This is a genomic window from Enorma timonensis (assembly GCF_000321165.1).
GTDB lineage: Bacteria > Actinomycetota > Coriobacteriia > Coriobacteriales > Coriobacteriaceae > Enorma.
Genome location: NZ_CAPF01000061.1, coordinates 1 through 55434, shown reverse-complemented (window position 1 = coordinate 55434; position 55434 = coordinate 1). Strand labels below are relative to the sequence as shown.

56 protein-coding genes and 1 pseudogene (1 of these 57 only partly in view) are annotated in these 55434 nt (G+C 66.2%); 31 read left to right on the top strand and 26 right to left on the bottom strand.

The genetic code is table 11. The annotated features are described in order from the left end of the window. From BN423_RS07160 to BN423_RS07145, 4 genes and pseudogenes are all read left to right on the top strand, one after another. Positions 1-1465: the 3' portion of a CehA/McbA family metallohydrolase domain-containing protein gene (locus tag BN423_RS07160; protein WP_019239579.1), read on the top strand. 767 nt of this gene lie to the left of the window's left edge; the window shows 1465 of its 2232 coding nt (coding positions 768-2232); the start codon falls outside the window, past its left edge; the stop codon is at positions 1463-1465. Between the two features lie 234 nt (positions 1466-1699). Further along, a pseudogene (locus tag BN423_RS11810) lies at positions 1700-2257 on the top strand (tRNA-dihydrouridine synthase); the annotation flags it as partial. A 91-nt stretch (positions 2258-2348) separates the two neighbouring features. Further along, a complete protein-coding gene (locus BN423_RS11805; protein WP_019239577.1) occupies positions 2349-2654 on the top strand; it encodes a hypothetical protein in 306 nt (101 codons plus the stop codon). Between the two features lie 40 nt (positions 2655-2694). Beyond that, complete coding sequence (locus BN423_RS07145) at positions 2695-2877, top strand: hypothetical protein (RefSeq protein ID WP_019239576.1); 183 nt, start codon at positions 2695-2697, stop codon at positions 2875-2877. Between the two features lie 6 nt (positions 2878-2883). Here the strand turns inward: BN423_RS07145 and BN423_RS07140 are convergent, their stop codons facing one another. After that, positions 2884-3801: a LysR family transcriptional regulator gene (locus tag BN423_RS07140; protein ID WP_019239575.1), complete on the bottom strand. Its 918-nt coding sequence runs from the start codon at positions 3799-3801 to the stop codon at positions 2884-2886. A 162-nt stretch (positions 3802-3963) separates the two neighbouring features. Here BN423_RS07140 and BN423_RS07135 point away from each other — a divergent pair, with 162 nt between their 5' ends. Beyond that, entirely contained in the window at positions 3964-5016 is a 1053-nt protein-coding gene (locus tag BN423_RS07135) for a YeiH family protein (protein ID WP_019239574.1), read from the top strand. A gap of 216 nt (positions 5017-5232) precedes the next feature. Here the strand turns inward: BN423_RS07135 and BN423_RS07130 are convergent, their stop codons facing one another. From BN423_RS07130 to BN423_RS07120, 3 genes are all read right to left on the bottom strand, one after another. Next, on the bottom strand, positions 5233-6156 hold the full coding sequence (locus BN423_RS07130; RefSeq protein WP_232385533.1) for an SIR2 family NAD-dependent protein deacylase: 924 nt from the start codon (positions 6154-6156) through the stop codon (positions 5233-5235). Continuing rightward, positions 6098-6910, bottom strand: a complete 813-nt coding sequence (locus tag BN423_RS07125; RefSeq protein ID WP_019239572.1) for a protein-ADP-ribose hydrolase — start codon at positions 6908-6910, stop codon at positions 6098-6100. The genes BN423_RS07130 and BN423_RS07125 overlap by 59 nt, the downstream gene beginning before the upstream one ends. Positions 6911-6972: 62 nt before the next feature. Continuing rightward, complete coding sequence (locus tag BN423_RS07120) at positions 6973-7617, bottom strand: NAD(P)-dependent oxidoreductase (protein ID WP_019239571.1); 645 nt, start codon at positions 7615-7617, stop codon at positions 6973-6975. Positions 7618-7763: 146 nt separating this feature from the next. Between BN423_RS07120 and BN423_RS07115 the strand changes: the two genes are divergently transcribed. Together BN423_RS07115 and BN423_RS07110 are read left to right on the top strand one after the other, a co-directional pair. Further along, a complete protein-coding gene (locus BN423_RS07115; RefSeq protein WP_019239570.1) occupies positions 7764-8093 on the top strand; it encodes a winged helix-turn-helix transcriptional regulator in 330 nt (109 codons plus the stop codon). A gap of 89 nt (positions 8094-8182) precedes the next feature. After that, complete coding sequence (locus BN423_RS07110) at positions 8183-10198, top strand: elongation factor G (protein ID WP_019239569.1); 2016 nt, start codon at positions 8183-8185, stop codon at positions 10196-10198. Here BN423_RS07110 and BN423_RS07105 read toward each other — a convergent pair. Then, a complete protein-coding gene (locus BN423_RS07105; RefSeq protein WP_019239568.1) occupies positions 10195-12171 on the bottom strand; it encodes a glycoside hydrolase family 2 protein in 1977 nt (658 codons plus the stop codon). The genes BN423_RS07110 and BN423_RS07105 overlap by 4 nt on opposite strands. Positions 12172-12487: 316 nt before the next feature. Here BN423_RS07105 and BN423_RS07100 point away from each other — a divergent pair, with 316 nt between their 5' ends. Then, positions 12488-13963: an ATP-binding cassette domain-containing protein gene (locus BN423_RS07100; RefSeq protein ID WP_019239567.1), complete on the top strand. Its 1476-nt coding sequence runs from the start codon at positions 12488-12490 to the stop codon at positions 13961-13963. An 80-nt stretch (positions 13964-14043) separates the two neighbouring features. Here BN423_RS07100 and BN423_RS07095 read toward each other — a convergent pair whose 3' ends face one another. Next, positions 14044-14523, bottom strand: coding sequence for a universal stress protein (locus BN423_RS07095; RefSeq protein ID WP_019239566.1), 480 nt, complete (start codon positions 14521-14523; stop codon positions 14044-14046). A 283-nt stretch (positions 14524-14806) separates the two neighbouring features. Between BN423_RS07095 and BN423_RS07090 the strand changes: the two genes are divergently transcribed. Next, a complete protein-coding gene (locus BN423_RS07090) occupies positions 14807-15166 on the top strand; it encodes a helix-turn-helix domain-containing protein (protein WP_019239565.1) in 360 nt (119 codons plus the stop codon). 56 nt (positions 15167-15222) lie between these two features. Here BN423_RS07090 and BN423_RS07085 read toward each other — a convergent pair whose 3' ends face one another. From BN423_RS07085 to BN423_RS07070, 4 genes are all read right to left on the bottom strand, one after another. Next, a complete protein-coding gene (locus BN423_RS07085; protein WP_019239564.1) occupies positions 15223-15501 on the bottom strand; it encodes a hypothetical protein in 279 nt (92 codons plus the stop codon). A gap of 24 nt (positions 15502-15525) precedes the next feature. Beyond that, positions 15526-15639: a helix-turn-helix domain-containing protein gene (locus BN423_RS11690; protein ID WP_019239563.1), complete on the bottom strand. Its 114-nt coding sequence runs from the start codon at positions 15637-15639 to the stop codon at positions 15526-15528. A 165-nt stretch (positions 15640-15804) separates the two neighbouring features. Next, positions 15805-16566, bottom strand: a complete 762-nt coding sequence (locus BN423_RS07075; RefSeq protein ID WP_019239562.1) for an ABC transporter permease — start codon at positions 16564-16566, stop codon at positions 15805-15807. Continuing rightward, entirely contained in the window at positions 16567-17421 is an 855-nt protein-coding gene (locus BN423_RS07070; protein WP_019239561.1) for an ABC transporter ATP-binding protein, read from the bottom strand. A 303-nt stretch (positions 17422-17724) separates the two neighbouring features. On the opposite strand from BN423_RS07070, the gene BN423_RS07065 reads away from it, so the two are divergent. After that, positions 17725-18069 (top strand): HigA family addiction module antitoxin, encoded by a 345-nt coding sequence (locus BN423_RS07065; RefSeq protein WP_019239560.1) that lies wholly within the window; start codon positions 17725-17727, stop codon positions 18067-18069. A gap of 9 nt (positions 18070-18078) precedes the next feature. Here the strand turns inward: BN423_RS07065 and BN423_RS07060 are convergent, their stop codons facing one another. Next, positions 18079-19005 carry a LytTR family transcriptional regulator DNA-binding domain-containing protein gene (locus BN423_RS07060; RefSeq protein WP_019239559.1) on the bottom strand — a complete coding sequence of 309 codons (927 nt, stop codon included), beginning with the start codon at positions 19003-19005 and terminating at the stop codon, positions 18079-18081. 117 nt (positions 19006-19122) lie between these two features. Between BN423_RS07060 and BN423_RS07055 the strand changes: the two genes are divergently transcribed. Continuing rightward, a complete protein-coding gene (locus BN423_RS07055; RefSeq protein ID WP_232385532.1) occupies positions 19123-19887 on the top strand; it encodes an ABC transporter permease in 765 nt (254 codons plus the stop codon). A 206-nt stretch (positions 19888-20093) separates the two neighbouring features. After that, the gene (locus tag BN423_RS07050) at positions 20094-20936 is read left to right on the top strand and encodes a helix-turn-helix transcriptional regulator (RefSeq protein ID WP_019239557.1); all 843 of its coding nucleotides are present in this window, start codon (positions 20094-20096) and stop codon (positions 20934-20936) included. A gap of 183 nt (positions 20937-21119) precedes the next feature. Here BN423_RS07050 and BN423_RS07045 read toward each other — a convergent pair whose 3' ends face one another. Together BN423_RS07045 and BN423_RS07040 are read right to left on the bottom strand one after the other, a co-directional pair. Then, complete coding sequence (locus tag BN423_RS07045) at positions 21120-22394, bottom strand: HipA domain-containing protein (protein WP_071784275.1); 1275 nt, start codon at positions 22392-22394, stop codon at positions 21120-21122. Positions 22395-22396: 2 nt separating this feature from the next. Continuing rightward, on the bottom strand, positions 22397-22639 hold the full coding sequence (locus tag BN423_RS07040; protein ID WP_019239555.1) for a helix-turn-helix domain-containing protein: 243 nt from the start codon (positions 22637-22639) through the stop codon (positions 22397-22399). Between the two features lie 138 nt (positions 22640-22777). On the opposite strand from BN423_RS07040, the gene BN423_RS11850 reads away from it, so the two are divergent. The 3 genes from BN423_RS11850 to BN423_RS07025 all read left to right on the top strand — a co-directional run bounded on the left by BN423_RS11850 (position 22778) and on the right by BN423_RS07025 (position 25309). Beyond that, entirely contained in the window at positions 22778-23038 is a 261-nt protein-coding gene (locus BN423_RS11850; RefSeq protein ID WP_316244968.1) for a MarR family transcriptional regulator, read from the top strand. A gap of 5 nt (positions 23039-23043) precedes the next feature. Then, on the top strand, positions 23044-23517 hold the full coding sequence (locus BN423_RS07030; RefSeq protein ID WP_019239553.1) for a DUF1848 family protein: 474 nt from the start codon (positions 23044-23046) through the stop codon (positions 23515-23517). Between the two features lie 340 nt (positions 23518-23857). Further along, positions 23858-25309 carry a radical SAM protein gene (locus BN423_RS07025; protein ID WP_019239552.1) on the top strand — a complete coding sequence of 484 codons (1452 nt, stop codon included), beginning with the start codon at positions 23858-23860 and terminating at the stop codon, positions 25307-25309. Positions 25310-25326: 17 nt separating this feature from the next. On the opposite strand, the gene BN423_RS07020 is transcribed toward BN423_RS07025, so the two are convergent. From BN423_RS07020 to BN423_RS07000, 5 genes are read right to left on the bottom strand one after another with little or no spacing between them, the layout of a single operon-like run. Then, a complete protein-coding gene (locus tag BN423_RS07020; RefSeq protein WP_019239551.1) occupies positions 25327-25833 on the bottom strand; it encodes an AAA family ATPase in 507 nt (168 codons plus the stop codon). Then, a complete protein-coding gene (locus BN423_RS07015) occupies positions 25830-26387 on the bottom strand; it encodes a P-loop NTPase family protein (RefSeq protein ID WP_019239550.1) in 558 nt (185 codons plus the stop codon). The genes BN423_RS07020 and BN423_RS07015 overlap by 4 nt, the downstream gene beginning before the upstream one ends. Positions 26388-26417: 30 nt before the next feature. Then, entirely contained in the window at positions 26418-26687 is a 270-nt protein-coding gene (locus tag BN423_RS07010; RefSeq protein ID WP_019239549.1) for a hypothetical protein, read from the bottom strand. A 12-nt stretch (positions 26688-26699) separates the two neighbouring features. Further along, a complete protein-coding gene (locus BN423_RS07005) occupies positions 26700-27422 on the bottom strand; it encodes a DUF1700 domain-containing protein (RefSeq protein WP_019239548.1) in 723 nt (240 codons plus the stop codon). Further along, positions 27419-27718: a PadR family transcriptional regulator gene (locus tag BN423_RS07000; RefSeq protein ID WP_019239547.1), complete on the bottom strand. Its 300-nt coding sequence runs from the start codon at positions 27716-27718 to the stop codon at positions 27419-27421. Before BN423_RS07000 ends, BN423_RS07005 begins: the two co-directional genes overlap by 4 nt. A 225-nt stretch (positions 27719-27943) precedes the next feature. Here BN423_RS07000 and BN423_RS06995 point away from each other — a divergent pair, with 225 nt between their 5' ends. From BN423_RS06995 to BN423_RS06970, 6 genes are all read left to right on the top strand, one after another. Further along, the gene (locus tag BN423_RS06995) at positions 27944-28360 is read left to right on the top strand and encodes a hypothetical protein (RefSeq protein ID WP_019239546.1); all 417 of its coding nucleotides are present in this window, start codon (positions 27944-27946) and stop codon (positions 28358-28360) included. A gap of 83 nt (positions 28361-28443) precedes the next feature. Beyond that, the gene (locus tag BN423_RS06990) at positions 28444-28836 is read left to right on the top strand and encodes an MmcQ/YjbR family DNA-binding protein (protein WP_019239545.1); all 393 of its coding nucleotides are present in this window, start codon (positions 28444-28446) and stop codon (positions 28834-28836) included. Between the two features lie 147 nt (positions 28837-28983). Then, positions 28984-29946: a choloylglycine hydrolase gene (bsh, locus tag BN423_RS06985; protein WP_026089034.1), complete on the top strand. Its 963-nt coding sequence runs from the start codon at positions 28984-28986 to the stop codon at positions 29944-29946. Between the two features lie 67 nt (positions 29947-30013). Beyond that, a complete protein-coding gene (locus BN423_RS06980) occupies positions 30014-31834 on the top strand; it encodes an MFS transporter (protein ID WP_232385530.1) in 1821 nt (606 codons plus the stop codon). A 278-nt stretch (positions 31835-32112) separates the two neighbouring features. Continuing rightward, positions 32113-32673, top strand: a complete 561-nt coding sequence (locus tag BN423_RS06975) for a DUF5714 domain-containing protein (protein WP_019239542.1) — start codon at positions 32113-32115, stop codon at positions 32671-32673. 101 nt (positions 32674-32774) lie between these two features. Beyond that, positions 32775-33464, top strand: coding sequence for an alpha/beta hydrolase (locus tag BN423_RS06970; RefSeq protein WP_019239541.1), 690 nt, complete (start codon positions 32775-32777; stop codon positions 33462-33464). A 149-nt stretch (positions 33465-33613) separates the two neighbouring features. Here the strand turns inward: BN423_RS06970 and BN423_RS06965 are convergent, their stop codons facing one another. After that, positions 33614-37675: a M60 family metallopeptidase gene (locus BN423_RS06965; protein ID WP_019239540.1), complete on the bottom strand. Its 4062-nt coding sequence runs from the start codon at positions 37673-37675 to the stop codon at positions 33614-33616. A 475-nt stretch (positions 37676-38150) separates the two neighbouring features. Between BN423_RS06965 and BN423_RS06960 the strand changes: the two genes are divergently transcribed. The 4 genes from BN423_RS06960 to BN423_RS06945 all read left to right on the top strand — a co-directional run bounded on the left by BN423_RS06960 (position 38151) and on the right by BN423_RS06945 (position 42225). Further along, positions 38151-39716 (top strand): SpaH/EbpB family LPXTG-anchored major pilin, encoded by a 1566-nt coding sequence (locus BN423_RS06960; RefSeq protein WP_019239539.1) that lies wholly within the window; start codon positions 38151-38153, stop codon positions 39714-39716. 3 nt (positions 39717-39719) lie between these two features. Further along, positions 39720-40688 carry a class C sortase gene (locus BN423_RS06955; RefSeq protein WP_019239538.1) on the top strand — a complete coding sequence of 323 codons (969 nt, stop codon included), beginning with the start codon at positions 39720-39722 and terminating at the stop codon, positions 40686-40688. After that, the gene (locus BN423_RS06950) at positions 40669-41466 is read left to right on the top strand and encodes an isopeptide-forming domain-containing protein (RefSeq protein WP_232385529.1); all 798 of its coding nucleotides are present in this window, start codon (positions 40669-40671) and stop codon (positions 41464-41466) included. The genes BN423_RS06955 and BN423_RS06950 overlap by 20 nt, the downstream gene beginning before the upstream one ends. A 66-nt stretch (positions 41467-41532) precedes the next feature. After that, a complete protein-coding gene (locus tag BN423_RS06945; RefSeq protein WP_019239536.1) occupies positions 41533-42225 on the top strand; it encodes an aspartate/glutamate racemase family protein in 693 nt (230 codons plus the stop codon). 36 nt (positions 42226-42261) lie between these two features. On the opposite strand, the gene BN423_RS06940 is transcribed toward BN423_RS06945, so the two are convergent. Further along, positions 42262-43284: a helix-turn-helix transcriptional regulator gene (locus tag BN423_RS06940; RefSeq protein WP_019239535.1), complete on the bottom strand. Its 1023-nt coding sequence runs from the start codon at positions 43282-43284 to the stop codon at positions 42262-42264. A gap of 127 nt (positions 43285-43411) precedes the next feature. On the opposite strand from BN423_RS06940, the gene BN423_RS06935 reads away from it, so the two are divergent. The 5 genes from BN423_RS06935 to rhuM all read left to right on the top strand — a co-directional run bounded on the left by BN423_RS06935 (position 43412) and on the right by rhuM (position 49670). After that, on the top strand, positions 43412-45265 hold the full coding sequence (locus BN423_RS06935; protein WP_232385528.1) for an ABC transporter ATP-binding protein: 1854 nt from the start codon (positions 43412-43414) through the stop codon (positions 45263-45265). Further along, entirely contained in the window at positions 45266-47041 is a 1776-nt protein-coding gene (locus tag BN423_RS06930) for an ABC transporter ATP-binding protein (RefSeq protein ID WP_019239533.1), read from the top strand. A gap of 59 nt (positions 47042-47100) precedes the next feature. Further along, the gene (locus BN423_RS06925; RefSeq protein WP_019239532.1) at positions 47101-47838 is read left to right on the top strand and encodes an AAA family ATPase; all 738 of its coding nucleotides are present in this window, start codon (positions 47101-47103) and stop codon (positions 47836-47838) included. 77 nt (positions 47839-47915) lie between these two features. Next, a complete protein-coding gene (locus BN423_RS06920) occupies positions 47916-48416 on the top strand; it encodes a YaiI/YqxD family protein (RefSeq protein WP_019239531.1) in 501 nt (166 codons plus the stop codon). A 285-nt stretch (positions 48417-48701) separates the two neighbouring features. Continuing rightward, a complete protein-coding gene (gene rhuM, locus BN423_RS06915) occupies positions 48702-49670 on the top strand; it encodes a RhuM family protein (RefSeq protein WP_232385527.1) in 969 nt (322 codons plus the stop codon). Between the two features lie 164 nt (positions 49671-49834). Here rhuM and BN423_RS06910 read toward each other — a convergent pair whose 3' ends face one another. From BN423_RS06910 to BN423_RS06885, 6 genes are all read right to left on the bottom strand, one after another. After that, positions 49835-50464, bottom strand: a complete 630-nt coding sequence (locus tag BN423_RS06910; RefSeq protein ID WP_019239529.1) for a helix-turn-helix domain-containing protein — start codon at positions 50462-50464, stop codon at positions 49835-49837. A 243-nt stretch (positions 50465-50707) separates the two neighbouring features. Then, the gene (locus BN423_RS06905; RefSeq protein WP_019239528.1) at positions 50708-51322 is read right to left on the bottom strand and encodes a hypothetical protein; all 615 of its coding nucleotides are present in this window, start codon (positions 51320-51322) and stop codon (positions 50708-50710) included. A gap of 97 nt (positions 51323-51419) precedes the next feature. After that, on the bottom strand, positions 51420-51893 hold the full coding sequence (locus BN423_RS06900) for a hypothetical protein (protein WP_232385526.1): 474 nt from the start codon (positions 51891-51893) through the stop codon (positions 51420-51422). A gap of 156 nt (positions 51894-52049) precedes the next feature. Continuing rightward, on the bottom strand, positions 52050-52322 hold the full coding sequence (locus BN423_RS06895; RefSeq protein WP_019239526.1) for a metal-sensing transcriptional repressor: 273 nt from the start codon (positions 52320-52322) through the stop codon (positions 52050-52052). A gap of 2 nt (positions 52323-52324) precedes the next feature. Next, on the bottom strand, positions 52325-52540 hold the full coding sequence (locus BN423_RS06890) for a heavy-metal-associated domain-containing protein (protein ID WP_019239525.1): 216 nt from the start codon (positions 52538-52540) through the stop codon (positions 52325-52327). 49 nt (positions 52541-52589) lie between these two features. After that, the gene (locus tag BN423_RS06885; protein WP_019239524.1) at positions 52590-54944 is read right to left on the bottom strand and encodes a heavy metal translocating P-type ATPase; all 2355 of its coding nucleotides are present in this window, start codon (positions 54942-54944) and stop codon (positions 52590-52592) included. A gap of 214 nt (positions 54945-55158) precedes the next feature. Between BN423_RS06885 and BN423_RS06880 the strand changes: the two genes are divergently transcribed. Further along, the gene (locus BN423_RS06880) at positions 55159-55377 is read left to right on the top strand and encodes a hypothetical protein (protein WP_019239523.1); all 219 of its coding nucleotides are present in this window, start codon (positions 55159-55161) and stop codon (positions 55375-55377) included. Positions 55378-55434: the final 57 nt, after the last annotated feature.

The window sequence follows — 55434 nt, the reverse complement described above, 5'->3', positions numbered from 1 at the left end:
GCTCGAGAACTTTCCCGATGGATTCGTCCTCATCAACCACCCCTCCCGCCATGGCACGTCGGGCGCTGGCGCCGTCACGATCGAGAAACTGCGCCGCCTGAACGACATCGCGCCGGATCTGGTCTTCGGCATGGAGGGCATGCCCGGAAACCAGATGTCCTGGAGCGGCGGCCGCGGCGAGCTGCCGGAGACGTTCAACGGCTGCGACGCCATGATCGCCAAGACTGGCGGCGTCTGGGACGCCCTGCTGTGCGAGGGGCGCCGGTTCTGGAACTTCACCAACGCCGACTTCCACTTCAAGACCTCGGGCACGAGCTACGCGAGCGGATACTGGCCCAGCGAGTTCTCCTGCCAGCACACGTATGTGGTCGACACGGGGAGTCCGGTCGACGACCTCGTGCGCGCCCTGCGATCGGGCAACTCGTTTTCCACGTATGGCAACCTCATCGACGCCCTTGATTTCATGGCATCGAGTGAGGGGAGCAGCGCCACCATGGGGCAGACCCTGGAGGCCGTCGAGGGAAGCCCCGTCACGATCACCATCCGCTTCCACGTGCCGGCGATGAACAACTACCAGACCATCGGCGGGACGGACACCGGCCTGGGCGCGCATAACGCCCCTGAGGTCGACCATATCGACCTCATCATGGGCACCGTGACGGGCAAGGTCGACGAAGGCGCGTACGCTTCGACCGCCAACGCCGACGCCAAGATCGTGAAGACCTTCCACGCGGCCGACTTCGGCGAGCCGGATGCAGACGGCTGCTATACCCTGACGTACGAGGTTGAGGCCGAGCCGGGCACGACGCGGTACTTCCGGGTGCGCGGCACGAGCGTCGCCGCCGTCGACGAGAACGGCGACCCGTTGCAAGACGTCGACCCCAGCACGGGCAAGGAGGGCGTCGAGCGCTTCGACTACATCAATGACTACAACTACGCGAACCTGTGCTTCTACGCGAACCCCGTGTACGTGACGGCGGTCGAGGATACTCTGCTGCCGCAGCTGCGCAACGAGCTCTCCGCTGCGATCGAGAAGGGCGAGGGGTACGCAGCCGATAGCTATACCTCGGCGAGCTTCGCGGCGCTTGCCCGGGCGCTCGAGCACGGTCGTGGCGTGCTCGCACGCGAGGGGGCGACGCGGGAGGAGCTCGCTGCGGCCAAGCAGGCGATTGACGAGGCGATCACGGGCCTCGTCCCGGTCTCGACGGGCGATGGCGGCGCCGGCGGCTCTGGTAGCACGGATGGTACCGGCAGCACCGGAGGGACCGGCGGATCCGACGGCTCTGGAACGGGCGCTGGATCGGACTCCGATAACGCGGGCGCCGACTCCGGGAATGATGGCTCGCCGCTGCCACAGACGGGTGACACTGGGCTTGCCGCGGTCGTTGGCACGGGTCTCTTGGGCGCTGCGGCGGTAACGCTGGGTTGGGGGAGCTTGAAGCAGTCTCGTTCAGACGAGGCGTAGCAAATGGGTTGGTTGGGGACGTGTTCCTTTCAACCCCTTTTTGAGGCGGCTGAAACGAACGCGTCCCCGACCAAAAAGGGGTTGAAAGGAACACGTCCCCAACCAACCCCCAACCAACCTCTCGTCAGCCGGGCGAGGTGATAGTATCTACGGGTCTGCGGCGATATGGGAATAGCCGTAGCTCGTGCGGCTTGCAGCCGCTGTCACACGATGCCGTGAACGAGGGGATGGCCGATGCTTTTCTCGCTGGCGCCCATGGAGGGGATAACGGGTCACGCCTTTCGGCAGGTGCACGCCGCCTGCTTCGGCGCACTCGACCGCTACTACACGCCGTTTCTCACCCCGCCGCAGGTGGGGTCGGCGTTCGGCGGCCGCGCGCGCAAGGAGCTCGATCCGGCCGCCAACCGGGGACTCGATGTCGTCCCCCAGCTGCTCACGAACGATGCGGACCGCTTCGTCTGGGCCGCGCGGCTGCTCGCCGATATGGGCTATGCGGAGGTGAACCTCAACCTGGGCTGCCCGTCGGGGACGGTCGTCGCCAAGGGGCGGGGGTCAGGATTCCTGCGGGATCCGGACGCGCTCGAGGCGTTCCTGCAGGATGTGTGCGCCCGCTCGCCGCTGCCCGTGTCGGTCAAGACGCGGATCGGCATCGCGGACGACGCTGAATACGGGCGCATCCTCGGCATCTACTGCCGCCTTCCGCTCAAGGAGCTCATCGTCCATCCGCGCGTGCAGAAAGACCGCTACCAGGGCAAACCGCGCTGGGAGGCGTACGGTGAGACCCTGGCGCGCGCCCCGTTCCCCGTGGCGTACAACGGCGACATATGTTGCCGCGCCGACCTGGATGCCCTCTGCGCGGCATACCCCCCAGACGCGCCATGTGATGCTCGGCCGTGGCATCCTGACCAACCCCGCGCTCGCACGCGAGCTGCGCGGCGGTGGGGCGCTCGCGGCCAGCGAGCTCGCGCGATTCCACGACGAGCTGTACGGCGCCTACAAGGCGGAGATAGGCGGCAACGCGGTGTTCCGCATGAAGGAATGGTGGTCCTACGCCAAGTTCGCTTTCGCCGATTCAACCGCGGTGCATCGCGCCGTGCGGAAGGCGCGCACCACCGCCGAGTACGAGGCGGCCGCCGCGCGCGTGCTGAGTGCGCAGCCGTTGGCGAGCAGTCCGCGGTTCGAGGGGTAGGGGAGCAGCGCGGATCCGCTCTGATGCCTTTGCTCGACCCATGATGGCGGATGCCGATGTCGGTATCCGCCATATTTTGGCTGAAACCGATGTCGGCATCCGCCAAAAATTGGCTGAAACCGACGTCGGCATCCGCCAAAATTGGTTGAAACCGACGTCGGCATCCGCCAAAGACCCCCTCTATGCCGCAGGGCGCGTCGCCGATGCGCTCGCGGACGCATAGGGCGTGCTACCGGGCGGCGCCCGCCCCGGCAACCTTGCGCCAGGCGCGCAGGAGCGCGCGGTAGCTGTCCGCGTAGATGCTGCCGCGCTGCCAGACGAGCGAGAAGTCGTGCTCGATGGTGAAGTCCCGGGGCGTGACGTCGACGAGGGCGCCTGCGGCGAGCTCGCGCTCGGCGGCGATGCGGTAGAGGAACGAGATCCCTGCGCCCGCCTCGACGCAGGCGAGGATCGCGGGGATGCTCGCGAGCTCGATGACGCCGGCGAAATCCCCCGTCCCGAGGTCGTGCGCCGCGAGGTTCCGCTCGAGGATGTCGCGGGTGCCCGAGCCCGCCTCGCGCAGGATGAGCCGCGCGCCCAAGAGCCCCTCGATGCCCTGTGCCCCGCCCGCGCGGAGGCGCTCCGCCTGCTCGGGGCTCGCGACGGCGATGAACGGCTCCCGCGAGAAGACGGCGAAGTCGAAGGCCGTCCGGTCGAACGACCCCTCGACGAGTGCGCAATCGACCTCGCCCGTATCCATGAGGGCGAGGAGTTCGGCGGTGTTGCCCACGCGCATGCAGATGGGCTTCACCGGGAGAGCGGCCGCGCGCTGCGCGAGGATGCGCGGCACCGCGTAGTCCGCCACGGTGCGCGTGCACCCCAGGTGCAGGGGCGTGGCGTCCGCCCCCTGCGCGCCGGCGCGAAGCTCCGCGCACAGGCGCTGCTCGTCGTTCTCCATCACGGAGAGGGCGCGGTAGAGCGTCCGCCCCGCCTCGGTGGGCTCTGCGCCGCGCGTCGTCTTCTCGAAGAGGCGCGCGCCGTAGTGCCGCTCGAGGTGCCGGATGTGCTGCGACACCGCGGGCTGCGTGATGTGGAGCTCGCGCGCCGCCTGCGTGAAGCTGCGGCTGCGGTAGACGGCGAGGAACGTGTGCACGCGGTAGTCGAGCATGGGGCTCCTTTCGGCGGGGCGGGCGGAGGCGGTGGCGATGCAGGCGCGCAAGCGCACATCCCGTAAATAATTCTTATGAATATATAAGCAATTCAATAGAAATCATTATAAGCGATGGTGGTAGCTTCAAAGCAACGGAACCTATCGGAAAGGAACGGCTGCATGGAGCTTATCAAGGACTTCAGGAACCTTTGGAAGGGCGTGCTGTTCGCGTTCATCATCGCGGTGCCGGCATGGCTGCTCGGCAAGCAGTTCGAGGTGATCGGCGGCCCGGTCTTCGCCATCATCATCGGCATGGTGCTGGCGCTCCTGGTGCCCGGTCGCGCCGGTGAGCCGCTCGCCGCGGGCGTCAAGTTCACCTCCAAGAAGGTGCTCCAGTGGGCGGTGATCCTGCTGGGCTTCGGCCTCAACCTGGCCCAGATCGCGCAGGTGGGCATGACCTCGCTGCCCATCATCGTCGCGACGATCGCCACCTCGCTCATCGTTGCGTACGTGCTGCACCGCGCGCTCAAGATCCCCGGCAAGATCTCCACGCTCGTGGGCGTGGGCTCGTCCATCTGCGGCGGCTCGGCCATCGCGGCGACCGCGCCCGTCATCGACGCGGACGACGAGGAGATCGCCCAGTCCATCAGCGTCATCTTCCTCTTCAACGTCATCGCTGCCCTCGTGTTCCCCACGCTCGGCGCCATCCTTGGCCTGTCCAACGAGGGCTTCGGCCTCTTCGCGGGCACCGCGGTGAACGACACCTCGTCGGTCACAGCGGCCGCGGCGGCATGGGATGGCATGCATCCCGGCGCGAACACGCTCGATGAGGCGACCATCGTCAAGCTCACGCGCACGCTCGCCATCATCCCCATCACGCTCGCGCTCGCGTTCTGGCAGATTCACCTCGCCAAGAAGGCCGCCGCGGAGGGTGAGGGCACGGGCGAGGTCGCGGGCAGCTTCGACCTCAAGCGCATCTTCCCGTTCTTCATCATCTTCTTCGTGCTCGCGAGCGTGGTGACCACGGTCTTCGCGCTGCCGGCCGCCGTGACTGCGCCCATCAAGGAGCTCAGCAAGTTCTTCATCATCATGGCCATGGCCGCCATCGGCTTCAACACGAACATCGTGAAGCTCGTGCGCACGGGCGGAAAACCGATTCTCATGGGGCTCGCCTGCTGGGTCGCCATCGCGTCCGTGAGCCTCGGCATGCAGCACCTGCTCGGCATCTGGTAACAGGGCCTAACAGGGACGGGCGCGCTTTGGGAATCTTGGAGGGTTCTGGATGCCCGGTACGCGCGTCAGTTTTCAAGATTCGAGTTTCGCAAAGGTTTAGGCGCACCTCCGATGTTGCCCAGAATCGCACGCTGCTCTGAGCTGGTGCTTTGTTGCGCATATGGGCCGGTCTACTTCGAGGGTGTTGCATAAACCTTTGCGAAACGCAATTCTTGCCTACCGGGCGAGCCAGTGGAGGGCATCCGCGGCGCTCGCATCGATGAGGATGCTCTGCTCGGCGATGCCGCTCGGGGCGAGCGCTTCGCCGAGGTTCAGGCAGGCGTACGTCGCGCGGGGGTTCGCGGCGGTCATACGCCAAAACGGGAGTTTGATGATGCCGGGCGTGTTGCCGCCGACGCCGATTTCCCAGAAGAGCACGCGCGTCCTTTCGTGCCGGCGCAGGAAGTCCCGGTAGCGCGCGGCCGCCCGGTGCCATCCCTCGTCTTCGACGAAGGTATCGTCTGCCCGGAGGTTCATCGCCAGGGGCTTGCCGCATACGGGACAGCGCGGCACGAGCTCGGCGGGAACGCGCATGGCAGGCTCACCGTCGGCGGGCGGCATGAGCGCGCCGTTTGCGCTGACCGTGAACCCTTGGGCCTCGACCATCGCCCGCACCGTGGCTTCGTTATCGTATACCTCCCTATGACACGGCTCGCTGCACTGCCAAAGGCCGTAGTCGCCTTGCGTGTAGAAGAGCCTGCTTCGGTCGATGCCTGCCTTCTGAAAGCAATGGTCGACGTTCGTGGTGAGCACGAAATAATCGCGCCCGCGCAGCAGTGCGAGGAGCTCGTCGTACACGGGCGAGGGCGGGTCGGTATAGCGATTCACCCAGATGAACCGGCTCCAATATGCCCAGCGCTCCTCCTCGGTGGCGAAGGGGAAGAACCCGCCAGAATACATATCGTGGAACCCGTGCGCCCGCTCGAAATCGGCGAAGTAACGCCGAAACCGCTCGCCGCCATAGGTGAAGCCCGCGGCTGTCGAGAGGCCGGATCCCGCGCCGAGGACGATGGCATCCGCCTCTTCGATCGCGACGGCGAGTTTATCGAGCTCCGCAGAGGAGTTCCTGGTAGATGCGCTCATCAGTGTCGAGGAAAACATCGAAGATCACCTTCAGGGTGGAATCGCGGCGGTTGAGATGGTCGGTTACGGCCTCGATGGCGATACGCGCCGCCTCGCGTTGGGGAAAGCCGAAGAGGCCGGTCGAGATGCAGCAGAACGCAAGCGTGCCGAGGCGGCGCGTCGTCGCCTCCTCAAGGCAGGAGCGATAGCAGGATGCGAGGAGCGCGCGGTCGCATGCGGTGGGCGCGCCGTCGCGCACGATGGGGCCGACGGTGTGGAACACCAGAGTGCTCGGCAGGTTGAAGGCCGGCGTGACCTTCACGCCGCCAGGCGGCTCCTCGCGCCCCTGTTCCCGCATGAGTTCGGCGCAGGCAAGGCGCAGCTGCATGCCGGCAAAGGTGTGTATCGCGTTATCGATGCAGCGATGGCCGGGGACGAAGCACCCGAGCAGCTGGCCGTTCGCCGCGTTTACGATGGCGTCGGCGGCAAGCAGCGTGATGTCGCCGCGCCAAAGGGCGATGCGGGAGCGCACGGGATCGCGCGCGTCGACGGTCGGAAGCGTTGCCGCATCGACCTCCCCGCCGCGCTCGCGCAGCCGCCCTGCTAGGTAGGCGTCCTGCGTGCTCAGCATCTCGGGCGCGGCAGCTAGGGGAGGCCGCACGTTCATGAGGGCGCGCAGGAGCGATCGCTGGCTGGGGGTATCGGGCGGGATGGAAACGGGATCGGCGCCTTGGGCGGCACGTTCTTCTTGCAGCGCGTCGATAAGGTAGCGCCTGCGCTCATCTTGATTCATCGCTTCCGTTCCTCCCGCCTGTTCCACAGGTCATGACATGAGGAATTGTCCCCCATATCAGGCTACTTGCTCACCACGGAGACGCGCTCGCGCACGTGCTCGCCGTTCTCGATGAGGTCGACGATCGCGATGGCGTAGTCGGCATAGCTCACGCGGGACTCACCGGCCGCGTTGAGCGCGAGTTCCTCGCCGGCGAGCGTGTACGCGCCGGTGCGCGCGCCGTCCGCCTGGAAGTCGGCGGCGGGGGAGACGTAGGTCCACGCGACGTCTGCGCGTCCGCGCAGGTTGGCGAGGGCGGCGCCGTGCGCGGCCGAGAGCGGCTTCCAGTCCTCCGGGAAGTCCGGGCCCTGGTCCACGGTGGCGGTGTGCTCCGGGTTCACGAAGAGGCTGCCCGCGCCGCCTACGACGATGAGGCGCGTGGGCGTGCCGGCCACGCAGTCGGCCAGGTGGATGGCCACATTGGTGATGGCGGGAATGGTCTCGGGGGTCCAGCCGCCCGCGGCGTCCACGACGACGTCGAACTCCGCGAGGTCGCTTGCGGTGAGGTCGAGGGCGTCGCGCGTGAGGGCGTGCTGCGCCGCCGTCTTGTTATCGCCGCGCACGATGGCGGTGACGTCGAAGCCGCGCTCCGCAGCCTCCTTCACGACGAGTGCGCCCACGCGTCCGTTCGCGGCGACGACGGCGATCTTAGGGTTCTTCTGGGACATGGTGTGCTCCTTTCATTCGCACAACGTTTGATGACACTGCTATACTCTGTTCAATAGTATGATTTGGAAAGTAGGCACAATAAAGTGCGGTAAGTACCTATTAGTAACTAATGGCGGTGAACAGCGTGAATGCGAAGCAGGTTTCTATGAAGGAATCGTCTGCACTTCCAGCATGCCCCGTCGAGACGACGCTCATGCTCATCGGCGACAAGTGGAAGGTGCTCATCGTGCGCGAGCTGCTCGGCGGGACGAAGCGCTTCGGCGAGCTCCAACGCGGCGTGGGGCACGTGTCGCAAAAAGTGCTCACGCAGCAGTTGCGCGCCATGGAGGCCGACGGCCTCGTGCATCGCGAGGTGTTCGCCGAGGTGCCGCCGCGCGTCGAATACTCGCTCACCGAGCTCGGCCGAAGCCTTGCGCCCGTTATGGATGCGCTCAGGACGTGGGGAGAAGGCTTTAAGGCGCGCTGGCGCGCGTAGGACGGCTGCTGGGGTGCGGGTCTGAAAGCGCTGAATGCGCCGTTTCCGAACCTGCCTCCAACGGGTTGGCGGAACAGAGAGGAGGCTGCGTGGCAGCTCAGGCGGTTATAGGGCTCTTAGCGCATGTCGATGCGGGTAAGACGACGCTTGCCGAGGCGATGCTGCATACCGCGGGCGCCATCCGCGTGGCGGGGCGCGTGGACAAGGGCGCCTCCCACCTGGATACGGACGCCATGGAGCGGGCGCGCGGGATCACCATCTTCTCCTCGCAAGCCTCGCTCGACTGGAAGGGCGCGCACTTCATGCTCGTCGACGCGCCCGGGCACGTCGATTTCTCCGCCGAGGCCGAGCGGACGCTCCAGGCGCTCGACTACGCGATCCTCGTGGTGGGGGCGAACGATGGCGTGCAGGGGCATACCGAGACGCTCTGGAGCCTGCTCGAGCGCTCTGTCGTCCCGACCTTCATCTTCGTGAACAAGATGGATCTGGAACACCCCGGCCGCGAAGCGCTCATGCGCGAGCTGCGCGAACGGCTCTCGGCGGGCTGCGTGGACGGGGCGGCGCTGCTCGCGGGCTCCGAGGCCGCGCTCGAGGACGCGGCTGCGACGGATGAGGCGGCGCTCGGCGAGTACCTCGAGTCCGGCGCGCTCGCCGCGGGCACGTGCGCGCGCCTGGTTGCCGAGCGCGCCATCGTCCCGTGCTTCTTCGGCGCGGCGCTTCGCGAGGAGGGCGTCGAGGGGCTCCTCGATGGCATTGTGGCCCTCATTGCCGAGCGAACGTGGCCGGAGGTGTTCGCCGCCCGCGTGTACCGCGTGAGCAGGGGCGCGCGCGGCGAGCGGCTCGCCTGGCTCAAGGTCACGGGCGGCATCTTGCGCGCGAAAGACCTGGTGGACGGCCGGGGCTTGCGCGGGGAGGCGTGGACGGAGAAGATCGACGAGGTCCGCCGCTACCAGGGGGCGAGCTTCGAAACGGTCGCCGAGGTTCCCGCGGGGCAGGTATGCGCCGTGACCGGGCTCTCCCAAGCGACGCCGGGGTGCGTGCTCGGCGCGGAGCCCGTCGGCGAGCAGCCGGTGCTCGCGCCCGTCCTTTCCTACCAGGTGATTCCCTCCGAGGGGCTGGACGCCACCGCGCTCGTGCGCGCGCTGCGCGAGCTTGCGAGCGAGGACCCCATGCTGGGCGTCACCTGGCATGAGCAGCTGCAGGAAGCGCATGTGCAGCTCATGGGCGAGGTCCAGCAGGATGTGGTCCGCGAGCAGCTGCGCGAGCGCTACGGCATGGAGGTTTCCTTCGGGACGGGCGGCATCCTGTTCAAGGAGACAATCGCGGCGCCCGTCGAGGGCGTGGGCCATTTCGAGCCGCTTCGGCATTATGCCGAGGTACGGCTCATGCTCGAGCCCTTACCGCGCGGCTCGGGGATGGAGTTCGGCACGCGCTGCGCCGAGGACGACCTCGACCGCAATTGGCAGCGGCTCATCCTGACGCACGCCATGGAGCGCGACCATGTGGGCGTGCTCATCGGCGCTCCGCTCACCGACGTTCGGATCACGCTCCTCGCCGGCCGCGCGCACCTGAAGCACACCGAGGGAGGGGACTTCCGCCAGGCGACGTACCGGGCGATCCGGCAGGCGCTCATGTGCGCCCGCGAGCGCGGGGATTGCGTGCTGCTGGAGCCTTGGTACCGGTTCCGCCTCACCGTCCCCGCGGAGAACGTGGGGCGCGCGCTTGCCGACCTTGCGCGGATGGCGGCGGAGTTCTCGTCCCCCCTGGCTGAGGGCGGCCAAGCGCGCATCGAGGGCGCGGTTCCGGCTTCCGAGGTCGGCGCGTACGCGCTCGAGGTCGCGCGCTACACGGGCGGGCGCGGCCGGCTCTCGCTCGCGTTCTCGGGGTACCGTGCGTGCCATGACGCGGAGGCAGTCATCGCGGCGGAAGGGTACGATCCCGAGGCCGACCTTCCCCATACGCCGGATTCCGTGTTCTGCAGCCATGGCGCCGGCTTCACGGTCAAATGGCGCGACGTGCCGGAGCGCGCCCACACGGAGGTCGATGCGGCGCGGTTGCGGCCGTACCGCCCCGCCGACGCCGCCTTCTTCTCCGCGGAATGTTAAAAAACCCCTGGGGTAATTTTACATACGCGGCGATTGTAGGTGATGAGGCCGTTGACCTCGTCCTCGACGTCGGAGAGCTGCGTGTAGACGTAGCCCGCGAGGCCGCGCGCCTCGAGGTCCCCCGCGGTGGCGAGCGACGCGCGCACCGCCGCGCGCCATGCATCGATGCCGTCGAACTCGCCATAGCCGTAGGCGGCGTCCGAGAACCGGTGCCCTTCGACCGGCTGCCCCCATCCGCCGAATTCCGAGAGGAAGAGCGCGCGGAACCCGCGCTGGGCGACGTACCCGGAGAGGCGCCCGCGGTCGCGGTCCGCGGTGAGCGGGCGGAAGTAGTTGTGCTGCGAGAGGTAGTCCCCGCAATGCTGGTCGAACCAACCGCTCACGGCATCGATGGGACGCGTCGCGTCGATGCCGTGGATGTGCTCGGCCGCCGCGCGGGCATCGAACTGCCCCATGCCCTCGTTGAAGAGCGACCAGGTGGCGATTGAGGGGTGGCATGCGAGCAGGCGCACCATGGCCGCGCAGGTCTCGTTCCATTCGAGCTGGTAGCGCACGTCGGTGGACGCGAGGGCGGCACGATGGGGCGGGATGTCGTCGCGGAAGCGGCCCCAGGTGCGCTTGAACACCGTGGGCTTGCGGCTGATATGCCACAGGCTGTACGGGCCGCCGCCCTGCACGGCGTCCTGCCATACGAGCATGCCGAGCCGGTCGCAGTGGTAGTACCAGCGTGCGCACTCGATCTTGAGGTGCTTGCGCATCATGGTGAAGCCCGCGGCCTTCATGGCGGAGATGTCGTGGATGAGCGCCTCATCCGAGGGGGCGGTCATGAGGCCATCCGGCCAGTAGCCCTGGTCGAGCACGCCCTTCACGAAATACGGCTCGCCGTTGAGGAAGAAGCGCGGCACGCCCTGGGCATCGCGCTCGATGGAGACGGTGCGAAACGCGCAGTAGCTCTCGACGCTGTCCGGAGCGGACGCGGCTGTCGTGGGCGAACCCTCACAGAGCCGGGCCTTCACCTGGTAGAGGTACGGGTCGTCCGGCGACCACCGGTGCGGGTTCTCGACGGCGAGCGTGGCTCGGAGCCTCCCGCGCGCGTCAAGCGGGAGGGTCTGTTGAAGCACCGTAGCCCCCGCGTGGTCGAGGACGGTGAGCTCGAGGGCGCGGCCGGATGCTTCGGCACCTGCCGCCCGTGCATCGATCGCAAGCGTGCCGTCCGCCGCGCCGCTCAGGGAGAGCGACGTGAGATGCATCGCCGGCACGACTTCGTACCATACACTTTGCCAGATGCCGCTCTGCGCGGTGTACCAGATGCCCCCGGGCGCGAGGCTCTGCTTGCCGCGCGGCTGCACGCCCGCGTCGGAGGGGTCGTACACGCAGAGCATGAGCTCCGTAGGCTCTGTGCTCGCAGGGCGGAGATAGGGCGTGGCGTCGATGTCGAAGGGGAGGTACCCGCCCGCGTGCTCGCCGGCGAGCTGCCCGTTCACGTAGACCGCGCACACCCAGTCGACCGCCTCGAAGTGCAGGATGAGCCGTTCGCCTGCGGTGAGCGCGGGCGGCTCGAAGGTCCGGCGGTACCACAGGAGCTCGTCCGGCCGGAGCATGCGGTTCACCCCGGAGAGCGGGGCCTCGGGAGAGAAGGGGACGCGGATGCGGCCGCTGTTGAAGGTGATGGGCGCAAGGGCGCTGCTCACCACGGCAAGCGCCTCATCGCGGTTGAGCGCCAAGGGTCGGGCGTCTCCCGTGCGGGTGTTGCGCGGGGGAAGCTCCACGGGAAGCGGGGTGAACGCGTACTCCCACATGCCGTTGAGCATGGTGTACGCGTCGCGCCGCGTGGTGGGGCGGGGGTGTTCGGGCAGAACTGGGGCGTCGTCTCCCGCGGAAGCGATCGCTTCGCCCCAAGGGGTCGAGAGGGGCAGGGTGCGCGTGCGCGCGGGTACCTGGGCAGCTTTGAGGGCGCGCCTCACGTCGAGCATGGCTGCCTCCGTTTCTCGATGTTCGCGCCGCCGAGCCCGGCGCGCGAAAGGCCGATGCTGGCTATTGTACCGTGCGGGCGCGTTGTCCGGCCGCGCGGCGAGCGAGGGGCGGGCAATTGACCCTGCATGCACCGCGGCGTATACTCGGCGTGTCGACCGGGCGAGGGCAGAGGGTCCTCGCAGCGCGCGTGGCGGCGCCACCGGAACCGACGGAAGGGAAGCTCGGTGAAGATTCGCTAGGTCAATGTCTTGATGAGATGGCAGCGCGATGCCGCGCCGAGCGCGGATGCTGCCTGCGACCAGCGAAGGAGCCCCCATGCAGCTTACCCTTTCGGGCGTGACGTACGCCTACCCCTCATCGTTCGAACCCATCCTCGACCGCGTGAGCATCGCCTTCCCGGAGGGCTGGACCGGCCTTCTGGGCGACAACGGCTGCGGGAAGACCACGCTCGCGAAGATCGCCTGCGGCCTCATCGTGCCGGACGCGGGCAGCGTGTCGCCGCACCTCGCGAGCGCGTACTGCGCGCAGGAGACGGACGACCCGCCCGCGGGCTTGTTCGACTTCGCTGCGGACTTCGGTCGGGACGCGCGCGCCCTCCGCGTAGCGCTCGGCATCGAGGACGACATGCCCTGGCGCTACGACGAGCTCTCGTTCGGCGAGCGCAAGAAGCTGCAGGTCGCGTGCGCGCTCTGGCAGCGGCCGGACGTACTCGTGCTCGACGAGCCCACGAACCACATCGACCATGACGCCCGCGCGCGCATCGCGGGGCTTATCCAGGGCTTCAAGGGCATCGGCATCCTCATCAGCCACGACCGCGAGCTGCTCGACGAGGTCGCCGCGCGCTGCGCCTCGTTCGAGGCGGGCGGCATCGTGGTGCGGCAGGGCGGCTACACGGCGGCGCACGCGCAGGCGGAGCTCGAGCGCGCGACCGTGGTGCGCGAGCGACGCGCGGCGAAGGGCGAGCTCGCGCGCCTCGCGGCCGAGAAGGACGCCCGCGCCCACGAAGCGGCCCGTGCCCAGGCGCGCCGCAGCAAGCGGCACATCGACCCGAAGGACCGTTCGGCGAAGGCCAAGATCGACCTCGCGATCTTCACCGGGCAGGACGGTGCCCGCGGCAGGCTGTTGTCGCAGATGGACGCGCGCATGCAGGCGGCCGAGCGGCGCGTGGGCGCGGCGTTCGTGCACAAGCGCTATGACGGCGACCTGTGGGTCGACGCCGCCCCGAGCCCGCGCAAGGTGGTGGTGCGCATCGCCGAGGCGCGCATCCCGTGTGGCGCCGGTACGCTCCATATCCCCGAGCTCTTCGTGGGGAACCGCGACCACATCGGCATCGTGGGGCCGAACGGCGCCGGTAAATCGACCCTGCTCGGCCACATCCGCCCGCGCATCGCGCGCGACCTCGTCGTCCTCGACATCCCGCAGGAGCTCGACCCGGCGCGCCGCGCGCAGGTGCTCGAGCGCGTGCGCCACCTTTCGGATGCGGAGCGCGGCCGCGTGCTCTCCACGGTGGCGCAGCTCAACTCCGACCCCGACCGCATCCTGGACGGTGGCGCGACGAGCCCCGGCGAGCTGCGCAAGCTCATGCTCGCGCTCGGCATGCTCGAGCATCCCGCGCTCATCATCATGGACGAGCCCACGAACCACCTCGATCTGCATTCCACCGAGGCGCTCGAGCGCGCGCTCGCGGCGTATCCCGGGGCGCTTCTGCTCGTGAGCCACGACCGCGTGTTCCTCGACGGCTGCACGACGGCGACCTGGAAGGTGCGTGACGGGGCGGTCACGGCGCGCTAACAGATGCGGGGCGGACGCCCGGGGGTTCCAGGCATCCGCCCCGCCGCGCGCCGCCGTGCCCGGCGCACGCTTCCCATCCGCTATTTCACGGTGAGGATGGGCACATCCACAGAGCGGAGCACGCCGTAGCTCACGCTGCCGAGCATGCCGCGCAGCGCGCCCACGCCGCGCCGCCCCATGACCACGAGGTCGATGTTGTTGTTCTCGACGTAATTCGCGATGCCCTCCACGGGCGAGGCATCGATGACGGCGTCCACGGACACCTTGCAGCGCGCGCCGTCGAGCGATTCCTTCACCACCTGCTGCAGGTCGGTGCGGGTGCGGCTCACGAGGACGTCCATGAGCTGGTCGTAGCTCTCGGGGTTCACGACGGTGGGCGAGACGTCGAAGCCGTCGCCGGTGAACGGGACGCCGGGCAGGGCGCGGGCGGGGATGATGGTGACGACGTGCACCTTCGCGTCCGGCTCGTCGCCCACCATGGCGAGCGCGGTGTGCAGGGCGCTGAGCGCGTGGTCGGACTCGTCGTAGGGAACCAAGATGTTGCGGAAGTACATGGACATGGCAACCTCCCTCGAGCTCATGCGGCACGCGGCCGCTGATATGACTCGTATACCCGTTGCGGCCGGTGCGGGGACGCCGGCGCGCCCATACTGGGCGAACAGCCGGTTTCGCGCGGTGAAAGGCGCGGGCGGGAGCACGGGCGGGGGCGTGGCGGGCGGTCTGTTCGGCGAAATAGCGCGCGCAACCGATATGCAACCGCATGTTGCGCGATAGGTGGTGGAGGCAACGGGCGGCCTGCGCGACACTTCCCGTATCATAGGACGCGAGAGACAAGGAGCCACCATGTACCCGAGCGCGTATGAACTGTTCATCATCTTCACGATACTTGTCGTGAATGTGCTGCCGTGGCTGCTCTTCGTGGTGGCCGCGGTGCTCGCGATCCGCTGGTTCGTCCGCCAGGAACGCGCGCGCAAGGACGCCCAGACGGTCGCCGTGCGCCGCTCGCTCGGCGAGGCGCTGCGCGCGGAGCGCGAGCGCTGCCGGATGACGCAGGAGTTCGTCGCCCAGCACGTGGGCGTGAGCCGGCAGGCGGTGAGCAAGTGGGAGCAGGGCACGTCCGAGCCGAGCACCACGAACCTCATCAAGCTCGCGAAGCTCTACGACGTGGACCCTGCCGACCTGCTGCGCAGCGTGAGCGGATAGGCGGAGCGGCGCGATCGGGCAGCTGCGCCGCCTAGCCCGTCCGTCGGCGGCAGCGCCTACTCGTCGGCCTCCCCGCCATCCATGAGCTGGACGATCCCCAGGCAGGCGACGCCGATGCCGAGCAGGCAGAAGGCGTTTCGCGGCTCGACCTCGTCCATGATAGTGAGCGCGGTCACGCCGACGCCCATGGCGAGCGCGACGGCCTTGAGGACGAGGCGCACGAGTGCGGGCGCCTTCGTTCGCGCGCCTTCCGGGTTCTTGGCAGCCGTCTGCACCTCGAGCAGCTCGTCGACCGAGGTGTCGAGGAGCTCGGCGAGCTTGGGGAGGGTTGCCACGTCGGGAAACGAGAGGTCGCGCTCCTACTTGGACACGGCTTTGTCGGTCACGCCCATCTGTCGGGCGAGGTCGAGCTGGGTCATGCCCTTCTGCTTGCGGAGGGCGGAGATGGTGGCGCCGAAGCTCTTCTGTGCCATGGGTGTCCTTTCGTCGGCGGCTTTTCGAGCGACCCCATCGTTCCATAGGGCGCATCCGCACTCAACCGACCGCCAGTTGAGTTCACTCGACCGATGGTAGAGTAGCAGGTTACGCGCCCGCGAGCTGGGTGTTTCGTGAAATCTGGAACCTGGCGCGCCTCAGGGTCAGTTGTCGCGCGCGAGCCGGCGGAAGAGGGCTGCGAACGCGACGGCGCCCGCCGCCGTCCAGGCGAGGGTCACGGCGAGCGGCGTGAGCGCTTCCGCTGTGAGGAGCTGCCCCTCTGCGGCAAGGTTGAGCAGGTCGTAGACGCCGCCGAGCGGGGTCACGCGAGCAAAGGCCTCGATCGCCGCGCTCGCCACGCCGAAGGTCGGAACGAGCACGAGCAGCAACACGGGCACGCTGAAGAACCCGGCGGTCATCTGGTCGCGCGACGCGAGCCCCAGCACGAGGGAGATGAGCGTCACCGGCACCGCGCCCAGGAAGGTGAGGAGCAGGTATGCGGGCAAGAGCCCCGGCGCGCCGCCGGCAGCGAAGAAGCAACCCGCGCCCACCACCATGGTCGCTGCCAGCGCCACAGCGCCTTTCGAGGTTGCGACCTCGCCCGCCCCCACGTTGGCGAGCATGAGCGTGCGCAGGGTGCGCTTCTCCTTCTCCTCGGCGATGCCGTAGATGAGCACCATGGGAACTACCATGCCGACGGACATGCACAAGCCGGAGCCGAGTAGGTAGCGCCCGACTGCCTCCCCCGCCCGCGCGGCCTCGGCGCCGGTGAGATCTGAGCCTGCGGTGGTGTCGCCCATGATTAAGCGGAAGAGCAGCATAAAGCCGATGGGCATGAGACACACTGTGAACATCGTGGGATTCTTGAACAGGTCGGCGAAGTCCTTGTTTGCCAGGGCGCCGATGCGCCGCAGGGTCGCGTTCATCTAAAACTCCCTTCCGGTGAGCTCGAGGAAGACTTCCTCGAGATCGGGTTCATCCGAGTGCATGGTGATGACCTCGCCCGCAGCGAGCAGGTCGCGCACGGTGTTTGCGGCCTTGGCGTCTTTTGTTAGCTCGAGGACGCCTTGGGTGCGCGTCGTGACCACGATGCGGTTGCGCGCGAACCTCATGGTAAGCGATGCCGGCGCGTCGAGCGCGATGATGCGTCCGGCATCGAGGATGGCGAGCTGGTCGCAGAGCGTCTCGGCCTCGGTCATGTCGTGTGTCGTGATGAAGATGGTGGTGCCCCCGCGCTTAAGCTCGGCGAGCATCCGGTGCACCTCGGCGCGAGCCGCCGGATCGAGGCCGCTTGTGGGTTCGTCAAGGAAGACGAGCTCCGGGCTGTGGATGAGGGCAGCGAGGAGCGCTGCGCGCTGCCGCATGCCCTTCGAGCAGTTCTTGATGAGGGTACGGCGGTCGCGGTCGAGTCCCATCCGCTCGAGCAAGCGGTCGATGTCGCGTGCTCCGCGCCCGCGGATGTGCGCATAGAGTCTGAGGTTCTCCTCGATGGAGAGCCGTTCGTAGAGGGAGCTTGTGTCCGAGAGGATTCCGATGCGGTCGTAATCCGCACCACTCGCGTGCTCAATGGGGCGTCCGAAGAGGCCGATGCGCCCGGCGTCTGCCGTAAGCTGGCGGGTGAGCAGCTTGATCGTGGTCGTCTTACCCGCGCCTGAGGGGCCGAGGAAGCCGAAGCATGTGCCCCGCTCCACGCTGAACGTGAGGCCGTCGAGTACGCGCTTCGCGCCGAAGGAGAGGCAGACGCCCTCCATGGAGAGGACGGCATTATGCGTTGCGCTCATCGTTCTGCTCCTTCCGTGCGTCGCGTTCGATTCCTTGTTTCCTCATGAGGCTTCCTTTCGTCGTTTCCGGTGGATGGCTGGGTGTTTGCCCGTGGCCTCATCCTCGTCGGGGAGGCGAGTGCAGGCAAGGCGTTTTGTCTATCAGGAGCAGGGAAAACGACGAGAGGAGCATAGGGGGCGACGACAGGAGTAGGGAGCATTGACGCGGAAGGGCAATCGCCTTGCAGTATACGAACATATGTTCTAATATAGAAATGCGATTGTCCCTCATACGCTTCAAATGGGTCGAAGGAGGTACTGAGGATGTTGAAATCGTCGACTATCGTTGAGACGGTGCCTGCGGGTATTCCGCTCGACCCGGTTACGCCGGGCGAGCTGCTGCGGGAGGAGTTTCTCGTCCCGCTCGGCATCTCGCAGTATCGCTTGGCAAAGGAGACGGGCATTCCCGTGCAGCGGATCGGGCAGATCGTGCTCGGGCGCCGCTCCATCACGGCCGATACCGATTTGCGGCTGTGCCGGTTTTTCGGGCTGTCCGATGGCTACTGGCTGCGCGCGCAGGCTGCATACGACATCGAGGTCGCGCGCCGAAAGCTCGAACCTGAACTGAGCAAGATCAGGCCATGGCGGCGCGTCGTCGCGCTACGCTAGCCGTCGCTGCTAGCGCCAGCCGTAGCGCTCGCGCATGGCCTCGGCGCGCCCCTTGGCAAGTGGAACCTGCGTCGCCCGTGCGTCGGCGAGCGTCAGATTGAAGCTGTTGCGGGTGAAGCGCTCGACCTTCGCCACCTTCTGCACGTTCACGATGTACGAGCGATGGCAGCGAAAGAAGCCGAAGCGCTCGAGCTCCACCTCAAGCTCGTCGAGCGTGAGCGTGACGGGATAGAGCTCCCCGCGGACGGAGGCGAAGTTCTGCCGGTTCACGCTTTCCACGAAGTCGACCTCGCGCGGGTCGAGGAGCAGCGTCGCACCATCCACGCGTGCGGGCAGCTTGAATACGCGTACCTCGTCGCCTGCATACTCGCCTTCATCGTCCTCGCCCACAGCGGTCTGCGCCTCGAACAGGCGGCCATCTTCTTCATAAAAGGCCGTGCCGGGCATGAGGAGCGCTTCGCGCAGAGGCTCGCCGGCTGTGATGAGGATGCCGCCGTCGTCAACGACCGTTCCCATCCAGGCGGTTACGATGCCGCGTGTGGCAGGGGTGATATCGGCAAGGGGTCGCTCGCAGAATACCACCTCGGGTTCGAAGAGGCTCATGCGTGCGAAGTTCATGAGCGCGCGTTGCTCGGGATTGAGCTTTTTGACGGGGGTGCGCGCGGCAGGTGAGAGGCCGAAGTGCGTCAGCACGTCGTCGGCAGAGACGACGCCGCCCGCGAGGCGCGAGAAGAACTTGAGGTAGGAACGGACGGTCTCGCGATCGAACCCCCGGTCGGTGATGAGGTAGAAGGCGCAGCGGCGCCGCGCGTAGCGCTCGTGAACAAAGCGTACCGCGCGATCGACGGTCTCGCGCGAGCATTCGAGGTGCACGCTCTCATCTGCGCGTGCCTCGAGCAGCTCTTCGATGCTGTCGTAGGATGTCGCTGCGGCCACTGGTAGCCTCCTTTTCGCTGAGGGCGGAACGAGCAGGCCGGCGCCCGTCGCTTCGCGGTGTAGCGCGGTTGTTTTTCGATCCCGCTGCATCCTGCCCTGTTCAGTATATCGGGTATCATGGGTCGCATGATGGGAAGGACATTTGCTACCATACGTGCGCTTGTGGCGCGCGACCTTTTGGATGCGGTGCGCAACTCCACCCTGTTCATGTCAGGTGCGGTGGGGGTGGCTCTGGCTGTGTTCATCGTGCGCATCGTCGAGCATGCGCCGAGATTCGCTGCCGGTGAGCTGCCCGCATATGCGTGCACGGCTGCGCTTTGTATCCCGCCTGCCTTCACGGGTTGCGTGATGCTGCTCTATGTGATGGCCGAGGAGCGCGAGCGCGGCGTTTGCCTCACACTCGCTGAGGCTGGGGTGACACCCCGTGCGTTCGCTGTGTCGAAATGGCTCGCTGGAACCCTGGCGGCGCTCTTCGCGCAGGTCGTTGCCTGTCTGCTTCTGGGTTTCTCGCCTGTGCAAACGCTCGGACTCGGTGCGTTCGCACTCGTGGTGATGCAACCGTTGCTGCTTGCGGGACTTGCCTGCGGACTTATGGCGACCGAGCAAATGTCATCGAGCGTTCTCGCCGCCCCGCTCACGCTTGTTGCTGTCGCGCCCATTCTCTCGTTCATGTCGGTATCGGTGCGCGCGGTAACGTGGCTGCTGCCCTTGGGGCCTGCTGTCGAGTTGGTTCGAACGGCGCAGGGGCTTGCACCCATAGTACCTGTTCCGGTGCTTTTCGCGGTGCTTCTATTCTGGCTCATCGCCTCGGGCGCGCTTGCGGTCTGGGCGCTTCGCCGGTATGCCCGGCAGCTTGCCGCAGAGCGCGATCGTCTCGCGTAGGGGCACCAAGGGGGCGTTTCGCCTTGGCATTCCGACCAATCATGCTGCCTTCAAACTATGGAACCGTTCCAGTTCGTCGCGGATAGCGCATCTGGCGGCACGCTCACCTCACTCTACGCTCCGTAGGTAGCGCGGCGGCGATGGATATCCCATACTGAGGCGGTCAACAGGGCGCATGCCATCAACCTCATCTGAAAGGGGCCGACATGTCCGGCTATCTCACCGCTTCCACCATCAAGTCTCTCCGCGAGCATCGCGGGCTCACGCAGCGCGCCCTGGCAGACGCCGTGGGCGTGACCGACAAGGCCGTGTCCAAATGGGAGACAAGCAAGACACTGCCGGACGTCCAGAGCATGCTGCTGCTCGCGAATCTCTTTGGCACCACGATCGACGAGCTGGTGAAAGGGGACGTGGACGAGATGCGCGAGATGGTGAAACAGGACGAGCGACGGACGAAGACGTTTGCGGTGGCGCTGGCTGCGGTGGAGATTGCCGTGGTCGCGGTGCTCGCCATCACGGCGGTAGTGGGTCGCGCGTATCTGGAGCTGGCGCTGCGCCTGCTGTTGGCGGTGCTGGTGCTGGCCTCTTCTCTTGTAGCCGTTGCGGCACGCCGAGGAGGGGATGGCAGGGATGCGAGAAGCGTAGCCGAGCTCTTCGGTGCCGCGACGGGCGAGCCGGCCGAGACGGCGCACGCAAGTGGCGCGGCCCTCGGGATGCGTCTGGTGCTGCAGGTGTTCGCTGGGCTTGTCACCGGTATCGGCGTGCTCGTGCTGGGTGGCCTGTTGCTTGACCAGCGGGCGTTTATCGGGTTGGCGGTTGTGGTCGGGGCTGTAGCGGTGCTCGCTGTCTCATACGCGCTGGGGCGCTTTGCCCGTCCGGCGTGGACGGCAGCCATCTTGCCCCTGCTGTGGGTTGCGGGTGCCACGGCCGTTGGTATCGCGACGGGCGCGTTCGCCTCGCCGCGGGGCTGGTTCGCCGTCGTGGGCGGTGCGGTTACCCTGCTCATACTCTGGCTTGCCGGCCGCAAACGTCGCGAGGGAATTCGATAACGGTCCAGATTCGGGATGGGTTGTCTTTTGCGCTGCTCGCGATGGCCTTGCGTGTGCATGCGGTGCTTTTATTCACGGCATGCGTGAGCTTGTCAACGGAGGTGTCGTTACCTCGCCTTGGGTGTCCGCGGGGTAGCTGCTAAGCCGGGCGCGTCCTAGAAATGAACCCTCCACTCTGGATAGCTAGCTTAGCTTGACTTTCTGGCTCAGCTCCTTGCGAATATGCTGCGCAATCTTGTGCGCCTCCGTTGCAAAACCTGCTGATGCTACCGCTTCTTCCGCGGCGTCGAGCGCAGGGACGATGTTGCGGAGAAGCTCCTGATAGAAGCTTCTCGCCAGAGTCCGGGGTATGCCTGCGGCTTTTCCAGCCCGTTCGACGTCCTGCTCGGAAACGTCGCAAATGCGTCGGGAAGAGGTGAGGGACACGCCCATTTCTAGGTAGATTTGTGGGTACACCGTTGTGCACGTGATGTCATACAGCGGGGAGAGCATGGGAGTTTTCCAAGATGGGTCCCACAGCAAAGAATGGTTCTTGAGATGGTTGTCGCAATTGCCGATGAGATAGTCAAAATAGATGGTCTGCAAGAAGCATGCGCGATCTCCGAAAGGATTGGCTGATGCGCTTTGTATGGCGTTGCAGCAGCGTGAGAGGTACGCTCCGTTTGTGGGCTCGTACTTCATGTCGGGCATGAGTCCCGTAGCTTGGCAGAAGTCTTCCTGATGCAGGCGCTTCGGCCTGAGCGGTTTGTTTTCGGCTGATACCGTCTCATCGGTAATGCGGTCGAATCGTTTGACAGCAAGGAGCGGTTCGCCTTCTTCTATAGGGATGAGCGACCATTCCGCTATGTCAAATCCGCATCGCTTGGCTGTTTCTAGGCAAAGCGCCTCATTGACAGTTTGAAGGGGAAAGACGCGGTCCGGTGTTTTGACGATATGGGTCGTTGCCGCATTGCCGCTGGGTACGTACCATCCGCAAGACGGATCCTCTCCCTGATGGTAAAGGCCGACCTTGCTTTGGGTTCCCGCGAGTGAGAGGCGGGAGGCCATTCCCATCTTGAACGATGTTTCGCGGGGCGCATCGCGTAGCGCGCGCAACTCCGAGAGTCCGATCTCTGTGTATCCACCATCGTTTTCTACGGTCTCGTCTGTACTGAATATGAGGGCGCCGATGGACTCGTTATTGAGGCGAGCAAGCATGTTGCCGAAGTAATCCGAATGTATCGATTCGGCAACAAGACGCCTCATATCTCCTTCAGGTGCGAGGCCGGCGAAAAACGGCGAGGCCTCTTCTTGAGAAAACGGTTCGGCGCGAAGCGGCAGCGAGCAAGACACAGCGCTTGCTGTTGAGCTTGCAAGATATGCGGGGTCATAGGCGAACGTAAGCGACACTTCGGAAAAATCGAGTGCTCCAACTAGTTGATACGCCTCGTCCTGCTCTCGAAAAACGTTGAGTTTCATCGTCACGCTCCTCGTGGGATGGCGAACAGGTCGATGCCGAGTCCCTGGGCAAGATTGATAACCGTTTGAACGGAGACGGTTTGCTTACCCCGTTCTATCTCTCCGATGAGGCGCGGGCTGCATCCCATCATGGCCGCCACAAACTCTTGGGTGAGTCCAAGTTTTTTTCTGCGTGTTCTGATAAGCGAGCCGAGTTCTGCCGCTTGCGAAATGCGGACAGCGTTTTCGGCGTTCGAAAGGCGCATAGCTACTCCTCAAATCTTACCTATAGGTAAGATTACTAGCCAATCCGTTAGAATCTTCCCTATAGGTAAGATTCTAACACTTGAAGTATACAATCTTACCTATGGGGAAGATTTTAAGGGCAACTATGCGGCGACACGTTGCAACGCGGGTCGTCTTGCAGCCTACTTTATCAACATATTGATACATTGTTCACCTCGGCAGAGAATATCAACGCATTGCTGTTCCGCCATCGGGGGGAGGCGCGCATCTGCGAACAAACGCTCAACTCCCGCCAAACGGTGAGCCTCGTGACCAAGCGGCTCGTGGCGCAGGGCTATGCCACGACCGAGGGCAACCCGGACGACCGTCGCAACAGCATCGTGCGGCTCACCGACGCCGCGAGACCTTCGCGCGCATAGCGGACGTGCTCACGCCGCACGTGGACCGCTGCATCTTCTCGTTCGTGGAGATGTACAAGAAGCTGCGCTTCAACATGCCCGAGCTCATGCCGCTCTCGGTGGAGGACATGGACGCGCTCGCGCGGGTGCTCGGGGGCATCGCGGCGGAGCACGGCCTCTGGCTCCAGACGTGCGGCACCAACGGGGACTTCACGCGCTACGGCATCCATCCGAGCGGCTGCATGACGCTCGACATCCTGGGGCGCGCGAACGTCGTGGAGTTCCGGCGCCTCAAGCACCGCGGCATGCGCGCGGGCTGCCATTGCTTCGAGGCACGCGACATCTGCGCCTACGACACCTGTCCCAACGGTTGCCGGTACTGCTATGCCAACAAGGATCACAAGCGGGCGGTCGAGAACTACCGCTTGCATGACCCGGGGAGCCCGCTCATCATAGGCCACCTGCGCCCGGAGGATACCGTGGCCCAGGGCGTTCAGTAGAGCTTGCTTGCGAAACGCTCCGCGGGCGGGCAGCAGACGCTCGTGCTGTAGGGGGCGCCTGTCGTGACCGTCCGAGGGGGGGATTCCGCTTGTGCCCGCCCGCCCCACCGGCGATGCTCGAAGCTCTATGCGCAACCCGTTAATATGCAATATCTCGCATAACTTACCATAATTCGATATTTGTCCTGCAAACATACCAAAATCAATGCATGTCGCACAGCGGATAAATGGGTACGAATCCTTCCAAGTGCCGTGGCAACTTGGCATCCAGCGGGTCGCACCCGCCGCCATCTCGCCGCCGCTTCATTCCAATTGAGCGATCCCGGTCGAAAGGAACCCCATGGCATCCGTTACCCAAGCCGCCGAGCGCGCGGCGCTCAACAAGCTCATCGACTACCTCGACCATGACCCCGAGAAGCACATCCCGCAGATCATGGACCTCGTCAACAAGGCGGTGCCGGACTCGGTGTTCCCGGCGCAGCGCAAGGCCATCGGCAACGCGATCGATGAGCACAGCAACTGGTACGAGCTCATCCTGCGCGCGTTCCGCCTGAACCCCGAGATGCGCTCGCGCCTGCTCAAGACGCTCATCGTGGACGCCAACCTGCTCGCGTGGCCTGTGCAGCAGAAGGCGCGCGAGCGCGAGCAGTGCAACATCCCGTGGGCGATCCTGCTCGACCCCACGAGCGCCTGCAACCTGCACTGCACCGGCTGCTGGGCGGCGGAGTACGGCCACAAGCTCAACCTCTCGTACGACGACATCTGCTCGATCATCGACCAGGGGCGCGAGCTGGGCACGCACATCTACATCTACACGGGCGGCGAGCCCATGGTGCGCAAGGCCGACCTCATCAGGATCTGCGAGAAGTACCCGGACTGCATCTTCCTATGCTTCACCAACGCCACGCTCATCGACGAGGCGTTCTGCGACGAAATGATCCGCGTGGCCAACTTCGTGCCCGCCATCAGCGCCGAGGGCACCGAGGCCACCACGGACGAGCGCCGCGGCAAGGGCACGTACGCCAAGATTATGCATGCGATGGAGCTCCTGCGCGAGCGCCAGCTGCCGTTCGGCATCTCGTGCTGCTGGACGCGGGCGAACGCCGATGCCGTGGCGAGCGAGGAGTACATGGATTGGATGATCGAGCAGGGGGCGCTCTTCTGCTGGTTCTTCTACTTCATGCCGGTGGGCAAGGGCGCCACGTCCGACCTCATGCCCACCGCCGAGCAGCGCGAGCACATGTACCGCTTCATCCGCGAGATGCGCCACAAGAAGCCGCTCTTCACGCTCGACTTCCAAAACGACGGCGAGTTCGTGGGCGGCTGCATCGCGGGCGGCCGCCGCTACCTGCACATCAACGCGGCGGGCGACGTGGAGCCGTGCGTGTTCATCCACTACTCCAACGCGAACATCCACAACGTGAGCCTGCTCGACGCGCTCAAGAGCCCGCTCTTCATCAAGTACTACGAGGGGCAGCCCTTCAACGAGAACCATCTGCGCCCGTGCCCGATGCTCGAGAACCCGGATGTGCTGGGCCGGATGGTCGCCGAGTCGGGCGCGCACGGGACGGATCTGGTGGAGCCGGAGACGCCCGAGGAGCTGCGCGAGAAGACCGTCGCGGTGGCCGAGGAATGGAAGCCTGTGGCGGAGCGCTTGTGGCGCAACGAGGATGACGAGATGTTCGAGAAGCGCCACGACCCCTACCAGGGCATGGACTCGGTCGAGGAGCACAAGTTCGAGCGCCTGGGCCGCGACGTCGAGGCGGAGCGCGCGGCGGCGTTTAGCGAGTAGGTTGTTGCTTTGCGGTGTTACGGACGGGCGGAGATGCTCAGGGCGATCTCGTGCGGCGTGCGCCCGGTGGTATCGATGAGCTCGGTATCGAGCGCGCGGTAGCGTGGCAGGTAGGCGAGTGAGCGGCGGAGTGCGTCCTCGTCACGGGCGCCGGCGCGGATGTCCCGCTCGATGCGCTCGCGCAGCGCCGCTTCGCTGGCGACGAGCGAGATGGCGCGCACGCGTGCGCCGGTGTCCTCGAGGGGCAAGCGGCCCAGGATCTCGTCGATGATTTCTTGCTCGTGCATCACCCAGCAGAACGCAACGTTCTCGTAGGCGTCGCAGCACAGGAAATTGCCGAGCAGGTGGCAGATGTTGTCGAGCACCATGCGCTTGGTCTCCGGTGTGACTTGGAAGGGATTGGCGCACCAGCACCAGTCGCCGTCGAGCATGACGGAGGCGGGGAGCAGGCGGTTGAGCTCGCGACACACGGTGGTCTTGCCGACGCCCATCGGGCCGCCGATGAGGTAGAGGGTCTTGGTCATGGGCGCCTCCGGTTTGCGGTGGGGTTCGCATCGCGCAGGCGGGCGAGGTACGCATCGGCCTCCGCATGGCTGCGCAGCGTGATGATGCGGCGACGGTCGCGCCACGCATCGAGCGCTGCGACGACCTCGGGGCGCTGCTCGATGGGGAAGCGCCGGATGTAGTCAGCGAATTCAGGATCGAGCGCGTCCTCCTGCCAGGGCAGATCCTCGCGCGGCTGCCCGATGCGCGCCGCCGCCCCGGCAAGGCACGCCTCCACCGGCAGGTCGAGGAAGATGACCGCGTCGCAGCGCTCGAGCCGCCGCTCGAGCGTGCGCAGGTAGTTGCCGTCGATGATCCAGCGCTCGCCGTTGAGGGCCGCCGCGAGGCGTTCGTCGAATTCCGCCTGCGTGACGTTGGTGCCGTCCGGCTTATGCCAGATCATGTCGAGGTACACGAGCGGCAGCCCCAGCGCGTCGCGCAGTCCGCGGGCGAGCGTGCTCTTGCCGGCACCGGGGCTCCCGATGACGAGCACGCGCTCCAGGGTAGAGGAGGGTGTGTCGAGATGGTCTGCCATGGCTTCTCCTATGTAAAATAACCCCAGGGGTTATTTTACATATGCGCGCGGCGCGCTCGGGGCCTCGGGGGCTGCGAGGTCGATTTCACCGAGGTTCTCGAGTAGGTTGACAAACGGGATGCCCGACGGATCATCCACCTCGACGCCGCCGAAGTTGATGCTGTTGCTGCGCAGGTCGATTTGCGTCTGGAACACGGCGGGATTGAAGCCCGAGGCGGCGAACCCCAGGACGGCAAGGATGATGCCGAGGGCAAGGAGCCCACCCGCAACGGAGAAATAGGTCTTCTTCACGTTGGTCATGATGCGTGCCTCCTAGTTGAGTGCGGCCGTCGCCGCCGCGGAGAAGTGCTCGCCGCCCGCAGTGCGTTCCGCATCTCCGCCACCATCTACGGACGGGTTGACGGGAAGCCTGCCTGCTCTGCCATTCGGTCGTCCGGTTTCGCCGTCCCCCCGATGTTTGCTGAAGGGGGAGAGCGCCTTGTTCACCCAGAGGGCGGAAAGACGTGCGATCTGCTTGGTCACCGCCCAGGCGCCCGCGCCCACGAAGAGCGTCCCGCCCATGAGGCCGAGCCCGGCACCCGCCATGGCGAGCACGTACGGGACGTTCCCAATCGCGATGCCGCATGTGGCGAGCGCGAGCGCTACGATGCCGGAGGCCCCGAGCGCCGCTGCGATGATCCACACGCAAAGTGCGAGGATCCAGATGCAGAGGTAGACCGTGAAGGCCACGGCGGCGAAGGCAAGCGCGAGCACGAACCATAGGGGCGAGCCCACGATCGCGAGAATCCAGAGCAGCACGTTGCTGCGGCGACGGGTCTTGGCGATCACGCGCGGCACGGCGGGCAGGTCATTCAGGATCGCTTCGGCCACGGCGCCCGGCGATCCGATTGCGGCGACGGCCTCCTCCTCGGACATGCCGTCCTCCATACGGTCGGCGATAGCCTCGGCATAGAACGCCTTCGATTCCTCGATCTGCTCTGCGGGCAGGCAGGCCAGGAGGTCACCCAGACGCTCCAGGAACTCTTCCCTCGTCATGATCGTGCTCCCTCCACGTAGCGGTAGATCTCTTGTACGGACGGCCATTCGGCCAGGAACTCGTTGATGCGCTCTCGTCCTGTGTCCGTGATGCGATAGTACTTGCGCAGCCGGCCGTTGTGCTCGGCGGAGCGCACGGCGATGCAACCCGCCTTCTCGAGGCGTTTCAGCAGCGGGTAGAGCGTGGACTCGGTGAGTCCCATGCATGCCGGCACGTCCTTGACGATGCGATAGCCGTAGGACTCCTCACCGGAGACGGCGGCGAGCACGCAGGCCTCCAGGAACCCGCGTTTCATCTGAGCCTCCATCCGCACACCTCCCTTCGCCTTATACTGTGTGACATATACTATATAACACATAGTATAAGACGCTGCAAGGATTCTCTTGGAGCGGGTTCTAATGGCGGTGTCGGCCTCGTTCGCAGATCCTTGGCGGGATGCATGTTCTGTGTGCGCGGCACCTTGCCGCTACCATGTATGGGCTCGGTTTGAAGCCTGCTGCTGAACCCGGAGGGAATGGCTATGAAAGTCAAACGAGATACGCTGCTGCTCATCGCGTGCCTGGTGTGGAGCGCGGCGGGCATCAACATCCTGCGCATCGGCCTCATGGCGTACCCGGCGTATCTCAGCCTTCTGAACATCGCGCTCAGCCTCGTGGTCTTCGGCGTCTTCCAAGTGTTCATCTTCGGGCGGCTCGTGCGCAAGCACACCGCGCGCATCGGCGGCTACCAGGACGAGCGTCAGTTCTTTCTCAAATTCTTCGACACCAAGGCGTTCATCATCATGGCGGTGATGATGGCGGGCGGCATCGGTCTCAGGGCGAGCGGCCTTGCGCCTGAGCGGTTCATCGCGGTGTTCTACACCGGCTTGGGCGCCGCGCTTTTGCTGGCAGGCCTCCTGTTCGGCCATAACTTCGGCAAGGCCGTCTATGTAAAATAACCCCAGGGGTATTTTTACATCGACGAATCCCCATCCGGGGAACAATGGCATCAGCAGTATCTTCGCTGGCGAAGGGAGCGGCTATGGATCTTGGCCGCATCGATGACCGGTTGCTCGCGCATCCCGGGGCGAGCAAGGCGCTCCATGAACGATGGGGCTGGATGGTCTATTGGGTAGGCGGTCGCCAGTTCGCATGCGAGTTCACGGCGGGCGCGGACGCGAAGGCGCCCTATGCAGGCATGCACCTGCTGTCTCTCAAGTGCGACCCCGACCGCATCCGCGAGCTGCGTGCCGAGTGGCCCGATGCGATCCTTCCCGCGTACTACTCCGACGGTCGCACATGGATCTCCATCGACCTTGATGCCGACCTGCCCGAGTCGCTCGTGCTCGACCTATGCGATATGAGCTACGAGCTCGTTTTCGCCAAGCTTCCCAAGCGCGTACAGCGGGAGCTGGCGGCAGCGAATGTAAAATAACCCCTGGGGTAATTTTACGTCGTCCCCCTGCCGTTTACCAATCTTAATTAACCATTTACCGATTTAGTGCTTGCATCGTGGATACAATAATATCAACTTCCCAACGAGCGCCAGCGGCTCTGCCGCCGACGAGAAGGGAGCGGCCCTATGTGTACGGGTATCCGCTTTACCGACAAGACCGGCGCAATGTTTTTTGGGCGTAACCTTGATTGGACGCAGGGTTACGGAGAGAAGGTGGTCGTGACGCCCTCGGGGGCCAAGGTCCCGACGGCTTTCGAGCGTCCGGACGATCCCGAGCAAGGTCATACCGTAATGGGCATGGGTATCGTCGTCATGGGTATCCCGCTCTATTTCGACTGCGGCAACGACGCCGGCGTGGCCGTTGCGGGCCTCAACTTCCCGCAGAGCGCGCACTATGCGCCGGGTCCCGTGGACGGCACCTCAAACGTCGCCGCCTACGAGTTCCCCTATTGGATCGCGCGCAACTTCGCCTCGCTCGATGAGGTGCGTGCCGCGCTGAAGAACACCACCGTGGTGGCCAAGCCCGTGAACGAGCAGTTGCCGGTGGCCAACCTGCACTGGCTCGTGGGCGACGCCACGGGCAGCGTGGTGGTCGAGTGCATGGCCGACGGCCTGCATGTTTGGGAGAACGATGTCGACGCGCTCACCAACGAGCCCGATTTCGGCTGGCATCGTCAGAACCTGCGCAACTACCTCATGATGGACGAGGACCTGCCCGCGCCCACCGCGTGGGATCGCGCCGAGCTCAAACCCTTCGGCTCGGGCGGCGGCGTCCAGGGCATGCCCGGCGATTACGGCGGACCGGCGCGTTTCGTGCGCGCGGCGTATGTGAACGCGCACTATCCCGTCCAGGAGGGCGAGCAGGCCAACGTGACCCGTCTCTTCCGCACGCTCGGCGCTTCCGCGGTGCCCGAGGGCGTGGCGAAGATGGCCAACGGCGACTACGAGAAGACCCTGTATACGAGCGGTTTCTCTGCCGGCACGATGACCTACTACCACGCGACCTACGAAGATCCCACCATCCACGCGTATCCGCTCTCGGCGTGCGACCTCAGTGGCACGGAGCCGTTCATCGCCACCGCTGCCTAACCGACCGCACGATCACGCAACCTATTAGTCAAGGCCCGGGTTGTATGCCCGGGTGAAGGGAGTGCTCATGAATCGCACGACCCCTGCCTCATCATCTGCGCACGCGGCGGCCGCTACCGCCGCTAAGCCCGCACCGGGTGCGGGTAAAGAGAAATTCCTCGTGCTGCCCATCGTCATCCTGGTTCTTGCCCAGATGGGAACCACCGGCGACAACGGCGCGCTTTCGCTCGCCGCGGACGCGCTGACGAAGGACCTCGGGGCGACGACCTCGGATATTCAGCTCGCCAACATGATCTATCCGTTGGTTGGCGGCTCGTTCATGATCGCCGGCGGCCTTGCCGGCACCATGATCGGCTGGCGCAAGACCTTCCGCATCGGCGCCTTGCTCGCCGCCATCGGTGAGGTCGCCCTTGCGCTTTCCCCCAACATGTTCTTCTTTATCTGGGTCGGCCGTGTGCTTGTTGGATTGGGTGCGAGCTTCCTCGTCCCATCCCTCCTCGGCATCATTCCGTTCATCTATCACGGCGCTAACCGTACCGTCGCTTTCGGGTGCATCGGCGCCGCCTCCGGCCTCGCGGCCGTGCTGCCGCTCATCCTGGGCGTCGTCATGCAGCTGTCGGGCATGCGCGTAACCTTCCTCGTGCTCGCCCTCTACTTCGTCGGCGTCGTGGTGCTCTCGATGGGCTTGCCCAAGTTCGACCAGCCGTCTGAGAAGTCCCACTTCGACGCCATCGGCGTGGCGCTCGCCGCGCTCGGGTTCTTCTGCGTGCTCATCGGCCTCTCGAGCATCTCGAGCTGGGGTCTCATCAAGCCGATGCACACCGCCCCGTTCGCCCTCTTCGGCATCTCGCCGGCGATCCCGCTCATCATCTTGGGCATCATCATCCTCATCGTGCTCGTGAAGGTGGAGGCGCGCGAGGAGAAGCGCTACGGCCTCGTGGTGCTTCCGCGCTCGTTCCTTACCACGAAGCAGGTGCTCGCCGGTCTGGTCGCCAACGCGCTGATGTTCTTCTTCATGGGCGCGCAGTCGATCCTCATGTCCCCGTACCTGCAGCTCGTCGCTGACTGGACGCCGATCGACGTCGGCACCATCTCCATCGTGACCGGCCTGCCCACCTTCGGGCTCGCCCTCGGCATCCCGAAGCTCTTCCCCAAGGCCAACCCGCGCCACGTGATCCAGATCGGCTATGTGGCCATGGCGATCGCGCTGGGCATCATGGCCTCCTCCGTGACCATCGATGGCGCGAACCGCATCGGTGTCTACCTGGGCGCGTTCATGGCTGGCGTCGGCGCGGGCACCGTGTCGGCCCATGCGAGCAACGTCGTCGCCCTCGCGGTGAACGATCGCGATGCGTCGCAGTCCGGCGGCATCCAGAGCACGATGCGCAACGTGGGCCAGGCTCTGGGCGTGGCGCTCCTGGGCGCCGTCCTGATCTTCGGTATCAGCTCCACCTTGAGCAATGAGATGGCCTCCAACTCGGAGATTCCGTCGTCGGTTGCCGAGCAGGTTTCCGGGCTCACCATCAACCTGGGCAGCAACAAGGAGTTCGAGGAGGACATCTCCCATATCCAGATGTCCGACGCCGAGCGCACCAAGCTCGTTGAGCTTGAGGCCAAGGCGCGCTTCGACTCGACGCGCATCGCCTATGGCGTGGGTGCTGTCATCGTGCTGCTGGGCCTGCTCACCACTCCGTGGATCAAGACGCTTTCCAAGGAGAGCGGCCCGAGCGCGACGTCCGGTGCCGCCTCCGGCAAGGGCGCGCCGGGTAAGGCCGCGCCTCAGAAGGCAGCTGCCCAGGCCGCTCCGGCTCAGAAGGTCACGGCTCAGGCGCCTGCTGCTCAGGCGACCGCTGGCCCGAAGGCCGCGCCTCCCAAGGGTGGCCACTAAGTTCCGCGGGGCCGCTTGTTTGGGAAAGCGGCCCCGCTCCCATGCCGTGCGCTCGGCAGTAGCGGATCCGAGCGCATGAAAGATGCCCGCCACCTGTCCACGGTGTGGATGTGCAGGTGGCGGGCATCATGCTGTCCGTACGGGTTGGGTGGTGCCGTGTGGCTCGCCCTGCGGGTGCGGACGGCGCGCCTCGCTTCGTCGCGCGTCTTCATGCGACGGAGTGCACGCAGCAGGTATATTGGTAGCCATCGATATAGAGGCATCGAAAGGGGAGCGCGATGGGTGAGAAGACGACGGAGTACGCCTGGGCGTATGAGTTGTGCCGGCAGGGCGACGTGGTGTGTCCTGCCGATATGCTGGAGCTGCTGATGTCCGCGCCGGAATGCCCGGCATTTGGGCCGGCCCATCACTTCCTGGTGGGCGCGGCGCTGCTCGCCTGCGCGTCGAACGCGGGATATGCGGGGGACCTGGATGCGCAGCTCGATGAACTGGCATCCCGCTCTGCCTGCGTGCCCGGGGGCGCTTGCGCGCGCTGGGGCGTGTGCGGCGCCGCGGCGTCGTGCGGCATGGCGCTCGCGATCGCCCAGGGCAACGCGCCGCTCAAGGCCGATGGCTGGAGCGAGACGCAGCTCATGGTGGCGGATCTGCTGCAAAAGATCGCGCAGGCGGGCGCCCCGCGCTGCTGCAAGCGCGATGCCCGCATCGCCGTGCGCGAGGCGACGCCGTGGTTTTCCCGCGCCCTCGGGGTGGAGCTGGCGCTGCCTGCGGAAGAGCCCGTCTGCGCGGTATCCGAGGCGAATGCTGCGTGCATCGGCGAGGCCTGTCCGTACCACGGGTGATTTCGCCGGCCGGTGCACGGTGTGTGCCGCCGGTGCTGCGGGCGCGCTCGGGAACGCGACTCCGGGCTGCTACACTGGGAGGCGGCGAGCGAAGGGAAGCGATGACCGAGATGGGCTTCATTGACGCGGACGGGTGCGCGCTTCTGCGCGGTGCGGGCGGGGACGGCGCGCCCGTCATCTACGTGATCGATATGCCCGAGCATCCCTTCGATGTCGCGGCTGCGGTCGATGGCGTGCGCGCCATGGTGGTGCGCGTGCCCGTGCGCGACTGGAGCGATAGCCTGACGCCCTGGCCGGCGGCGGGCGTGCGCCCGGGTGCGGAGGATTTCGGCGGCAAGGCGACAGAGACGCTCGCGGAGCTGACGGGTACGGTTATCCCTGCGGTGGAGGCGGCACACGGGCTCTCCCCGGCGCGCCGCGCGATCTGCGGGTACTCGCTCGGCGGGCTCTTCGCGCTGTATGCGTTCACCCGTGAGCCCTCGACGTTCTCGGCGTGCGCCTGCCTCTCGGGTTCGGTTTGGTACGAGGGCTGGGTCGATTACCTGCGACAGTACGCTCCAAACGGCGCGGGGCGCTACGCGTACCTCTCGATCGGGAGGAAGGAGCGCCGCGCCGGGCCTCCCATCATGCGATCCGTTCAGGACGATCTGGAGGCATGTGCGGACATGCTTCGCGGCAGTGGATGCGCGGTGGACCTCGTCGTGGGGCCGGGCAACCATATGCAGCACCATACCGAGCGCCTCGCCGCAGGGCTCAAGGCGCTCGACGCGCAGCTCGCCATCACGGGTTGATGGCGCATCGAGCCGGTGCGCGGTTTCGAGCACAGCGCGTCGTCATCCCTGGAAGCGCGCAAGGCCCGTCGCCCCAGATGCGGGGGTGACGGGCCTTGGCCGTTGCGCGCGCCGCCCCGGTCGTCGGGGTCAGCTACGGTATGGCATGCCTACGATTTCCGGAAACGCCGGGCGATGGCGGCGCCGATGAAGGCGAGGGCGGAACCCGCCGCGGCTATGCCGATGGGCAGAGCCGATGCGTCGCCTGTCTGCGTAAGCTGGCCGGAGGCGTCGGCTGCCAGCGCGTCGGCGTCCTGCGTCTGCCCGGTGGCGTCCCCACCCGCATCCGCGTCGCTGGCGGAGCCGTTCGGGTTGCCGTTACCGGAGGTGTCCCCATCCGTCGGGGAGTCCCCACCGGGCTGGTTCGAGCCGCCGCCGGTCGTATCGCCGGCGCCGCTGTCGGTGCCATTGTCACCGTCGGTCGAGCCGCCGCCTGTGGTGTCATCCCCGCCGGCGTCGTTGTCGCCATTGCCGGTGTCGCCATCAGCATCGCCGTCGCCCGTGCCGTCGCCGCCGTTGCCGGCATCGTCGCCGTTACCGGTGTCGCCATCGACGTCGCCGTCCCCGCCGGGGAGCCCGCCGTCCTCACCGGGCTCGTCCGTATCGGGCAGCTCGGCGTCGAGGATGGGACCGTCCACGTTGGCGGCACGGCTGGGGTTCACGCGCACGTCGTAGGCGACCACGGAATAGGCAGCCTTGTCGAAGGCGCCGTCTGCCGTGCCGTCAGCGCTCGCGGCGTTCGCCCCCGCGTCAACGGCGACCTCGAACGAGCCATCGCGCGAGAAGCCGATGAGCGTGCCGTCGCGGTACAGCTCGTAGGCGGTCGTAGCCTGCTCGAGCTCGGGCGTCGCCATGGTCGCCTCGACCTGCACCGTCCCCGCATCGCCGAGCTCCACGGATACGGTGGGCGACACCGCGTCGGCGCTGCCCTTGAGCTGGGCATACGTCTTCGCCCCGTTGATGATCGCCGCGTCGGTGTCGAGCGAGAAGTAGCGCACCGCGCGCGGCACCGAGGGGTACTGGGCGCACCACTCCAGCACCTCGGGCGTGAGGTCGCGCTCACCCAGCTCGTAGAGGTACTCGGCGAAGTTGTAGCCCGTGCCCATGGTGAACGCGACGGCGATGCGGTTGTACTTCACGCTCGTCGATGAGGAGGCGCCCGACGCCAGCTCCTGTATGGTCTTCACCGCCTCGGCGTCGCCGCGCAGGATGCGCAACGTCGCGCCGTATGCGCCATAGCGTTCCACGTCTGTCGCGATCTCTTGCGTATAGGGGCTCGCGGTGTAGTCATAGCCGCTGTAGTCCCAATCATCGAAGAAGTGCAGGCCGTTCCACCAGGTGGTCACGTGGGTCCAGATATAGGTGCCCCAATCCCCGCTGTTCATCCAATCCGGCACGAAGGTGGGGTCGGCGGCCATCTTCGCCAGCTCCTCGTCGCGGCGCTCGTTGGCCTTCACGGCGTTCCCGTGATAGTACGCCGCCGGGTCGAACGCGATGCCCGCCGCGGCCGACGCCTCGATACCGCCCTGGCGCGATCCCGCCAGGGAGTACAGGTTGTTCGTCTCCTCGGCAACGGCGATGACATTGTTGTCGAGCATGTGCCCGTACTCGTGCGACATGCCCCAGGTGTACATGTTCTCGCCCGACAAAAACGACGCGGCGTAGCCCTCCGGCATGTGGAAGTAGCGCACGAAGGCGTACATGGTCGAGGGGTTGGAGACGGTGCGCGTGAACGCGGTGTGCACGCGCGCGGGCGAGATGGCGTTGGGGCCGCTCTCGGCCGCGTCGAAGCCGTCGAACGCCCAGAAGAACTCGAGGCGGTCCTGGATGGCCTCGTTCGAGCGCTCGATATAGGCCACGGCGGCGTCCTTGCTCGTGATGCCGGCATATGCCTTCGCGAGCGCGGTTGCGCTGATGGAGAACTGCGCGTGCCCGTCGTCGCCCATCTGCACGAGCGCCATATCGGCGACCTGCTCGCCCGCCTCGACGCGCGCGGCGTGCGCCTTGACGTCCTGGACGAAGGTCCAGAAGCGCTCGGGCTGCTCGGGATCGTGCACGTAGAGGGGGTGCTCGCCCAGGCTCGTGCCGAGCGCGGGGTTGGCGGCCGCGGAGCCGTCGCGGGCGGTGGAGCCATCCGCGTCCGCGCCGCCCTCGGCGTCAGCGGTCACGTAGGGAGCGTCATACGCCTCGATGCGCACGCGCGCGGGATTGCTCGTCGAGTCGTTGCGCAGAAAGAGCATCGAGCCGTGCGTCTTGCCGGTGAGGTCGATGGTGATGCGGTTCTCCCCGCGCGTAAGCTTGGACCTCTGCTCGAGGTTGAGCGAGGTGTAGTGGTTGGTGTCGGTGACGCCCGCCTGGCGCCACGCCACGGAGAGCAGGGAGGGGTCGTTAGCCGCGACGTAGACGACGATCTCGTGCACCTTGCCCGGCTTGAGGTAGAGCCCCGTGGCGTCGAGGTTGTCGAACTGGTAGCCCTGCTGGGTGCGCTGCGCCTCGGCGCCGGGGTTCCCCAGCTCGGAGAGGGTGAGCACCGAGGCCGCAAGCTCCTCGTGGTGCGCGCTCAGGTAGCCGGCGTACTGCTCGAGGCGCTCGATCTGCTGCACGCGCACGCGACGTTCGGGCGTGTCGGCATCGCCGAAGTGCGCGTCCACCGTGTCGCGCAGGCGGTCGAAGGCGCCCTCTGCGGTGAGCTCGTCGCGCAGCTCGAGGCCGAGGTCGTCGACGAAGGGGTTGTCCAGCGCGTCGAACGCGGCCACGACATCGGCCGAGGCGAGGGCGATGTTGCACTCGTTGGAGGGGTCGATGCCCACCGTCGCGAGCTGCTCGCGCGTCCCGCCGTGCTTCACGGAGAGGATGCCCAGGACGTCGCGCGCCGTCTCGGGAGCGTCCGTCGCGGCGAGAAGCGTGCCATCCGCCCACTCGCCCGAGAGCACGATTTCGATGGGTTCGTCGATGCTGTGGGCAGCCGGCGTGCCCGTGAAGCGCAGGGCTGCGCCCTGGGCGAGGTCGATGCGGTCGGCGCCCGCAAGGTGGGCGTCCGCGCCCAGCGCGAGCGAACCGCCGCCGTCCACGCGCACACCGAAGGTGTTGTTGGGGTTGTTGTCGCCGATGGTGCCGCCCTCGAACGCGAGCGAGCCGCCCGAGAGCACCTGCACCACGCCGTCGCTCGACACGTTCGAGCGGTTGCTCGCGATGGTGCCGCCCGTCATGGTGATCGAGCCCTTGGTCCAGACCATGGTCTGGGTGTAGCTCGCACGGTTGTTCGCGATGGTGCCGCCGCGCATCTCGAACGAGCCCGCAGCCTCGACCGCAACCGCGGTGTTGCGCATGGCGAAGCTGTCGCGGATCTCGCCGCCGTCGAGCACGAAGGTGCCGGAGTGCACGTACACGGCGCCCCATGGCTTCCATGAGCAATGGGCGCGCACGATCGAGGCGCCCTCGTTCATGGTGAGCTTGGACGCGTTGCGCAGCGTGATGATGGCCTCGTTGGAATCCTTCTCCTCGCCGTCCAGCGTGAGGGAGCTCGCGTCGTCCGCGCGCTCGAGCGTGAGCTTGGCGCCATCGTTGACGATGATCATCCCGGCGATCTTGTTGTCGGCCGTGGGGAAGGAGGAGCTGCGGGTCAGCGTGACCTGCGCCGTGGCGCGCAGGGTGATGTCGCGGTCGCCCGCGATGACGAGCCGCTCGTCGAGCACCTGGTCGCGGGAGAGCTCGATGACGTCGCCGCTCTGGGCGTCGGCCACGGCGTCGGCGAGACTGCCGTACGTGGTGCGCGCACCGTCGCGCACGATGGCGATGCCGGCGTCCTCCGAGGGATCGGTCGCGGACTCGGCTGCGTCTGCGGTGTCGTTGTTGGTGGTGGTGTCGGTGTCGGCGAGCGCGCCGGGTTCCTCGGGGCTTTCCCCGGTAGCGGGAGCCTCGGCGATTGCCTCGGGGCTTTCCAGGGCTTCGGTGTTCTCGTTGGCCGCTTCGTCGGCGTTCCCCTTGTTTTCCGGGGCGGCCTCGACGTTCTCGAGGGCTTCGAGTTCGCTTGAGCCCTCTCCGGTGGTGAGCGACACGGCGGAATCCGTCGCCTGAGCGGAATGCTCGCTGGCAGCGAGCGCACCGGTGGGCATCACGCTCACGGCGAGGACGGCGCTCAGGAGCGCCGGGGCGATTCTGTTGTGGGGCATGTTGTTCCTTTCGCATCTCGCGCCCCGGTCAGGGGCGTGGCCGCGCTGCGGATTTTGAGCGCGGAGGCATAAGCATGTCTAGGTGCGCATCCGTTATACCCTGTTGGCATTTCGTCAACATATGACTCGCGCCCGGCTCCACGGCTTTTCCAAGAATGGGTTGGTTGGGGACGTGTTCCTTTCAACCCCTTTTTTGAAGCGAGCGCCCCGCGCGGCATCTGGTGCGGGCACCGTTCAGAGCCCTACGTGGCCTTTGGGCGGAAACCCCACATATATCTATATACGCGGGGTGCGATACGGGGATAGTACATAGTATGCATGCGTTTGCCGGGCCGGGCATCGTAACGCCCGGCATGGGCAAGCGTTTGCGTGAACCGATGACGCGCGCCGCCGAGCGCGCCTCGATATTGGAATGGCAAGAGCGGGCGAGAAGGGAGAACGCAAACCCCACACGCGCAGACGAAGAGGAGCAGACATGCTGCACAAGATAGGAAAGAAATTGACGGTGGCCCTGGTCACCTTTGCGTTGGCGATGGGAACGCTGCTGTATGCGGTGCCGGCGTTCGCGGCCGCCTCGGACGGCTCCATCGCGGTCACGGGTAACGGTCCCTTCGCGAGCATCAGCGTCTATCAGATGTTCTCGCAAAACGATGTCAACAGCTACGTGCTGAACGACGCTTGGAAGGACTTCTTCACCACCGACGCTGGCAGCGGCGGCATCGGGCTCACTGCCGATGATGCGGATCTCTCCAACGCGGCATATACCTACATCAGGGGTCTTGGCAACGACGACGCGGAGGGGATGGCAACCTTCGCGAAGCAGGCGGCAGCGTGGGCCGCGGCACATTCGGTGCAGGCGACCTCTACACCTAGCGCCACGGCCAACGCGGACGGGACGTCGAAGACCGCTACGGCTTCAAGCCTCGCATACGGCTACTACCTGGTCGTCCCCAGCCCAGAGGGTTCGACGGGCCAGACCGACCCGTCCCGCGGGACCGATGCGCTGCTCGTGAACGTGAACAGCGCCACCCCGGTCGCGATTGACCTCAAGACCGTTTACCCGACCATCCAAAAAGTAGTTAATGGATCCGACAAGCATGCGAGCGCGAGCGTCGGCGACTCCCTGCCGTTCACCCTGACCTCCATGGTTCCCGATGTGAGCGGGTATACGAACGGGTATCAATTCGCGATCCAGGATACGCTCAGCGAGGGCCTTACTCTCGATAAGGACAGCGTGAAGGTCGAGATCGGCGGCACCGACGTGACCTCCTCGTGCATCATCCAGTATGGGCAGGACCTGGGCAACACCTTCGTCATCAACTTCGGCACTGTAGACACCGCGCTGGGCGCGGGGAAATACGACGCCACGGACCTCTTCACGGGCAAGGCAGGCCAGACCATCACGGTGACGTACACCGCGACGCTTAACACGAGCGCGTCTCTCGCAGGCACGGGCAAGGACAACACCAACTCCGCGAAGGTGATTTACTCCAACGGCCCGGGTGTGAATGACCTCTATGCGTCCGCTGAGGTCTTCACGCATCAGTACACGTTCAACTTCGATCTGGAAAAGACCGACGGCACGAACCCGCTCGCCGGGGCGACGTTCCAGTTGAAGGACGCGAAGGGCAACGTCATCAGCCTCGTTGCCACGGGCAGCAGCAACACCTACCGTCCGGCCGTGGGTGATGAGACCGCGAGCGCGGTGACCGAGGTCACTACGCCCGCCGACGGCACCATCCACTTCGTCGACCTCGGCGAGGGCTCCTACACGCTCACCGAGACCAAGGCGCCCGAGGGCTACAACAAGGCAGCCGATACGACCGTGACCATCGCCGCTGAGTACAACACCGACGGCACGCTTCAGAGCTGGTCGGTCAACAACAACGGCCAGAACGCCGTCGAGATCGTAAACAACGCCGGCATCCTGCTGCCCGGAACCGGCGGCATGGGAACGGTCGTCTTCACCGTGGCCGGCGTGGTCGCTATCGTGGGCGGCACGGCGTGGATGATGACGCGTCGCGCGCGGAGGAACAGCTAGCACATGGCGAAGGGGTGGTTGAGCAGGTTCGCCCCACTGCTGGTCGTGCTCGCGGGCATCGCGCTTCTACTGTACCCGACCGTCTCGAACTTCCTCATCGAGCGGAACGCGTCGCACGTGGTCCAGCGTTACGGCGAGGCGGTCGAGGTGATGTCCGACGAGGAACGCCAGGCGATCCTCGACGCTGCGCGCACCTATAACGCGGCGCTCGCCCAAAAGCAGGGCGTCGCCTCCGAGGAGGTGGACGGAACGCCGCCCGCCTCCCCGGAGGAGCGGGAGCAGGTGCTCGCCAGCTACGACGACGCGCTCAACCTCGACGGCAACGGCCTCATGGGCTACATCTCCATCCCGCGCATCGATGTGACGCTGCCCATCTACCACGGTGTCGGCGAGCGGGTGCTGCAGCAGGCGGTCGGCCACGTCGAGGGGACGTCGCTGCCCGTCGGCGGCGCTTCGACCCATGCGGTGCTCTCCGGGCATCGCGGGCTGCCCTCGGCGAAGCTCTTCACCGACCTCGACCAGATGCGGGAGGGCGACGTCTTCTACATCCGCGTGCTCGAGGAGGTGCATGCCTACCAGGTGGACGGCATCGAGACCGTGCTGCCCGACGAGACGGAATCGCTCGCCATCACGCCGGGGGAGGATCGCGTGACGCTCGTCACCTGCACGCCCTACGGCATCAACTCGCATCGGCTGCTCGTGCATGCCCACGCCATCCCGTATACGGCCGAGATGGAGGACGAGGTGGGCAAGCCCGGCGGCTTCATCAACATCCCCTTGCCGTATCTCTTGCTCATCATCGCGCTCGTCGTCATCGCGGTGGCGCTCGCCGTGTTGCGCCTTCGGGTGAGCAGGCGGGCCGCGGCGGACGCGGCGGCCGGTGCGACGCGGCGCGGCGACGGCGCGTCCGGGAATACGGGTTCGAGGCGCACCTATGGAAAGGATGGCGCGCGTGGCAGGCATTTCTCATAGCATGCAGGCCGCTGCCATGCGGGGGCGGCGGGAACGGGGGCGGTGCGCCCGAGCGCTCGGAGCCTTCGCGCGCGTCGCGGCGGCCATCGTCCTCGCGCTGGCCGGTATGATCCTGCGCCCTGCCGATGCCGCCGCCCTTTCGTACGGGTCGATCACCATCGATGCCGTGTGCGGACAGGGGGAGGCCGCCCAGCCGGTATCCGGGGACACGTGGCGGCTGGCGCTCGTCGCGACGGCCACGCCGTTGGACGACGGCTCCTTCGCCTATGCGACCACCGATGGGTTCGTGCCGCTCGACCGCGACTGGGTGTCGCTCGACGCATCTGGTTGGCGCGCGGCAACCCGCGAGCTCGGCGCATATGCCCAAGACCATGGCCTGCTGACCGATGGCGCGTGCGTGACGGACGGCGACGGGCGCGCGGTGTTCCGCGACGTGGCGCCCGGCCTCTACGTCGCGGTGCGCACCGATGTCGCGAGCGCTAATAAGGCGCTGACGTGCGACGCCGTGCTCGTGAGCGTACCCCTTTTGGAGGATGGCGCCTGGGTGTACGACGTCACGGTGGCTCCCAAGTTCGAGACCTCGGGAGGCGCGTCCGGCGAGGAGCCCGAGCCGCCCGCTGCCAAGCCGCAGGAACCGGAGCGCCCGCTCGATCGCTTCCTATCCGCGCTCGGTATCCCGGCGACCGGCGGCACGCTGGCCGTGTTCGCGTTGGGCATCGCCGTGATCGCGCTGCTCTGCCTCGCCGCCGCCCGCCTTCTCCGCACACATGTAAAATAACCCCAGGGGTATTTTTACATCGGCGACGTTCGCCGGGTTGCCCCGCTCGCAAGGAGGCGTATCGCGATGAAGGTCATCGGACTTATCGGCGGCATGAGCTGGGAAAGCACCGTCACGTATTACGAGGTCATCAACCAGACCGTCGCCGAGGAGCTGGGCGGGCTCCATTCCGCCCGCATCGTACTCTACAGCGTTGATTTCGACGAGATCGAACGCTGCCAGTCGTCGGGAAACTGGGAACGCAGCGCCGAGATCCTCTCCGATGCCGCGCGCGCACTCGAGCGTGCTGGTGCCGACCTGCTGCTCATCTGCACCAATACCATGCACAAGGTGGCGGACGAGGTCGCGGCAGCGGTGAGCATCCCGCTGCTGCACATCGCGAGCATGACGGCCGACGAGCTCGATCGCGCCGGGGTGGCCACGGTGGGGCTGCTCGGCACCCGCTACACCATGGAGCAGGACTTTTATACGGGCGTGCTTGAGCGGCGCGGGTTCACGGTGCTCACGCCGGGCGAGGAGGATCGGGCGCTCGTGAACCGCGTGATCTTTGACGAGCTGTGCCGGGGCGATATCCGTGACGAGTCGCGGGCGGCGTTCCAGCGCATCATCGACGACCTCGCGGCGCGCGGGGCGCAGGGCGTCATCCTCGGCTGCACGGAGATCGGCCTGCTCGTCCATCCTGACGACCCGGACGTGCCGCTCTTCGATACCACGCTCATCCATGCCCGCGGCGCCGCGCTTGCAGCACTTGAGGGCTAGCAACGTCGCTCGCGTAAAATAACCCCTGGGGTAATTTTACGAGGGCGTTCTCGGCTGTGACGAGGCGCGCGCCCGTTGGTTGCGCCAGGCGTGCGGAGAGAGACCCGTTGCCCTGGTGAAGGCGTGATCGAACGCCGAGAGGCCAGGGTAGCCCAGTCGGTGGGCGACGTCGGCCACCGTGAGGTCGCGCTGGCCCAGCAGCTCGCAGGCGCGCTCGATGCGCGTCCGGCGCATGTGCTGCCCGGGGCCCTGCCCGGTCTCTCGCTGGAATGCGGCGCAGAGCCGGGAGCGGCTTACGTAGAGCGCCTTTGCGAGTCCATCTACCGTGGGCGGCGCCGTTCCCTCGTCGAGTGCTTGCTCGACGAGGCCCTTTGCCCGGCGCACCAGTTGCGCGGTGCTCTCCTCGCCGTGCGTCGAGGCATCCTTGCTCGCCGCAAGCGACGCTATGAGGCCGTCGACGGCTGCGCGCAAGGCGAGCGCCCCGCCCGACTCCGTTGGAGGACGGCTTGAGATGCGGCCGAGCGCGCGCCCGATTTCCAGCTCTCCAGGTGTGTCGAAGCGCGTATCGAATAGGCCGAGCACGCCCCGAAATTCCCCGGGATAGCTTTGCTCGAGCCTGTCGAAGAACTCGGGCAGCAGGATGATGGAGCTCGAACGATACCGTTGGCCTGCATGCAGGGCGCTGGTGAGGGTTCGAGGCCTGCGCTCGACAAAGGTCGCGAGCTCGGTGCGCCCGGCCCCGCGCCCTTGGCCGACAGGCCTCAGCGCCAGTCCGCAGCTTCGCGAACAAGCAAGCGCCGCGTCTTTCAGCATGCATGCGCAGGCGTATGGCCCGAGCGACGTTTCCTGAAGCTGCATGTCGGCGCGGGGAACCACGTCGTGATAGAGCACAAGACAGCCTGGGGAGGGGGACGAAAACCACATCGTCCCATCGGCGGTGGAGCCCGCCGCGTCGCCCGCCCAGAATCGCCCGTGTCGCTCAAGCCGGATACCGAGCTGCTCGGCTTGGGGGATGCAGAGCGCGAGCAGCTCGTCGGATATGGTCGCCCCGCTCGCCATGTTGAAGCATCGTCCCTTCCGCTTGCCGTTTTGTCTCACATAAGTTAGACAAAGTGAACATTTCTGATCCTACATGATACCGTGCGGCGAAACGTCAATCAAGAACCTGGTGTGCTGGGAGGACATCATGTCGGATTCGCAACAATCGGCTGGGATTTCCACCGAAGAACGGCCGCGGCAGGCGGGCGCGGTGGGGCGTCTGCTCGCCTTCGCCGGGCCCAGGCGCGCGCTCACCTTTCTGGGGTGCGCGCTCTCGGCGCTCTCGATGCTCGCGGGCTTCGGTCCATATGTTTGCATCTGGTTCGCGGCGCGCGACCTCATCGCCGTCGCTCCCGACTGGACGGCCGCCGGCAGTATCGCGGTCTACGGTTGGTGGGCGCTCGGCTTCGCAACGGGATCCATCGCCCTCTACTTCGCGGGGCTCATGTGCACCCACCTCGCGGCGTTCCGCTGCGCGTCCAACATGCGCAAGCGAGCTATCGAGCACCTCATGCATACGAGTCTCGGCTACTTCGATACCCATGCGTCCGGTGCGCTGCGTCGCGTGGTGGACGGCTGCGCGGCCGAGACCGAGGGATTGCTCGCTCACAAGCTGCCGGACACGGCCGGGTCGGTCGCGATGATCCTCGGTATGCTCGCGCTGTTCTTCGCGTTTGATTGGCGCCTGGGCGCGGCGTGCCTCGTGCCGGTTGCCGTGAGCCTTTGCTGCATGGTTTACATGATGGGCGGTCGTGGCATGGATTTCATGACGCGCTATATGGAGTCGCTCGTGAAGATGAACAAGACCGGCACCGAGTACGTGCGCGGCATCCCCGTGGTCAAGGTCTTCCAGCAGACGGTCAACTCCTTTCGCGCCTTCCATGACGCCATCGAGGAGTTCACCGTGCTTGCACAGGATTATGCGGTGAAATGGTGCCAGACGCCGCAGGCGCTCTCGCTGACCGTTATCGGCGCGGCGGCGGTATTCCTCGTGCCGGTGGTCGTGCTCGTTGCACCGGGTGAGACGGACGTTGCGCGCCTCTCCACGAACTTCGCCTTCTACGCCATCTTCTCCGCGGTGATCCCCACGGCCATGACGCGCGTGATGTTCATGTCCGAAGCGTTCCAGTCGGCGGCGGATGCCGTCAGCCGCGTCGAGGGGGTGCTCGCCGCCCCCGTGATCGCGGCGCCCGCAGCTCCGAAGGAACCACGCGATACCTCCATCTGCTTCGATGACGTGAGCTTTGCGTACGAGGGCGCCGAGGAGGCGGCGCTCGGTCACGTGAGCTTCACGGTGCCGGCGGGTTCCACGGTCGCTTTGGTGGGCCCGTCGGGGGGCGGCAAGACCACAGCCGCCTCTCTCGTGCCCAGGTTCTGGGATGTCGGGTCCGGGCGGGTGCTCGTGGGCGGCGTGGATGTGCGCGATATCGACCCCGCCGTCCTTATGGATCACGTTGCCTTCGTCTTCCAAACCAACCGGCTCTTCTCGCAATCCATCTTGGAGAACGTGCGGGCCGCGCGTCCGCAGGCAACGCGCGAGGAGGTGCTGGCAGCGCTCTCCGCCGCCCAATGCGACGACATTCTCGCCAAGCTGCCGGATGGCGTCGACACCGTCTACGGCGCCGAGGGCGCTCACCTTTCCGGCGGCGAGGCCCAGCGGCTCATGATCGCGCGCGCCATCCTCAAAGATGCGCCCATCGTGGTGCTCGACGAGGCCACGGCCTTCGCCGACCCGGAGAACGAGGTCAAGATCCAGGCCGCCTTCAAACGCCTCGCCCGCGACTGTAACGGTCGTCCGCGCACCGTGCTCATGGTTGCGCATCGGCTCTCGACGGTGCGCAATGCCGACAAGATCGTGGTGCTCGATCGCGGGCACGTGGTGGAGAGCGGTACCCACGACGAGCTGCTTGCCTCGGATGGGCTGTATGCGCGCATGTGGGCAGATTACGAACAGGCCGTGAGCTGGAAGATCTCAAGCGATGCTGCCGGGGAGGTGGCCTAGATGACCATGAAGGAGAAGTATGCCCTCACGGACGAGGGCGTAAGGAACGTCCGCCTGGGGGCTGCGTGGACTACCGTGACCAATCTCGTGGTGTTCGCGGGCGTGGGGTTCGTCTTCGCGATCATGAGCGCGCTCGTGGCGCGGCTCACGGGCGGGGCGGTGACGCTGGGACCGTGGGGGAGACTCGGTTTCGACCCGCTTGACGTGCCCGTCCTCGGCTGGATGGCGGTGCTTGCCGTGTATCTCGTCATGCTCTTCGTGTGCGAGCGGTTCCAGTACTACTACCAGTACGGCGTCATCTACAAGGAGAGCGGCCGGCAGCGGATCGCCCTCGCCGAGCGGCTGCGCAGGCTCCCGCTTTCGTTCTTCGGCCGCCGCGACCTTGCCGACCTCACCGAGACCCTCATGACCGACGTCAAGACCACCGAGCATGCCTACAGCCACGTGCTGCCCGAACTCTACGGCGCCTATGCCACGATGGCCATCGCGTTCGCGTGCCTGCTCGCCTTCGACTGGCGGCTCGCGGTGGCCTCGATGTGGTCGGGTCCGGTGGCGCTGCTCCTGCTCTTCGGCGTTCGCTCCCGGCTTCAGCCGCTCATGCGAAAGACCCGCATGGCTGGGCTCAAGACCTCGGAGCTCGTGCAGGAGGCGCTTGAGTGCGTGCGCGAGGTGCGCGCGACCAATCAGGAGGAGCGCTATCTCGAGCGGGTGTACCGGAGCGTGGATGCTGCCGAGCGCAGCGCGATCCGCTCCGAGCTCGCCTGCGGCGTCGCGGTCAATGGTGCCCAGGTGGTGCTGCGTCTGGGGTTTGCCACGACGCTGCTGGTGGGTGCCGCGCTCGTGCTCGAAGGCACCTGCGACTTCCTTACGCTGTTCTGCTTCCTGCTCGTGGTGAGCCGCATCTACGCCCCGTTCGACCAGGCGCTCATGCTCATCGCCGAGCTCTTCTCGGCGCGCACGGCGTCTGCACGCATGAAGAGCTTCTTCGAGGAGCCGATGGCGGCGGGCGGCGCCGCGTATGCCCCCAACGGCCATGATGTCGCGTTCGAGCATGTGGGCTTCGCATACGAGGAGGGCGGTGAGCAGGTCCTCTCCGATGTGTCGTTCATCGCCCGCGAAGGCGAGGTCACGGCGCTCGTGGGGCCGTCGGGCTCCGGCAAGTCCACGTGCGCGCGGCTCGGCTGCAGGCTGTGGGATGCGAGCTCCGGCCGCGTGACCGTGGGCGGCGTGGATGTCTCCACCGTTGATCCCGAGGTGCTGCTCGGTGATTTCTCCGTGGTGTTCCAGGACGTGACGCTCTTCGACGATACCGTGATGGAGAACATTCGCCTGGGAAGGCGCGGGGCTACCGACGAGGAGGTGCTTGCGGCGGCGCGCGCAGCCAACTGCGATGAGTTCGTCTCGCGCATGCCGGACGGCTACGCCACGATGATCGGGGAGAACGGCGCGTGCATCTCCGGCGGCGAGCGGCAGCGCATCTCCATCGCTCGTGCGCTGCTCAAGGATGCGCCCATCGTGCTTTTGGACGAAGCGACGGCGAGTTTGGACGTTGAGAACGAGACGCGGGTGCAAAGCGCGCTCTCGCGGCTGTTGGCAGGCAAGACCGTCATCGTGATCGCCCATCGCATGCGCACCGTGCGCGCGGCCGACAAGATCGTGGTGCTGGAGGGTGGCCGCGTGGCCGAGCAGGGCATGCCGGCCGAGCTTCTCGCCGCGAACGGTCTGTTCGCCCGTATGGTGCGCCTGCAGACCGAGAGCGAGGGATGGACGATCTGAGGATGGTTTCGCATGTAAAATAACCCCAGGGGTATTTTTACATCGGCAAGGAGGGCGCCATGGCCGCTGCGCCGTTCATCAGGTCGGTCGGCATCCGCTGGGATCTTGTTCATGCGGATGGTTATCTGAGGCGCATGCCCGCCCTCGCGGCGCTGGGGGAGGAGCCGCTCGCCCTTACCGGCAACGTGACCTTTTTTGTGGGCGAGAACGGCTCGGGCAAATCGACGCTGCTCGAGGCCATGGCGGTGGCCTACGGCCTCAACCCCGAGGGCGGCACCGCCAACTACGCGTTCCGCACGCACGACTCCCATTCGGCGCTGCATGAGGGCATCGAGATGATGCGCGGGCCGCTGCGCCCGTGGAGCACGTTCTTCCTGCGCGCCGAGAGCTTCTACAACGTGGCGAGCAAGGCGGGGGACTACGGCCAGGCCTATCACAATCCCGCCACGGGGCGGCGCGCGCAGCTGCACGAGATGAGCCACGGCGAGGCGTTTCTCGGCTTCATCCAGGACTGCTCGAAGGAGAACGGCCTGTACTTCCTCGATGAGCCCGAGGCGGCCCTCTCGCCATCGCGCCAGCTGACGCTGCTCTACGAGATGCACCAGCTCGCCGAGCACGGCAGCCAGCTCATCGTGGCGTCGCATTCGCCGATCCTTTTGGGCTTGCCGGGCGCGCAGATCGTCTCCTTCGACGGCGATCGGCTGCAAACCATCACCTACGAGGAGACGGAGAGCTACCAGGTGACGAAGCTCTTCATCGATGACCGGGACGACCTGCTGCGCCGGCTGCTGGCGTGATGGGTTGATTGGGGACGTGTTCCTTTCAACCCCTTTTGTAAAATAACCCCTGGGGTAATTTTACATGGGGAGGTGCCATGGGGCGCACGCTGTATATAGATGCCGACGCCAGCCCGGTCACGCGCGAGGCGCTCGCCTGCGCTCGCTGCGCTCGCACGCCCGTCGTCATCGTCGGCAACACCACGCAGAACCTCGCGCGGCACATCCGCTTCACCGACCCACGCGACGCCGGGCACGCGCGCGGGCGCGACGCAACGCATGACGGCTTCTGGGTGGATGTGCTCGACGTCTCCATCGGGGCGGACAGCGCCGACTTCGCCATCGTCGAGCGCCTGCAGCCAGGAGACGTGGTGGTCACGCAGGACATCGGCCTGGCGAGCATGGCGCTCGGGCGCGGGGCGGCGGCCATCGGCGTGCGTGGCAGGGTGTACACGAAGGCGACGATCGACATGGACCTCTTCATCCGCCACGAGGAGAAGAAGGTGCGCCGAGCCGGCGGGCGCACGCGCGGCCCGGCTGCCTTCACGGGCGAAGACCGGGCGCGGTTCACCCGCAACCTTGAGGAGCTGCTGCGCTGATGCGCCTGGGTCCGCCGGCACCCCAGGAGAAAAAATAATATTGATATAGAACATGTGTTCTATATCTGTTATACTACGTACAAGGTACGAGGACGAGCAAGAGCCGGCACGGAGGTCCCCAATGATACGTGTCGGCGGGTATGCCAGATACCGCCTACGGCAAAGAGGCTGGCTGCACTGGCTCGACTCGGGTGGAGTCGCGCATCCGCTTCCCGGCGCCCGTCAATGCCGGGGCTACAAGTTGGTGGTTAGTTTTTGAACCGACGAGGAAGCGGGTGGTATGTCGTGGCCAAGGAATCAACTGTTGTAGATGGCGCGTGGGACGAAGGTCATCACGAGGAGCAGAGCATCGTGCTGTTCGAATCGAGCGACGGGGACGTGTCGCTCTCGGTGAGCGTCGAGGACGAGACGGTCTGGCTCACGCAGGCGCAGATGTCCGAGCTGTTTGAGCGCAGCATCGCGGTCATATCGCGCCATATCAACAATATATTCGAAGAAAAAGAGCTGGTCAAAGAGGGTAATTTGCATTTTTTGCAAATTGCTTCCTCAACGAGGCCGGTCGCCTTCTACAGCCTCGATGTCATCATTTCCGTGGGTTACCGCGTCAAGTCGCAGCGCGGTGTGGAGTTCCGCAGATGGGCTACGGATGTGCTCAAGCGCTACATCCTGCAGGGCCATGCGGAAAACGATGCGCGCCTGCGGCAGCTGGGGACGATCGCGCGGATTATCGAGCGCCTGCCCGGAGAGCTCGGATCTCAGGAGATTCTCGACATCGTCGAGAGCTACACCGATGCCTATGCGCTGCTCGATGCCTACGATCGCGAGGCCGTGCCGCGTCCGCAGGGCGTCCGTTCAACCTATGTGCTCGATTACGATGAGTGCATGGAGTTGATCGCCCAGATGCGGCCTCGTTTCGGAAGCGATATCTTCGGGCGCGAGAAAGATGACTCCTTCCGAAGCAGCATCGCCGCCATCTACCAGTCGTACGGAGGCGAGGAGCTGTATCCCTCGCTTGAGGAGAAGGCAGCGAACCTGCTGTACTTCATCATCAAGAACCATTCGTTCGTGGATGGCAACAAGCGCATCGCGTGCAGCCTGTTTCTGTATTTCCTCGACCGGAATAATGGCCTGTTCCGGGGCATCGAAAAGCGCGTGTCCGATAACACGCTCGTGGCGATGGCGCTCATGATCGCGGAGTCGCGTCCCGAGGAGAAGGAGACGATGGTCGCGCTCGTGATGAACTTTCTTGCATGACCTTGGGGTCGCACGGCACGCGAAGTGCACGTGGGCGCGGTGCGCGAACACCGGGGCGGCCGCCGCTGATGTTCGCGCGCCGTGAACGCTCGACGTTTAGATGCTGCTATTGAGATGCTGCCGTGGTATGAGACCGCCTCCCGTCACCCGGCGCGCGATGGTGGCTACCCGAGCAGCATATCGGCGAGCATGGCGCCGCCGTATCCCAGGAAGGCTCCGATCGCCGCGGTGATCAACACCTTCCCGACGGTGCGCACGATCTTCAGCCAGCGGGGGATGAGGCGCTCGCGCCGGCGCTTCTTGGTGTCGCGGACGATGTCCTCGCCGTTCCAGAACGAGAGGATCTCGTGGTAGGTGATGAGGTCGTGCCGCTTCTTGATGCGGTCGATCCAGCAGGCGGCGAACATCGCGATGCCCCAGAGCACGAGGGCGAGCACGAATGTCGGCACGGTCTGCTCGATCGGCCAGTCCCAGGCGAAGGTCTGTACGCATATCCAGACCACGGCAAGGAGCATGAGCGCAAGGAAGCCGAGCATGACATAGCTCAAGCGCTTCATGATGCGGACCTCGGTGTCGATCGTCTCGGTCATGGTTTCCACGTCTCCTTTGATGAGGGAGTCCACGGTCACGCCGAAGATCTCGGAAAGGAGGATGAGGCTCTGAACGTCGGGGTAGGTCTTGTCGTTCTCCCATGAGCTGATGGTCTGGCGGCTCACGTATACGCGCGCTGCGAGGTCGTCCTGCGACATCCCCGCGCCCTTGCGCTCATCGCGTATGCGCTTCCCGACCTCCATGCTGCGTCCGTCCCCCCGAGCTGTTCCGGCGTGGCCCTTACGGCTTCGACCATGCCATGACGCGCCGCATCGTACCATCAAATGGGGCAGACAGGCGTCCTCAAGGGTGCCCAATAGGTTGTCGGGAGTTCTTTACATGGCTCTTGAGCTGGGGTGATGCGCCCTAGACGAGCAGCATATGCGACGGCGGCCGTCGCTTGGTGGCTGCGTCGACGGCAGTGAGGGAACCTGCTTCGGGGCGCGCTACGCCGTCTTGCTTTGCCGCTTTCGCTCCGTTCCCCGCGCGACGAGCGCGAGCACGATCGCGGCAAGTCCCAGGATGGCAGCGACGATGAGGCCGAGGCCGGGGGAAAGCGTGGTGTCGAGCCCGGCGACGCCGCGTCCCACCGCCCATGGGTTGCCCTGGGCGACCGAGCGCACGATGAGGAAGAGCTGCCAGCTCACGGTGGAGCAGAGGAGGGTGACGACGAGCGCGTCGCCGGCGGCGAGCGCGCCCGCGAGCACGCAGCGCCATGCGCGGTGCCCGCGCGCAAGGTCGTAGCCGGCCAGGATGACGGCGCCCGCGCACACCGCGACATGGGCAGCGCTCAGCGCGAAGAAGATGCCCGCCAGGGAACCGTGCGCGACGCTTTGTAGGAACGCGATGATCTGCGCGACGCGCCCGGATGCGCCGGGGAAGGCGTCGAGCGAGTCCGCCATCTGAAGCAGCGTGCTCGCGATCTCGCCAGCGGCGTGCGGTATCGTGGCCAGGGGCAGCTCGACGCCGAAGATGCCGACGGTGCCGAACAGGGCGAGCATCCCGGCGACGATGGCGCACACGGCCGCCCAGGTTCCCGTGGCGTGAACCAGCTTCTGCATGAAGACCGCCCCTTCCCAGCTACCCTACAATAGGCGGGCGCGGCGGGTGCGGTAGACGCCGCGGAGCCCCGCCCCTGTCAGCCCGCGCTGCGCGAGCCTAGGACTTCGTTTCCATGCGGGCGTGGCACTTGGGGCAGGTGACGATGATCTTGCCCTTGCCCTTGGGGACGGAGAGCATGGTGCCGCAGTTCGGGCATTTGAGGAAGGCCTTCGTCTTGCGCTCCTTCCACATCTTCTTCGCGGTGCGCGCCTGGCGCTTCAAATCGCCGGTCGCGTTAGCGCGCGCGACTCCGCCCCGCGGACGGCTCCCGGTGCCCGATGAGCCCTTGAAGCGGTCTCCGATCACGGGGATGCGTGCGACGAGCCGGTGAAAGGCCTCGTTTTCGGCCCGGCGCTGCTCGAAGTTCTTGGAGAAGGCGCGCACGAGGCCGAGCACGATGATGAGCAGGGCGATGACGGAGAGCGTGCGGAGGGAGAAGATCGTACCGATGAGCGTGAACACGACGCCGATCGCTCCAAGCGCGGTAGTGAGGTCGTCGACGCCGTAGCGTCCCTTTATGAAGTCCTGCATGGCGATGAGTCCTTTCAGCAGCGTGATGGCGCGCAAAGCGCCCGCGCATCGCGTGCGGGATGCGCGGGCTCGTTTCGTCTGCACCTGTTGTACCCAGATGCGCCGCCGCTATCCAAGGCGGCTCGTCTGCTCCATCCGCTGCCGCTGCGGCGCGGGCTACCGTGCGAGCTTATCGATGATCTGCGCGATCTCCTCGAGCTTGGCGTCCTTCTCCGCATCGGTCCCGCTCTCCGCGGCCGTGCGCACGCAGTGCTCCACGTGCGCCTTGAGCACGTCGGCGTTCACGCGGGCAAGCAGCGATTCGGTGGCCATGAGCTGCGTGGAGATGTCGATGCAGTAGCGGTCTTCCTCCACCATGCGCATGATGCCGTCGATCTGGCCGCGCGCGGTCTTGAGCAGGCGGAGCACCTGGGTGCGGTCGGCCTGCATGCTTAGGCCGCCTCGACGGAGAGCGCCTTGAAGCCGGCGGCCTCGACGGCGGCCATGAGCTCGCTCGGCGCGACCTCGCCCGTGCAGGTGACCTCGACGGTGTTCGTGTCGTGGTTCGCGTCGGCGTCCGCCACGCCCGCGACCTTCATGAGCTCGCTCTCGACGCTCGCCTCGCAGTGCCCGCAGTGGAGCCCTTCGGTCTTGATGATGTAGTCCATGGTCTTGCCTTTCTCTTGATGGTGCGCTTCCCGGCGCCGTGCCGGGCACCTATCCTTCCGCGAGGACGCGGTCGGTTACCTTGGGTTTGAAGCCGCGCAGGCGCAGGGCGTTCGCGACGACGCAGATGCTCGACAGGCTCATGGCGGCGGCGCCGAACATGGGCGAGAGCTGCCAGCCCAGCAGCGGGTAGAACACGCCGGCCGCGAGCGGGATGCCGCAGGCGTTGTAGAAGAGCGCCCAGAACAGGTCCTGCTTGATGTTGCGGATGACCGCGCGCGAGAGCTCGATGGCGCGCGCCACGTCCGTGAGGTCGCTGCGCATGAGCACGACGTCCGCGCCCTCCTTGGCGATGTCCGCGCCGGTGCCGATGGCGAGGCCCACGTCCGCTCGGGCGAGGGCGGGGGAGTCGTTGATGCCGTCGCCCACCATGGCCACGCACGCGCCGCCGTCCTGCAGCTCGCGCACGTGGCGCTCCTTGTCGGCGGGCATGACGTCGGCGATGACGCTTCGGGCGTCCAGCCCCACCTCGCGCGCGATGGCCTCGGCGGTGAGGCGGTTGTCGCCCGTGAGCATCACGGTCTTCACGCCGAGCGCACCGAGGGCGCGGATGGCGGCGGCGCTCGTGGGCTTCACCTCGTCGGCGACGGCGATGGTGCCGGCGAGCGCGCCGTTGCGGGCGAAGAAGAGCGGCGTCTTGCCCTCCCGCGCAAAGCGCTCGACCTCCGTCGCGGGCACCTCGATGCCGAGCTCGGCCATGAGCTGCGCGTTGCCGGCGGCGATCACGCTTGCGCCCTCGCGCGCCGTCACGCCGCGCCCGGGCACCGCCTGGAAGTCCTCGACCGTGCGCGCGACGATGCCCAGCTCGTCGGCGCGTGCCATGATGGCCTCGGCGAGCGGGTGCTCGCTGCGCTTCTCGAGCGCGGCGGCGAGCTTCATGAGCGCCTTCTCGCTCATGGCGGGCGTGCCGTCCGCGCGCGTCGCGGGGATCACGTCGGTCACGGCGGGCGCGCCCTTCGTGACGGTGCCGGTCTTGTCGAGCACCACGGTGTCGACCTTGTGCAGGGTCTCGAGGGCCTCCGCGCTCTTGAAGAGCACGCCGAGCTCCGCGCCCTTGCCGGTGCCCACCATGATGGCGACGGGCGTGGCGAGGCCGAGCGCGCACGGGCAGCTGATGACCACGACGGCGACGCCCGCGGTGAGCGCCTCGCTCACGGTGCCGCCCGCGATGAGCCAGACGACGAACGTGACCGCAGCGATGCCGAGCACCACGGGCACGAACACGCCGGCGACCTTGTCGGCCAGGCGCGCGATGGGCGCCTTCGTGGCGTTCGCGTCCTCCACGAGCTGGATGATCTTGGCGAGCGCCGTGTCCGCCCCCACGCGCGTGGCGCGGAAGGTGAACGAGCCCGTGCGGTTCACGGTCGCGGCGTTCACCGTGTCGCCCGGCTCCTTCTCCACGGGGATGGACTCGCCCGTGAGCGCGCTCTCGTCCACCGCGGAGGAGCCCTCGAGCACGACGCCGTCCACGGGGATGGACTCGCCCGGGCGCACGACGACGGTGTCGCCGAGCTGGATGGCCTCGACGGGCACGGTCTCCTCGGTGCCGTCGGCCGTAAGGCGATGGGCGGTCTTGGGCGCGAGGTCGATGAGCTTCTCGATGGCGCCGCCGGTCTTGGACTTGCTGCGCGTCTCGAGGTACTTGCCCACCGTGACGAGCGTGAGGATGGTGCCGGCGCTCTCGAGGAAGAGGTTGTTCATGGCCATGTGGTGCGCCGCCATGGCATCGCCGACGGCGAGGTCGGCCGCCATGACGAACATCGCGTATACCGACCAGCCCACGCTCGCCGCGGAGCCGATCGCGATGAGCGCGTCCATGGTGGGCGCCCCATGTGCCATCGACTTGAACCCGCTCTCGAAGTACGCGCGGTTCACGTAGGCGATGGGTAGGGTGAGCACGAGCTCCGTGAGGGCGAGCGTCATGGAGTAGTCCGGGTCGGTGAAGATGCCGGGGAGCGGCCAGCCGAGCATGTGCCCCATGCCGATGTAGAAGAGCGGGATCCAGAACACGAAGGACGTGATGAGGCGCGTGCGCATGGAGCGGGCCGTGGCTTCGAGCTTTTTCGTGGGGGATTCCAGGCGCGCGGGGCGGGCGGTTGCGGTCTGCGCGGCTCCGGCGCCGCCTCCCGCCTGCACGACGGGCGCGGCGGAGTAGCCCGCGCGGTCGACCGCGGCGCAGATGTCCGCATCGGAGAGCGCCTGCTCGTCGAAGTCGACGGTCATGGAGCCCGAGAGCAGGTTCACCGCGACGTCCTCGACGCCGGGGAGGTTGCACACCGCCTTCTCCACATGGGCCTGGCACGCCGCGCAGGTCATGCCGCCCACGTCGAACGTCTCATGTGCCATATCCGTTTCCTTTCCAACCCACGCGGGGTGGGTGTTCGGTGAGGTGTCGTTGCTTCGGTTCATTCTATACCCCCAGGGGGTGGGGGTATACTCCTGTGGCATGAGAAGCGCGAAAAAAGGTTGCCCATAGCTAACTTGTATGGCATAGTGACTGCACCAGTGAGAGCCGTGAAGGGCGCGCCGTGCCGCCGCCCCGTCCCAGCGAGGAGCCCCCATGTCCGCTAAGGTGCGCGTCTGCAAGAAATGCTCCGGCATCAAGCCGGGCGACCTCAAGGGGGTCATCGCAAAGGAAGACCGCGCGTGCGGGTGCTTCGGTGCCTGCCGCAAGAAGCATCCCGAGCTCAAGGGCAAGGTCTACGTGCGGGCCGCGGGCAAGGTCGTCGCGGCGGATTCCAAGAAGAAGCTCCTGAAGGCGCTCGCTGGGATTGCGTAGCGCGCCGCCGGCCGCGGCCCGCCCGGCGCCCCGCCCCGCCGCGGGCTGCCGTCCGCC

Excerpts from the sequence above, each read along its gene's own strand:
- BN423_RS11805 (WP_019239577.1), top strand. The coding sequence starts at position 2,349 with ATGCTCGGCCGTGGCATCCTGACCAACCCCGCGCTCGCACGCGAGCTG.
- BN423_RS07145 (WP_019239576.1), top strand. The coding sequence starts at position 2,695 with ATGATGGCGGATGCCGATGTCGGTATCCGCCATATTTTGGCTGAAACC.
- BN423_RS07140 (WP_019239575.1), bottom strand. The coding sequence starts at position 3,801 with ATGCTCGACTACCGCGTGCACACGTTCCTCGCCGTCTACCGCAGCCGC.
- BN423_RS07135 (WP_019239574.1), top strand. The coding sequence starts at position 3,964 with ATGGAGCTTATCAAGGACTTCAGGAACCTTTGGAAGGGCGTGCTGTTC.
- BN423_RS07130 (WP_232385533.1), bottom strand. The coding sequence starts at position 6,156 with ATGTTTTCCTCGACACTGATGAGCGCATCTACCAGGAACTCCTCTGCG.
- BN423_RS07125 (WP_019239572.1), bottom strand. The coding sequence starts at position 6,910 with ATGAATCAAGATGAGCGCAGGCGCTACCTTATCGACGCGCTGCAAGAA.
- BN423_RS07120 (WP_019239571.1), bottom strand. The coding sequence starts at position 7,617 with ATGTCCCAGAAGAACCCTAAGATCGCCGTCGTCGCCGCGAACGGACGC.
- BN423_RS07115 (WP_019239570.1), top strand. The coding sequence starts at position 7,764 with ATGAAGGAATCGTCTGCACTTCCAGCATGCCCCGTCGAGACGACGCTC.
- BN423_RS07105 (WP_019239568.1), bottom strand. The coding sequence starts at position 12,171 with ATGCTCGACGTGAGGCGCGCCCTCAAAGCTGCCCAGGTACCCGCGCGC.
- BN423_RS07100 (WP_019239567.1), top strand. The coding sequence starts at position 12,488 with ATGCAGCTTACCCTTTCGGGCGTGACGTACGCCTACCCCTCATCGTTC.
- BN423_RS07095 (WP_019239566.1), bottom strand. The coding sequence starts at position 14,523 with ATGTCCATGTACTTCCGCAACATCTTGGTTCCCTACGACGAGTCCGAC.
- BN423_RS07090 (WP_019239565.1), top strand. The coding sequence starts at position 14,807 with ATGTACCCGAGCGCGTATGAACTGTTCATCATCTTCACGATACTTGTC.
- BN423_RS11690 (WP_019239563.1), bottom strand. The coding sequence starts at position 15,639 with ATGGCACAGAAGAGCTTCGGCGCCACCATCTCCGCCCTCCGCAAGCAG.
- BN423_RS07075 (WP_019239562.1), bottom strand. The coding sequence starts at position 16,566 with ATGAACGCGACCCTGCGGCGCATCGGCGCCCTGGCAAACAAGGACTTC.
- BN423_RS07070 (WP_019239561.1), bottom strand. The coding sequence starts at position 17,421 with ATGAGCGCAACGCATAATGCCGTCCTCTCCATGGAGGGCGTCTGCCTC.
- BN423_RS07065 (WP_019239560.1), top strand. The coding sequence starts at position 17,725 with ATGTTGAAATCGTCGACTATCGTTGAGACGGTGCCTGCGGGTATTCCG.
- BN423_RS07055 (WP_232385532.1), top strand. The coding sequence starts at position 19,123 with ATGGGTCGCATGATGGGAAGGACATTTGCTACCATACGTGCGCTTGTG.
- BN423_RS07050 (WP_019239557.1), top strand. The coding sequence starts at position 20,094 with ATGTCCGGCTATCTCACCGCTTCCACCATCAAGTCTCTCCGCGAGCAT.
- BN423_RS07045 (WP_071784275.1), bottom strand. The coding sequence starts at position 22,394 with ATGAAACTCAACGTTTTTCGAGAGCAGGACGAGGCGTATCAACTAGTT.
- BN423_RS07040 (WP_019239555.1), bottom strand. The coding sequence starts at position 22,639 with ATGCGCCTTTCGAACGCCGAAAACGCTGTCCGCATTTCGCAAGCGGCA.
- BN423_RS07025 (WP_019239552.1), top strand. The coding sequence starts at position 23,858 with ATGGCATCCGTTACCCAAGCCGCCGAGCGCGCGGCGCTCAACAAGCTC.
- BN423_RS07020 (WP_019239551.1), bottom strand. The coding sequence starts at position 25,833 with ATGACCAAGACCCTCTACCTCATCGGCGGCCCGATGGGCGTCGGCAAG.
- BN423_RS07015 (WP_019239550.1), bottom strand. The coding sequence starts at position 26,387 with ATGGCAGACCATCTCGACACACCCTCCTCTACCCTGGAGCGCGTGCTC.
- BN423_RS07010 (WP_019239549.1), bottom strand. The coding sequence starts at position 26,687 with ATGACCAACGTGAAGAAGACCTATTTCTCCGTTGCGGGTGGGCTCCTT.
- BN423_RS07005 (WP_019239548.1), bottom strand. The coding sequence starts at position 27,422 with ATGACGAGGGAAGAGTTCCTGGAGCGTCTGGGTGACCTCCTGGCCTGC.
- BN423_RS07000 (WP_019239547.1), bottom strand. The coding sequence starts at position 27,718 with ATGAAACGCGGGTTCCTGGAGGCCTGCGTGCTCGCCGCCGTCTCCGGT.
- BN423_RS06995 (WP_019239546.1), top strand. The coding sequence starts at position 27,944 with ATGAAAGTCAAACGAGATACGCTGCTGCTCATCGCGTGCCTGGTGTGG.
- BN423_RS06990 (WP_019239545.1), top strand. The coding sequence starts at position 28,444 with ATGGATCTTGGCCGCATCGATGACCGGTTGCTCGCGCATCCCGGGGCG.
- bsh (WP_026089034.1), top strand. The coding sequence starts at position 28,984 with ATGTGTACGGGTATCCGCTTTACCGACAAGACCGGCGCAATGTTTTTT.
- BN423_RS06980 (WP_232385530.1), top strand. The coding sequence starts at position 30,014 with ATGAATCGCACGACCCCTGCCTCATCATCTGCGCACGCGGCGGCCGCT.
- BN423_RS06975 (WP_019239542.1), top strand. The coding sequence starts at position 32,113 with ATGGGTGAGAAGACGACGGAGTACGCCTGGGCGTATGAGTTGTGCCGG.
- BN423_RS06970 (WP_019239541.1), top strand. The coding sequence starts at position 32,775 with ATGACCGAGATGGGCTTCATTGACGCGGACGGGTGCGCGCTTCTGCGC.
- BN423_RS06965 (WP_019239540.1), bottom strand. The coding sequence starts at position 37,675 with ATGCCCCACAACAGAATCGCCCCGGCGCTCCTGAGCGCCGTCCTCGCC.
- BN423_RS06960 (WP_019239539.1), top strand. The coding sequence starts at position 38,151 with ATGCTGCACAAGATAGGAAAGAAATTGACGGTGGCCCTGGTCACCTTT.
- BN423_RS06955 (WP_019239538.1), top strand. The coding sequence starts at position 39,720 with ATGGCGAAGGGGTGGTTGAGCAGGTTCGCCCCACTGCTGGTCGTGCTC.
- BN423_RS06945 (WP_019239536.1), top strand. The coding sequence starts at position 41,533 with ATGAAGGTCATCGGACTTATCGGCGGCATGAGCTGGGAAAGCACCGTC.
- BN423_RS06940 (WP_019239535.1), bottom strand. The coding sequence starts at position 43,284 with ATGGCGAGCGGGGCGACCATATCCGACGAGCTGCTCGCGCTCTGCATC.
- BN423_RS06935 (WP_232385528.1), top strand. The coding sequence starts at position 43,412 with ATGTCGGATTCGCAACAATCGGCTGGGATTTCCACCGAAGAACGGCCG.
- BN423_RS06930 (WP_019239533.1), top strand. The coding sequence starts at position 45,266 with ATGACCATGAAGGAGAAGTATGCCCTCACGGACGAGGGCGTAAGGAAC.
- BN423_RS06925 (WP_019239532.1), top strand. The coding sequence starts at position 47,101 with ATGGCCGCTGCGCCGTTCATCAGGTCGGTCGGCATCCGCTGGGATCTT.
- BN423_RS06920 (WP_019239531.1), top strand. The coding sequence starts at position 47,916 with ATGGGGCGCACGCTGTATATAGATGCCGACGCCAGCCCGGTCACGCGC.
- BN423_RS06910 (WP_019239529.1), bottom strand. The coding sequence starts at position 50,464 with ATGGAGGTCGGGAAGCGCATACGCGATGAGCGCAAGGGCGCGGGGATG.
- BN423_RS06905 (WP_019239528.1), bottom strand. The coding sequence starts at position 51,322 with ATGCAGAAGCTGGTTCACGCCACGGGAACCTGGGCGGCCGTGTGCGCC.
- BN423_RS06900 (WP_232385526.1), bottom strand. The coding sequence starts at position 51,893 with ATGCAGGACTTCATAAAGGGACGCTACGGCGTCGACGACCTCACTACC.
- BN423_RS06895 (WP_019239526.1), bottom strand. The coding sequence starts at position 52,322 with ATGCAGGCCGACCGCACCCAGGTGCTCCGCCTGCTCAAGACCGCGCGC.
- BN423_RS06890 (WP_019239525.1), bottom strand. The coding sequence starts at position 52,540 with ATGGACTACATCATCAAGACCGAAGGGCTCCACTGCGGGCACTGCGAG.
- BN423_RS06885 (WP_019239524.1), bottom strand. The coding sequence starts at position 54,944 with ATGGCACATGAGACGTTCGACGTGGGCGGCATGACCTGCGCGGCGTGC.
- BN423_RS06880 (WP_019239523.1), top strand. The coding sequence starts at position 55,159 with ATGTCCGCTAAGGTGCGCGTCTGCAAGAAATGCTCCGGCATCAAGCCG.